Raw genomic sequence first — 55,956 nt, forward strand, 5'->3', positions numbered from 1 at the left:
GACGGCCATCGCGTGCTGCACGGGAGCCGGAGGCATCAGCCCGAGGTGCTTCCGGGCCGTCAGGAGGTCGCCCACGATGCGGGCACAACCCGCGAGGAACGCCGCCCGGTAGCCGGCGAGGTTCGACTGCTTGCTCAGCGAGTAGACGCTCAGCAGGTTGGCCCTGCTGCCACCGGTGACCCGCGGGTCGAGGACCGACGGGATCGTCTCCGATGCCCAGGCTCCGTCCCAGCCGAGCTCCGCATAGCACTCGTCGCTCGCGAGCACGGCGTCGAGCTCCCGCGCGCGGCGCACCGCTGCGGCGAGCTCCTCGACGGTCCAGGTGCGCCCGTCGGGGTTGCCCGGCGTGTTGATCCAGATGAGTCTGGCGCCCTCCGGCCATTCGGCGGGATCGTCGGCGGCGACCGGTGTCGCTCCCGCGACGCGCGCACCCACCTCGTACGTCGGGTAGGCCACACGCGGATGCACGACGACGTCTCCCTCACCGAGCCCCAGGAGCGTCGGGAGGAGCGCCACGAGCTCCTTGGAGCCGATCGTGGGGAGCACGTTGTCGACGGTGAGGTCCGGCACTCCCCTGCGACGGGCGTACCAGTCGACGATCGCCTCGCGGAGCGACGACGAGCCGACGGTCTGCGGGTAGGCGTGTGCGTCGGTCGCGTCGGCGAGAGCCTGGCGGATCAGATCGGGCGTGGGATCGACGGGCGATCCGACGGACAGATCGACGAGACCGTCAGGATGCTGCGCCGCGCGCTCGCGGTACGGGACCACCGCATCCCAGGGGAAGTCGGCGAGGTCGTGGACGCTCACGGGCTACTCGCCCTGCGGCGGCAGCGCGGCGATGATCGGGTGGTCGTGCGCGATGACGCCCACCTTGGCCGCCCCTCCGGGCGACCCGATCTCGTCGAAGAACTCGACGTTGGCCTTGTAGTAGTCCTGCCACTCCTCGGGCAGGTCGTCTTCGTAGTAGATCGCCTCGACGGGGCAGACCGGCTCGCAGGCACCGCAGTCGACGCACTCGTCGGGGTGGATGTACAGAGACCGTTCGCCCTCGTAGATGCAGTCAACGGGGCATTCGTCGATGCAGGCGCGATCCTTGACATCGACGCACGGGAGGGCGATCACATACGTCACGCCACCAGTCTACGTGCCGAGACCCGTGCGATCTCCCCGCTCGGGCTCGATGCCGCCGGCGGGACGCCGATCGACACCGGGGACCTCGGTGATGGGTGCGAAAGGGGCGTCCGTCTCAGCCGCGGCCGCGGGCGCCTCCGTGCGCGACGGCACGCGTGCGATCCGCGGCCATGCGACGACGAGGAGCACGAGCCCCGCGACCACGTAGGTCCAGACCCTGCCGCTCAGGCACTCCTGCACCACGATCGAGCCCCCCGGGCCGACGCCCGAGATCAGCACGAGCATCCCGAGCATGCCGAGGCCGGAGGCCAGGGCGGCTCCGCGGTCGTGGGTCAGGGCACGGATGGCGACGAGGATCGCGCCGCACGCGACGGTCCCGACGATGAGTCCCACCGGCACCGGACCCCACGTCACACTGTGGGCGATGGTGCCTGCCACTCCGAAGACGCCGCCGACGAGAGCCGCGGCCACCCAGGACAGCACCCGGGAGATCCATCCGATACGCACGGATCGATCCTACGCGCGCTCGACGCCCGCCACGGTCGATGCCGACGCCGCCACGACGCGCCGGACTCACGCCGCGAGCCCCGCCAGCCTCAGCAGCGCCGCGACCGCCGCGGCCGCCACCACGACCACGAGGAACGACTGCCGCAGCAAGAGCAGGCCGGCCGCCACGAGGAGCGCGGGCACCCGGGCGTCCACGACGACGGCCTGACCGGCGCCGAGGGTCTGCACCGCCACGAGCGCCGCCAGCAGCGCCACGGTGAGCAGATCGGAGATCCGTGCCGGACGCGGCGCCTCGAGCACCTCGGGAGGCACGAGGTATCCGACGGCCTTGAGCGCGAGACAGATCACGGCGGCGAGCAGGATGGCACTCCAGACGCTCATCGGAGCCCCTCAGGCGCAGAGACGGTCGATGCATCGTCCCGCCCCAGCCAGTTGAACCATCCGACGAGGATCGCGACCAGTGCCGCGACCAGCACCGGGAGACCGGGCATGAGGGCGGGAGTCAGAGCTGCGGCGACGACGGCCGCTGCCACGCCGACCGCGATCGCCTGGCGCTGCCGGAGCCGCGGCCAGAGGAGCGCGAGGAAGGCGGCGGCGGCCGCGGCATCCAGCCCCCAGGTCTTCGGGTCGCCGAGCACGTCGCCGACGAGCGCGCCGACGAGGGTGGTGAGGTTCCATCCGAGGAAGATGCCGATGCCGGTGACCCAGAAGCCGACCTGCCGCAGTCGCGGATCGCTCTGCGACACCGCGACGGCCGTCGATTCGTCGATCGTGAAGTGGGCGGCCGCCGCGCGACGCGCGGGGGTCGTGCCGACGAGGGGGGACATGCGCATCCCGTAGGCGACGTTCCGCACACCCAGCAGCGCGGCCGAGGCGATCGCCGAAGGCAGTGCCGCCGCCCCGCCGGCCGCGAAGACCCCGACGAAAGCGAACTGGGATCCGCCCGTGAACATGAGCAGGCTCAGGACGCAGGTCTGCCAGACGTCGAGCCCCGAGGCGACCGCGAGCGCTCCGAAGGATACGCCGTACGCGCTGGTCGCGATCACGACGCCCGCGGCCTCTCGCCAGACCTCGCGCTCGGCCGTCATTCGTCGCCCGTTCGATCGAGTGAACACATGATCATCATTCTGAACAGGTCGAATAGCATAGTCAAGCGAACGATCGTTTGACATGATGAACGGATGGACGACCTCCGCACTCGCATCGCCCGCACCCTCCGCCGAGAGCGGGAGGCAGCCGGCATCTCGGTCTCGGAGCTCGCCCGTCGCGCCGGGATCTCCAAGGCGACGGTCTCGCAGCTGGAGTCGGGGTCCGGCAACCCCAGCGTCGAGACGCTGTGGGCGCTCGGCGTCGCACTCGGCGTGCCGTTCGCCGTGCTCGTCGACCAGCAGGCGAACGCCCCCACGCTCATCCGAGCGGACGAGCTCGCCGGAGTCCCGTCGTCGGCGGCCGCGTACAGCGCCACCCTCCTCTCGGCGAGCCCACCGGGCGCCCGCCGCGACGTCTACCTGATCCACGCCGAGCCGGGCGACCCGCGACGCTCGGATCCGCATCACAGCGGCACCACGGAGCACGTCATCCTCATCGCAGGCCAGGCGCACATCGGTCCGGTCGGCGAAGCCGTGCTGCTGAACCCCGGCGACTACCTCTCCTACGCCGGAGACATGCCGCACGTGTTCGAGGCGGTCGTCCCCGGCACGAGCGCCGTGCTCATCTCCGAGCTGCGCTGATCAGTCCCCCGCCGCGGGCGAGGGATCGGGGATCTCCTCGGGCTTGTAGCGCGGGAGGCGCGAGGCCGGCACGATGGCGATCGCGCTGATGCCCGCGAGGATCAGCAGACCGAGCCGCAGAGTGCCGAGCCGCGCCTGCTCGTTCACCGACACCGCGGCGTCGACCTGAGCCGGGGTCGCGTCCGTCCTGTCGAGCACAGCGCGCAGGTCGTCGTTGCTGATGAAGTTCACGTCGTCGAGGTCGACCTGAGCCACGAGCTCCGGCGGGAGCTCCGGATGCTCGACCACCGCGCGCCCCACGCTCAGACCGAGCAGCGACACCAGCAGGGCGCCGGCCAGCGCCGTCCCCACGGCGGACGCGAGGTTCTGCGTCGTTCCACGCAACGACCCCACATCGCCGGCGAGCTCCGAGGGCGCCGCCGTGACGAGCACGTTGAACACGAGCGTGACGAGCGCGCCCTGCCCGATCCCGAAGACGACGAGACCGACGATGGTCGCGAGGGTCTCCCAGTTGTTGTCCACGACGAACGACAGCCACACCAGCGCGAACGTGGTGAGGACGAACCCGAACATCCCGATGACGCGAGGCGGATAGCGGCGGTAGAAGCGCACGACGAGCGTGGCCGTGATGAAGACCGTGAGGTTGAACGGCATCATCGCCAGCGAGGTGTCGAACGGCGTCCGCCCCTGCACGATCTGGATGTACAGCGGGATCGTGAAGTTCACGCAGGCCTCGAGCGCCACGACGATGAACATCGCGTACACGGCGGCCCGCTCGCGCGACGATTCGAGCACGCGCAGGTCGATCAGCGGAACCCCTCCGCGCGCGATGCGCCGACGGGTCCACACGAAGAAGCACTGACCGAGCACGATCCCCACCACGATGAAGACGGGCGCGGGCGAGAGCCCGAGGATGCTGAACGGCGCCGCTTCCGTCGCCGCGAGGGCGCCCCAGCCGTTCAGGTTGTTGAAGCCGAGGGTGAGCAGCACGATCGCGGCGCCGATGAGGAGCGACGCCACGAGGTCGATGCGGATGGAGGCGTCGCCTCGGTCGCCGCGCAGCGTGAAGCTCAGCGCGAAGACGATCACTGCGATCGCGAGGACGATCACGAACAGGGGGCGCCAGCCGACGAGGGTGCCGAGCGTGCCGCCGATGAGGAAGGCCGTGACGCCGGAGATCGCCCGAGCCGAGCCGATCGCCCCGATCGCCGTGGCCTGCTGCCCGCCCCGGTAGTTCTCGGCGATCAGCGCGACGATCGAGGGGACGATGATGGCGGCGGCGGCACCGGCGACCGCCTGCCCGGCGATCGCCCACCCGACGCTCGGTGAGACGATCATGAGCACGGCCGAGCCGGCGAACAGGACGATGACGATCCGGAAGATCAGCACCCAGCCGATTCTCTGACCGAGCTTCGCACCCGTCATCACGAGCGCGGCGACCGCCAGCCCGTACATCACGATCGTGCTGCTCGCGACAGTGGGCGGCACACCGAACTCGACGACGATGCCCCCGAGCGAGATCGGCAGCGCGGCGACATTGAACGACATGAGCACCTGCGCGAGGAAGAGGCTGACCAGCGGCAGCCAGGAGGTGCGGGTCTCGGGACGGTCGGTGGAGGTCATGGCGTCTCCTCGGTGATGGGTGACGGGTCGGCATGCCGTTGAGCCGCGCGCGGATGGCCGCCTCCCGCGTGCCCGCCCGCGGGGTGGTGGCCTGCGGGCGCCGACGCGAAGAGGTCGAGCCCGAGTGATCGGGAGGAGTGCGCGATCGCCCGCTGCGATCGGATCGAGTTGCCTGCCCGGTCGAGCAGCGGCGAGAACCCGGCGACGGCGCACTTGCCCGGCGAGACGGCGACGATTCCGCCCGAGACCCCCGACTTCGCGGGCAGGCCGATCTCGAAGAGCCACTCCCCCGAGCGCTCGTACAGGCCGGTGGCGGCGACCACGGCGAGCGTGTCGCGGCAGACGTCGGCGGAGACGACCCGATGCCCGGTCACCGGGTTCACACCGCCGTCGGCCAGCGTGGCCCCCATGACGGCGAGGTCATGGGCCGTCACGAGGAGCGCGCACTGCCTCGTGTAGACGTCGACGGCCTCGTCGGGGTCGCCGTGCAGCCGCCCGTAGCTGCGCAGCAGGCGCCCGAGCGCTCTGTTTCGGTCGTTGGTCTCGGCCTCGGAGGCGTAGACCTTTCCGTCGAGCCGGAGCTGCCGTCCGGCGAATGCCGACAGTCCCTCCCGGAGGAGCTCCCAGCGCTCGACCGATGTGTCACCCGGCAGGAGCGCTGTGGTCGCGATGGCTCCCGCATTCACCATGGGGTTCATCGGGTGGCCGTCGTTGAGCTCCAAGGCCATCACCGAGTTGAAGGCGAGCCCGGTGTTGTTCACTCCGACGATCTCGCGTACTCGCTCGTGGCCGTGCTCCTGGATCGCGAGCGCGTAGACGAACATCTTCGAGATGGACTGGATCGAGAACGGATGCCGCGCATCGCCCGCATCGTGCAGACCGCCGTCGACCTCGACCAGCGCCAGCCCGAACAGCGACGGATCGGCGTGCGCCAGCTCGGGGATGTAGTCGGCGACCGCGCCGTCGTCGACGCCGATGCTCTCGGCGTGCGCCTCGAGCAGCAGGTGCTCGACGCTCGCCCACCCGGGGAGCGACCCCGTCGAGACGCGGGCCGGGATGCCGTGCCGTGCTGCGGACTCCACGCGCCCTCCTCGGGTCGGCGACGCCCCAGCCGTCTCGCTCACCGTAGCGCGACGACGGCCCCCTGCCTAGGGGCAGGGGGCCGTCGGACGAGCGCGGGGTGAGGCTCAGTACCAGTTGCTGGCCTGGGAGTGACCCCACGCGCTGCAGGGTGTGCCGTACACCGACTTGATGTAGCCGAGACCCCAGGCGATCTGAGTGGCGGCGTTGTCCTGCCAGTCGGCGCCCGCGGATGCCATCTTGCTGCCCGGGAGCGCCTGCGGGATGCCCGTCGCGCCGCCGGACTTGTTGTAGGCCTTGTAGTTCCACCCGGACTCCTTGGTCCACAGCGAGTTCAGGCAGGAGAACTGGTCGTCGCCCCAGCCGTACTGGCTCGCCATCATCTCCCGGGCTGTGGCCTTCGCCCCGTCCGGGGTGTTGGCCTGGGCCAGCGCCGCTGCGGCCGCAGCGGCCTGCTCCTCTTCGACCTTGCGCTGCTGGGCAGCCGCGTAGTCGTTCTGCAGGGTCGCGGTCTCGGTCGTCACGGCCTCGGTCTCTGCGGCGACGTAGGCCTCCAGGCTCGTGAGCTCGCGGGACGACAGCCCGTCGCGGTCACCGAGCCGGTCGATCCACGAATCGAGGTCGGTGGTGTCGACGGCGGCGGGCGCGCCGGCGAGGTCGAGGCCGGAGGCAGCGACCTCCGCGGTCACGGCGTCGGCGGCGTCAGCGGCATCCTGCGCGATCGAGATATGGATCGCGGCGTCGTCCACCTTCTTGGTGAGCGGCGCGGCACCGCCGGTGACGAACGTGGCGACGTCGGCGACGGGATCGGGCGTCTCGGTGCCGGCAGCGGCCGGGGCGGAGACGATGCCGACGGTCAGGGCGGCGCCGATGACGCCTCCCGCGATGGTTCCGAAGATCCACTTCGGGCGGCGGGCGGTGACGGCGTTGCGGGCCTCCGCCACGGACGAGGCGCGCCGAAGCGCACGGGTGTTCTGCAGCATGGGTATCGACTTTCGGGTCGTCGTGCGCCCCTCACGGGACCCTCATCGGGAGTCGGCCCCAGGCGCAAGGTAACGATTCTGCAACATCGCACCTGAGCGCTTCATGAGAAAGGGCCCTGCGCCGTCGTCGGACGGTGCAGGGCCCTTTCGAGGGACCGAGGGTCAGGCGTTGGCGTCTTGACGCTTGAGGCGCGCGGTCTCGCGGGCACGGGTGTTCGCGTCCAGGTTGACCTTGCGGATGCGCACGGCCTCGGGCGTGACCTCGACGCATTCGTCGTCGCGGGCGAACTCCAGGCTCTCCTCGAGGGTGAGCACGCGAGGCGGCGTCATCGACTCGAAGTTGTCGGCCGTGGCCGACCGCATGTTCGTGAGCTTCTTCTCCTTGGTGATGTTCACGTCCATGTCGTCGGCGCGCGAGTTCTCGCCGATGACCATGCCCTCGTAGACCTCCGCCGTCGGCTGCACGAAGAACGACATGCGCTCCTGCAGGGCGATGATCGCGAACGGCGTGACGACACCGGAGCGGTCGGCGACGATCGATCCGTTCTGACGGGTCGTGATCTGACCCGCCCACGGCTCGTAGCCGTGCGAGATGGCGTTGGCGATGCCGGTGCCGCGGGTGGTGGTGAGGAACTCGCTGCGGAAGCCGATGAGGCCGCGCGACGGCACGATGAACTCCATGCGCACCCAGCCGGTGCCGTGGTTCGTCATGTTCTCCATGCGTCCCTTGCGGTTCGCGAGGAGCTGCGTGATCGCGCCGAGGTGCTCCTCCGGCGTGTCGATCGTCAGGTGCTCGAACGGCTCGTAGGTCTTGCCGTCGATCTTCTTGGTGACCACCTGGGGCTTACCCACCGTGAGCTCGAAGCCCTCACGGCGCATGTTCTCGACGAGGATGGCGAGCGCGAGCTCTCCACGACCCTGGACCTCCCACGCGTCGGGGCGGCCGATGTCGACGACCTTGAGCGAGACGTTGCCGATCAGCTCGCGGTCGAGACGGTCCTTGACCATGCGGGCGGTGAGCTTGTGACCCTTGACCTTGCCCATGAGCGGCGACGTGTTCGTGCCGATCGTCATCGAGATGGCGGGGTCGTCGACCGTGATGGCCGGCAGCGGACGCACGTCCTCGGGGTCGGCGATGGTCTCACCGATGGTGATGTTCTCGAAGCCGGCGATCGCGACGATGTCACCGGGCCCGGCGGACTCGGCGGGGTACCGCTCGAGCGCACGGGTCTTGAGGAGCTCCGTGACGCGGGCGTTGCTGGTCGTGCCGTCCGAGCGCACCCAGGCGACCGTCTGGCCCTTCTTGAGCGTGCCGTTGAAGATGCGCAGCAGCGCGAGGCGACCGAGGAACGGGCTCGAGTCGAGGTTCGTCACCCAGGCCTGCAGAGGCGCCTCGTCGTCGTAGGACGGAGCCGGGACGTGCTCGAGGATCGCGCCGAAGAGCGGTTCGAGGTCGTCGTTGTCGGGCAGCGAGCCGTCGGCGGGGCGGTTCAGCGATGCGGCGCCCGCGCGTCCGGAGGCGTAGACGACCGGCACGTCGAGCAGCGCGTCGACGTCGAGGTCGGGCACGTCGTCGACGAGGTCGGAGGCGAGGCCGAGCAGCAGATCGTGCGCCTCCTCCTCGACCTCGGCGATGCGGGCGTCTGGCCGGTCGGTCTTGTTGACCAGGAGGATGACGGGCAGCTTCGCCTCGAGCGCCTTGCGCAGCACGAAGCGGGTCTGCGGCAGCGGGCCCTCGCTCGCGTCCACGAGCAGCACGACGCCGTCGACCATGGAGAGACCGCGCTCGACCTCGCCGCCGAAGTCGGCGTGACCGGGGGTGTCGATCACGTTGATCGTGATCTCCTGGCCGTCGGCGTGGGCACCCTTGTAGGTGATCGCGGTGTTCTTCGCGAGGATCGTGATGCCCTTCTCGCGCTCCAGGTCGTTGGAGTCCATGGCGCGCTCGTCGACGTGGGCGTGTTCACCGAACGAGCCCGTCTGGCGGAGCATCGCGTCGACGAGAGTGGTCTTCCCGTGGTCGACGTGCGCGACGATTGCGACGTTGCGGAGGTCAGAGCGGAGGGCGTGCGCCATGCAGGAGTCCTAAAGAGTGTGGGTTTTCGCCGGGAAGCCGACATTCCAGGTTACCGTATGCGCACGGGCACGTTCCTGAGCGGCCCACAGGGCACCGCGCAGACCGTCGGCTAGATTGGCGGCATGGGGGAACAGATGCCCGACGCCGACCTCGCCGCAGTGCAGAATCCCTACACTCCGCCCGCCCAGCTCGCCGACATCGCGGCACGACGCAGCGACCTGCACCCTCTGCTGCTGAGTCACCCCGGCTGCTATCCCGCATTGCGGGGGTGGATCTCGCAGGTGAATCCCGTCGCCCGGCCGATGCCCGCAGACAGCTATCCCGCACCGGCGGGAAGCTACCCGATCTCCACCGGCGCGCCCCTTCCCCCTCCGCGTCGCAGCCGGGTCGGGTGCTTCCTCATCGGGTGCGGCGGCATGGCGCTCGTGGCGCTCGTCGTCGTCGGCGTCTTCGTGGCCGGCGCCGTGCTCTCGACGCCCGGTGGCGACTCCGATCCCGGCCCGGACGCGGGTGCGCCCGTGACCGGTGATCCGGCATCGGCATTCGAGGCGGAGCGCACCAGGTTCTACGATCTCGCCGCTCAGCTCGACGGCAACCCGGTCGCACCGCTGGTCACCAGGACCGCCGAGTTCGAGAGGCTGGAGAAGAGCATGGCGGCGCCCGGCATCACGGACGAGCGCGCGGCGCAGCTCGCGCAGAGCGCACAGACGGCGCGGGAGGAGCTGGAGCAGCGGATCGCGGACGCGCAAGCCCGGCGCACGAACGCCTCGGGCTCCGTCACCGAGGGAATCGTGGACGAGGCGGGGGCGGGTTTCATTGACATCGCCTGGGATGCTGCGACGGCCTGCGCCACCTCCCAGAACGCGGATGAGGGCCGCTTCACCGCGGGCTGCGTCTCGGAGGACCCGCTCGCCGTGCACCTCGCCCCGGAGGACCAGCTCCCGGGAGACATGGGCATGCGCGTCGTCGTGCTGCACGAGCTCACGCACCTGTACCAGCGTGCGGACTCCGACGCCCATCCCGACGGCGTCAGCAGGGCCACTCAGCTCGTGGATCAGGGCTACTTCCAGGGAAGCTCGGAGTCGATGGCGGACTGCTACGCCCTCACGTACCTCGACCAGTGGACCCTGACCTTCGAGAACCGCACGATGGGCTACGGATACGTCTGCGGCGAGGAGGAGCGGGGCCTCATCCGCCAATGGGCCGCCGAGGTGAACGCTCCCCTGCCGTGACGCTGCGGGCACGGGGACGTACGATCGGGGACGTGGCAGCCGTCGACCTCTCCCCCGCCCCCTCGCGTTCCCGTCGGTGGTGGGAGATCGCGATCGTCCTGGCGCTCGGACTCGGCCAGTCCGCCGTCTACGCGGTCGTGCAGCTCGCCTACCGCCTGACGGACACGACACCGCTCGCCGACCAGACGGCGACGCTGAACCCGTCCCGCAGTGACCGCGAGGTCTTCGACCTCATCTACCAGATCCTCTCGATCGGGTTCTCGATCGTGCCGGTGCTGCTCGTCTGCTTCCTGCTGTGGCAGTCGCGCCGCCCGCACCTCGGTGCGCTCGGACTCGACGGGCGCAAGGTCGGATCGGATGCCGCACGCGGCATCCTCCTGGTCCTGGCGATCGGCATCCCCGGCCTGGCGCTCTACCTCGCGGGGCGCGCCCTCGGTCTGTTCGTCGCGGTGAACCCGGCAGGACTCGACGCGCACTGGTGGACGGTCCCCGTGCTGCTGCTGGCCGCGGCCCGGGCCTCCATCCAGGAGGAGTTCGTCGTTCTCGGGTACCTGTTCGCCCGGCTGAAGCAGCTGGGCTGGGGTCCGTGGCCGATCATCCTCGCGACGTCGGTGCTGCGAGCGAGCTATCACCTCTACCAGGGCCCGGGAGCGTTCATCGGGAACCTCGCGATGGGACTGCTCTTCGGCTGGCTGTTCCAGCGCTCCGGACGCCTGATGCCGTTCCTCGTCGCGCACTTCCTCATCGACGCGACCGTGTTCGTCGGCTACCCCTGGGCCGCGGCGACCTGGCCGGAGCTGTTCGGACTCCCCGGCTGAGTCGGCGGGACCTGACGACACGCGCCCGATCGACGGGGCCCCCGACGCGTGCGGGCTACGGTGAGCCTGTCCAATGACGACGAATCGGAGGGATTCACATGAAGATCAGGACCACAGGCAGGATCGGAGCAGCTCTCCTGCTCGCCGCGGGGATCACCGTGGCGAGCGTGGCGCCCGCAGCAGCGGCTGTCTACAGCGGGTACCCCTCGGCTGCCGCGTGCAACGCGGATCGCACCGAACACGTCCGCAACGGTGGCAAGGCGTCTCCCTGCATCCATGGGACCTGGGGCTGGCAGTTCCAGACGTACAGCTGATCGACGGACGGGGAGGCGGGGCCTCGCGACCTGCCTCCCCGCCCTTCACCGACGCAGCAGACGGTCAGCCGGTCGCCGTGATCACCACGGAAACGCACGCCCAGACCGCGATGACACCCAGCGCGAGGAGCGCGCGGCCATCCCACTCGCGGCGGATCGGCGCATCCCTCGCTCCGGAGGTCGCCTGCCAGCGATCGCGGATCTCTGTGAGATCGCGCAGCCCTGTCGGGGCGTTCGCCTCAGCGTCGTGGTCGGACGGACGTCGCGACGGCCGCGCCCTGGCCGGCCCGCCGTAGCAGGTGACGTCGGTGCCGTCGTCGAGCGAGAACACGAGCTGCCAGCGCAGGTCGATGTCGCGGACGCGATTCCAGCCGAATGAGGTGCGACGGAGCATGTTCTTCACCACCGCCCCGTCGTCGTCGACGCGCACGGTCGAGACGAACGCGATCTCGTACACGACCCACAGGCCGAGCAGAACCCACGGGGCGAGGAGAAGCATCTGCCCCCATCCCGCGCGTACGACGGCGTCGCCGAGCAGGAAGAGCGCGAGCAGCGAGCACAGCACGAACGTCACCGGCCCGGAAGCCGCGCGGAACGTCCGCGCGGCCCCGGGCCGAGAGTCAGCCGACACGCTCAGTGTCCGCCGAGGGTGATCGACGCACCGGGGATCGCCTGCAGCAGGCGCTCCGTGTACTCCTGCTGCGGATTCGCGAAGATCTCGTCGACCGTGCCCTGCTCGACGATGCGACCCTTCTCCATCACGCAGACGAGGTCGCTCGAGACGCGCACGACGGCGAGGTCGTGTGTGATGAACAGGTAGGTCAGGTTCAGCTCCGACTGGAGGTCGGCCAGGAGCTTGAGGATCTGATCCTGCACGAGCACGTCGAGCGCCGACACGGCCTCGTCGAGAACGACGATGTCGGGCTTGAGCGCGAGCGCGCGGGCGATCGCCACACGCTGACGCTGACCGCCCGAGAGCTCATTCGGATACCGGGTCGCGAGAGCACGCGGCAGCGCGACCTGGTCCAGCAGCTCCTCCACGCGCTCACGGTGCGATGCCCGATCGCCCACGCCGTGGATCTGCAGCGGCTCGGCGATCGTGTTCCCGATGTTCCGCAGCGGATCGAGCGAGCCGTACGGGTCCTGGAACACGGGCTGCATGCGGCGACGCAGGCCGAAGGCCTGGGCGTTCGAGAGGTTCGACACGTCCTGGCCGTCGATCTCGATCGTGCCCGCGGTCGGGTCCTCCAGCTTGAGCACCATCTTCGCGACGGTGGACTTGCCGGAACCCGACTCCCCCACCAGCGCGAGTGTCTTGCCGCGCGGGATCTCGAAGGACACGTCGTCCACGGCTCGGAAGTCCTCGCTGCGGAACCCGCCCTGGCGGATCTTGTAGTCCTTCGTGAGACCGGCCACTCGAACCGTCGGCGGGATGTCCGCGAGGTCCTCCAGCGTCTCGATGCCCCGATCCTCCACGACGGCCTGGATGCGCTGCGACGCCACGCTCGGCGCCGCGGCCACGAGACGCTTGGTGTACGGATGCTGCGGGTTCTCGAGGATCTCCCGGCTGGGTCCGGCCTCGACGATGTTGCCGCCGTTCATCACGATGATCTTGTCCGCGCGCTCGGCCGCGAGGCCGAGGTCGTGGGTGATCAGCAGCACCGAGGTGCCCTTGTCGCGCGTGAGCGACGCCATGTGGTCGAGGATCACCCGCTGCACGGTCACGTCGAGGGCCGAGGTCGGCTCGTCGGCGATCAGGAGCTTCGGGTCCGCAGCGAGACCGATACCGATCAGCGCACGCTGACGCATGCCACCCGAGAACTGATGCGGAAACTGGTGCAGACGGCGCTCGGCGTCCGCCAGCCCGGCCTGCTTCAGCACCTCGATCGCGCGAGCCCGGACGGCCTGGCGCCCCTGCGCTACGCCGTTGGCACGGATCGCCTCCTTGACCTGGAAGCCGATGCTCCACACCGGGTTCAGGTTCGACATCGGGTCCTGCGGCACGAAGCCGATGTCCCGTCCGCGCACCGCCTCTATCTCGCGGCGGTTGAGCTTCGTCAGTTCGCGTCCCTCGAGGGTGATGGAACCGCCTGTCACCTCGCCCGTTCCGGGAAGCAGGTTCACGATGGCCGTGGCCGTCGTGGACTTGCCCGAACCGGACTCACCCACGATCGCGACGGTCTCGCCCGGCATGACGTCGAAGCTCACGCCGTGCAAGACCTCGCGCAGCCCCTCCTGGGTGCGGAAGGCGACCTTCAGGTCGCGGATGCTGAGCAAGGGGATCTGGTCGATTGCGCGCTCGCTCATCGGCGTGCCCTCGCCTTCGGGTCGAGGGCGTCTCGGATGAGCTCACCCAGGGTCACGAACGCGAGAACGGCGAGGGTCAGCGCGATCGACGGATAGATGAGTGCCATGGGCGCGACGCGCAGCGACGATTGGGCTGCGCTGATGTCATTGCCCCACGACATGGTCCCGCTTCCCAGACCCACGCCGAGGAACGAGAGCGTGGCCTCCGCCACGATCGAGGCGGCGAGCGACAACGTCGAGACGACGAGCAACGGGGCCAAGGCGTTCGGGATCACGTGTCCGACGAGGGTTCCGAACTTCGAACGCCCCAGGGCTCGAGACGCCACGACGAAGTCGGCCTGCCTCACTCTCAGTACCTCGGCTCGGACGACACGTGCCGTCGAAGCCCATGCGAAGCCTCCGATCGCGAACGCAAGGACAGGCACGGAGCGGTACTGCGAGAAGACCGTCATGACGACGACCGCGGCGAGGATGTACGGGATGGCGAAGAAGATGTCACCGATGCGGGACAGCAACGAGTCCAACCATCCGCCGTAGAACCCCGCCAGCGCTCCCATGATGAGCCCGACGATCGATCCGATCGCTGTAGCCAGCAGACCGACGGCCAGCGACGTCTGGGCGCCCCAGACGATGCGCGAGTAGATGTCGCACCCCTGGAAGGTGAAGCCGAGCGGATGCCCGTCGGCCGGACCGGCGTTGCTGTTCGAGAGCTGACAGTCGCTGTCCGGCGGTGTGGATGTGAACAGCGACGGCCAGAGCGCCATCACGATGAAGAAGAGCGCCAGCGCGACCGAGAACCAGAAGAGCGGGCGGACCCGGAGGTCGGACCACGCGTCGCGCCACAGGTTGCGGGGCTTCTCGGCGACTCGGACGGCGTCGACGGCGATGCTCTCCGTCTCGACGGGGGCGACGAAGTGATTCTGCGAAGTGGAATCAGGCATAGCGGATCCTTGGGTCGAGCAGACCGTAGAGAAGGTCGATGACGAGATTGACCAGAACGTACAGGATGACGAAGACCGTCACGAACGACACCACCGTGGGGCCTTCGTTTCGGATCGCCGCCTGGTAGAGCGTGTTTCCGACGCCGGGAACGTTGAAGATCCCCTCTGTCACGGTCGCGCCCACGAGGAGCACTCCGAAGTTCGTCGCCGAGTTCGTGATCACGGGGATCAGCGAGTTGCGGAGGACGTGCACCGGAATGACCCGGCCGCGCGACAGGCCCTTGCTGTACGCGGTTCGCACCCAGTCCTGATTCAGTGTGTCGATGACGGAGCTCCGCATCAGTCGCATACTGACCGCGTAGAGACTGAAGCCCAGCACGATGGCGGGAAGCCAGAGTCCGCCCCAATCGTTGTCGGAGCCGACGGTCGGCTTGAACCATCCGAGCTTGATCGCGAGGAAGTACTGGCCGAGGAATGCGACCACGAAGATCGGAACGGCGATCGCGACGAGCGCGATCCCGAGCATGGCGTGGTCGAAGATCTTCCCCTTGCGCAGGGCGGAGACCGTTCCGATGATGATCGCGAGCGTGAACTCGATGGCGATCGCCATCACGGCGAGGCGCCCGGTGACCGGAAGTGTCTCAGCGAGCACCTCCGAAACGGGGCGGCCGGAGAACGTGTTGCCGAGGTCGCCCTGGAACACCCCGGTGATGTAGTACCAGTACTGCACGAGGAAGGGATCGTTCAGGTGATACTGCTCGCGAAGCTGCTCGACGACCGCCGGGTTGGGGGTGCGATCGCCGAAGAGGGCGAGGATGGGGTCGCCGGGCATGGCGAAGACGAGGAAATAGATGAGCAGTGTGGCTCCGAAGAAGACCGGAATCACCTGCAGGAGGCGTCGAAGGATGTAGCCGAGCATACGTAGTCCCGTGGAGGCAGAAGGCGGGCAACCAGGTGAACACAGCCCGCGAGGCGGCGACGAATCATCGTCGCCGCCTCACGGGTGAGTGCCTCTGGCTTACTCGCCGTCCTTCGTGACCTGGTAGAGGATCGGCCAGGTGTCCCACCCGAACTCCACGTTCTCGACGTTCTCGCCCCAGGCACCCATCGCGTTGGTGTACCACAGCGGGATCGCGGGCAGGTCCTTGAAGAGGATCTCCTGCGCCTCCTGGAACTTCGCGATGCCGTCCTTCACATCCGGAGCGGACGAGCCCTCGTCCAGAAGCGCGTCGAACTCGGGGTTCGAGTAGTCCCCGTCGTTGGAACCGGCACCCGTTCCGAAGAGCGGGCCGAGGCCGTTGAACATCGACGGGTAGTCGAACTGCCATCCGGTACGGAACGCGGTCTGCGTCTGGTCCTCGGTGATCAGGGTGCGGTGCTCGGCGAAGGTCGGGATCGGGTTGCCAGACGCGTCGATACCGAGGTTGTTCTTCAGCTGGTTGGCGACCGCGTCGACCCAGCCCTGGTTGGGGCCGTCGGCGTTGTACTGGATCTGGAAGGATCCGGTCCACGGGGAGATCGCATCGGCCTCTGCCCACAGTTCCTTCGCCTTGTCGGCGTCGAACTCGAGCACCTCCGAGCCCGGGATGTCCTCGGAGTAGCCGTCGATGACCGGGGACGTGAAGTCCTTCATCGGGGTACGCGTGCCGCTGAAGACCACCTTGGTGATCTCGTCACGATCGATCGCGTGGGAGATCGCGGCGCGCCGCAGCTGTCCCTCTTCACCGCTGAAGTGTGCGAGGCGCTCCGGGATGGTGATGGTGGCGTTCGCCGCCGCAGGCTGGTTCACGGTGCGGTCCGGGAAGTCGCTCTCGAAGGTCTGCAGAGCAGTGTCCGGGATCTCCTGGATGATGTCGAGCTCGCCACCCTGGAGGTCGGCGTACGCTGCGTCGGTGCTGGCGTAGAGCCTCATGTCCACGCCACCGTTCATGGCCTCGCGGGGTCCGGTGTAGTCCTCGTTCTTGACGAGTTCGATGCTCTCGTTGTGCTTCCACGCACCTTCTTCGGCGAACACGTAGGGTCCGTTGCCGATGGGGTTCTCGCCGAAGGCCTCGAGGTCGTCCCATGCCGCGGCAGGGAGGGGGAAGAACGCGGTGTAGCCCAGGCGCAGCGGGAAGTCGGATTCCGGCTGCTTCAGCGTGACGGTGAACGTGAGGTCATCGACGACCTTGAGCCCGGACAGCTCCGGGACGTTCTCTTCATACGAGAATCCCTCGATGGACTCGAAGAAGTAGCTGGAGAGCTGCTTGTTGTCGAGCGCCGCGCCGTAGTTCCAGGCCTTGACGAACGACTCAGCGTCCACCGGGTCGCCGTTCGCGAAGGTCTGGTCGGCCTTGATCTTGATCGTGTAGGTCTTCGAGTCCTCGGTCTCGATGGACTCTGCCAGATCGTTGTGCACCGCGCCCTCGGCGTCGTAGTAGACGAGACCGGCGAAGATGCTCTGCAGTACCAGTCCTCCACCGACCTCGTTCGTGTTGGTCGGGATCAGCGGGTTCTGCGGCTCGGTGTTGTTCACGGAGATGATGGCCGACGCGTCGCCGGACGCCGTGTCGTCCGCGGACTCGTTGCCCCCACCGTTTGCGCAGCCCGCGAGCGCCAGGGCGCCGATCACGAACAGCGCGGTGCCCGCAAGGGCGATCTTGTTGCGCTTCACTGTGTGTCCTCCTGTGGACGGGTATTCATCAAACTGCGCGCTCATCGTCGAACGCGTAGGGATAGTCGACTGTAACCCGGGGTTCGCGCAACCCCGCGCTCGGCTAATCAACCGTTACTGAGTGGTGATCATCTGTAACACCGCGGAAACGCGCGACGCCCATGCGCCGCGCCGGGAGCCGAATGTTTGCACGTTCAGGTCTCGGCCCATACGGTGTCTTCCAATGCAGGACAACCGGAGGAAGGAACGAACATGAAGAGGAAGCTGATGGGGGCAACGGCGGGAATGGCGCTGGTCGCGGGGCTGGTCGTCGCCACGCCTCTTGCGGCGCAAGCGGCGTCCGGGTGGGCGGGCGCCTACATCGAGTCGTCGCACTGTCAGGCCGATCGACGCCTTTACGTCCAGGAGGGCTACAAGGTAGGGCCCTGTCAGAACCGCCCGGGCTACCCCGGGCAGTGGTTCAGCTGGACGAAGTAGGTTCTCGAACCGAGAAGGGGGTCGGATGCCGCGGCATCCGACCCCCTTCCTGTCGCCGTGATCAGGCGAAGGCCTCGATCGGCGGGCAGGCGCACACGAGGTTGCGGTCGCCGTACGCCTGGTCGATGCGCCGCACCGGCGGCCAGTACTTCCCCGCGACGAGGGCGTGCACCGGGTAGGCGGCGTCCTCCCGCGTGTAGGCGTGCTCCCACTCCCCTGCGATGAGCGACACCGCGGTGTGCGGAGCGTTCACCAGGGGGTTGTCGTCGGCGGGCCAGCGGCCGGCGGCGACGGCATCCGCCTCCGCCTTGATCATGACCATGGCCTCGACGAAGCGCTCGATCTCGTCGATGTCCTCCGACTCCGTCGGTTCCACCATGAGGGTGCCGGCGACCGGGAACGACATGGTCGGGGCGTGGAAGCCGTAGTCGATGAGCCGCTTCGCGACGTCGTCGACCGTGACACCCGTGGCCTCCTTGAGGGGACGCAGGTCGAGGATGCACTCGTGCGCCACTCGTCCGTTCTCACCGCTGTAGAGCACCGGGTAGTGCTCTCCGAGGCGTGCGGCGATGTAGTTCGCCGAGAGGACGGCGGATGCCGTGGCGCGACGCAGACCGTCGGCGCCCATCATGCGGACGTACGCCCACGAGATCGGCAGGATGCCGGCGGAGCCGTACGGCGCTGCCGAGATCGGTCCGCCGTCGAACATGAAGCCGCCCGCGTGCTCGGCGCGCTGCGCGAGCGGGTGAGAAGGCAGGAACGGCGCGAGGTGGGCCTTCGCGGCGACCGGACCGACGCCCGGTCCGCCACCGCCGTGCGGGATCGCGAACGTCTTGTGCAGGTTGAGGTGCGAGACGTCGCCGCCGAGGTCGCCGAACCGCGCGTAGCCGAGCAGGGCGTTCAGGTTCGCCCCGTCGACGTACACCTGACCGCCGGCGTCATGCACGGCCGCCGTGATCTCCACGACGTCCTGCTCGTACACGCCGTGCGTCGACGGGTAGGTGATCATCAGCGCGGCGAGCTCGTCGGCGTGCAGCGCGATCTTGGCGCGCAGATCCGCGAGGTCGACGTTACCCAGCTCATCGGTCGCGACCACAACCACCTTCATGCCGGCGAGCACCGCCGAGGCGGCGTTCGTGCCGTGGGCCGACGACGGGATCAGGCAGATCGTGCGATGCGCGTCGCCGTTGGCGTGGTGGTACCCCCGGATCGCCAGGAGCCCGGCCAGCTCTCCCTGCGAGCCCGCGTTCGGCTGCAGCGAGACGGCGTCGTACCCGGTGACCTCGGCGAGCCACGACTCCAGCTGCTCGATGAGGTCGAGGTAGCCCTGCACGTCGGATGCCGGGGCGAACGGGTGGATGCCCGCGAACTCCGGCCACGTGATCGCCGCCATCTCGGTGGCCGCGTTGAGCTTCATGGTGCAGGAGCCCAGCGGGATCATGCCGCGGTCGAGCGCGTAATCGCGATCGGCGAGCGACTTCAGGTAGCGCATCATGGCGGTCTCGCTGCGGTGCGCGTGGAAGACCGGGTGCGTCAGGTACTCGTCCTGGCGGAGCAGCGCCTCGGGCAGCGCCGAGAGCGGGCCGGTCAGGCCGAACACGCGCTGCTGCGGACCGCCGAACACCCGCGCCACCTCGTGGATGTCAGCGGTCGTGGTGGTCTCGTCCACCGAGATGCCCACGGTGTCGGCATCCACCCCGTGCAGGAGGATGCCCTTCTCGTGCGCGGCCGCGACATGCTCGGCTGCGGCGCCGGGAACGCGCACCTGAAGCGTGTCGAAGAAGGCGTCGTGCGCGACGTCGGCACCGGCCTCGACGAGCCAGTCGCGCAGCAGAGCGGCCTTGGCGGCCGTCTCACGGGCGATCGCGCTGAGCCCGTCCGGGCCGTGGTAGACCGCGTACATGGAAGCCATGACGGCGAGCAGCACCTGAGCGGTGCAGATGTTCGACGTGGCCTTCTCCCGGCGGATGTGCTGCTCGCGGGTCTGCAGCGACAGGCGGTAGGCGGGACGGCCGTCGGCGTCGACCGAGACGCCGACGAGGCGTCCGGGCAGCTGACGCTCGAGGCCGGCGCGCACGGCCATGTAGCCGGCGTGCGGTCCGCCGAAGCCCATCGGCACACCGAACCGCTGCGTCGTGCCGACCGCGACATCGGCGCCCATGTTCCCCGGTGACGCGAGGAGCGTCAGTGCGAGCAGGTCGGCTGCGACGACCGCGAGACCGCCGGCGAGGTGCGCGGCATCGATCACGGCGCTCGGGTCCCACACGCGCCCCGACGCGCCGGGGTACTGCACGAAGACGCCGAACAGCTCGGCGGGCAGCTCCTCCCCCGCGGCGAGGTCGACCGTCACGACCTCGATGCCGACGGCCTCCGCCCGAGCGGCGAGAAGGGCCCTGGTCTGCGGGAAGGCGTCCGCGTCGACGGCGAACACGTTCGACGTCGTCTTCGAGGCGCGCCGCGCGAGCAGCATCCCCTCGACGACAGCCGTCGACTCGTCGAGCATGGAGGCGTTCGCGGTGGTGAGACCCGTCAGTTCCGAGACCATCGTCTGGAAGTTGATGAGCGCCTCGAGGCGACCCTGCGAGATCTCGGGCTGGTACGGCGTGTAGGCGGTGTACCAGGACGGGTTTTCGAGCACGTTGCGCTGGATGACGCTCGGCGTGATGGTGCCGTAGTACCCGAGGCCGATCATCGGTCGGTTCACCGCGTTGCGGCGGGCCAGCGAACGGAGCTCGGCGAGCGCCTCCGTCTCGCTCGCGGCAGGCGGGATGACGCTGTCCTCGTGCTCGGCCGTGAAGATCGAGGCGGGCACGGCCTCGCGCATCAGCGCCTCGATCGAGCTCTGTTCGGCGGACTCGGCCGAGAGTCCGAGCGCGTCGAGCATCCGGCTCTGGGCGGACGAGGTGAGTCCGATGTGACGATCGGCGAAAGAGACCACGAGGCGATCAGCCCTCCGTGTGCGCGACGTACGCGTCGCGGTCGAGGAGTCCGTCGAGCGCGTCGTCCGCGACCTCGACCTTGATGAGCCACGCGTCCTCGAACGGCGAGGAGTTCAGCAGCGCAGGGTCGTCGACGACGGCCTGGTTCACCTCGGTCACCGTGCCGGCGACCGGGGCGTAGAGCTCGGACACCGACTTGGTCGACTCGGCCTCGCCGAACACGTCGCCGCGGGAGACCGCCGTGCCCACGGCCGGCAGCTCGACGAAGACGATGTCACCGAGGGCGTCTGCGGCGAAGTCGGTGATGCCGACGGTCGCCACCGCGCCGTCGACGGCGACCCACTCGTGCTCTTCGCTGTACTTGAGGGTGGTCAGATCGGTCATTTTGTCCTCCGGTAGAAAGGCAGGGCGGTCACGGTCGCGGGGATGCGGGTTCCCCGCACGTCAAGGAATACTGCGGATCCCTCCGCAGCGGAAGAAGGATCGACGTAGGCCATCGCGATGGGATGCCCCAGGGTCGGACTCAGGGCACCGCTCGTGACCTCGCCGATCGGCGTGCCGTCCTCGGTCACGACCGCGTAGCCGGCGCGACCGGCGCGCTTGCCCTCGGCGGCGAGACCGACGAGGACGCGGGCATCGGATGCCGCATCGACGGCGTCCTTCCCCACGAAGCTCTCCTTCGCCGAGACGACGACGCGGCCGAGGCCCGCCTGCGCGGGCTTCGTGTCGAGCGTGAGCTCGTGGCCGTAGAGCGGCATGCCCGCCTCCAGGCGGAGCGTGTCGCGGGCGGCGAGACCGGCCGGGATCAACCCGTGCGACTCGCCGGCGGCGAGCACGGCATCCCACAGCGAACCGGCGAGCGCCGCGGGGACGAGCAGCTCGAAGCCGTCCTCGCCCGTGTACCCGGTCCGAGCGAGCAGCAGCGGCTGACCTCCGAACGTCGCGGTCGCCCACGCGTAGTAGCGCTGCTCCGACCACGGGATGCTGACGTCGGCGACGCCCTCGGTGTCGGCGAGGATGGCCTCGGCGTTCGGACCCTGCACGGCGATGAGGGCGTAGTCGTCGGAGACGTCGTCGACCTCGACCGTGAAGCCGTCGGTCCGGGCGGAGAGCGCCTCGCGCACGGCATCCCGGTTCCCGGCGTTCGAGATGACGAGGTAGTCCTCGTCGCCGAGTCGGTACACGATGACGTCGTCGATGATCCCGGCGGACTCGGCGAGCAGCAGCGAGTACTTGGCCTTGCCCACGGCGAGCGCCGACAGGCGCCCGGCGAGGGCATGGTCGAGATAGTCGGCGGCCTGCGCGCCGCGCACCGTGAACTCGGCCATGTGCGAGATGTCGAAGATCCCGGCGGACTGGCGCACCGCGTGGTGCTCGGCGAGGTCCGACGTGTACCTGACCGGCATCTGCCAGCCGCCGAAGTCGGTGAAGGACGCGCCGAGAGACTCATGGCGGTCTCGCAGCGGGGTGTAGCGGGGGTCGGACATGGAGTTCTCCCGGGCTGGGTCGGGCGGAACGGCGGCGACGTCGTTCCTCGGAACTCCCCCTCTGTCATCGGCCTGAGAGTTTCACCCCTGAGGGGCTTTCACCGTCGGCGGACGTGGGGCTCTTCGCTCCACGTCTCTTTCCAGAGTGGCCGGGACCCCGCGGTACGCGTACCTGAGAGATTGGCGGGGAGGCTTGCTCCTTCGGTGCCCGGCTGCGTTCGCCGGGGCTCTCCCGCGTGGCCCGTTCGGCCGATGTTCGATTGTGGTCCCAGTGTAGCGGGTGACCGGCTGCCGCCACCGCTCAGAGCCCCGCGAGCTCCGCCCTCACCTCGTCGCGCAGACGGCCCAGGTTCTCGGGCTCGGGCGCAGCGCCGAGCAGGGTCCTCGTGTACTCGTGCTGCGGGTTCAGAATGACGTCGTCCGCCGGTCCTCGCTCGACGACGTCGCCCTTGTAGAGCACCATGATCTCGTCGCTGAAGTGGCGCGCGGTGGCGAGGTCGTGCGTGATGTACAGCACGCCGAGGTCGTCTTCGCGCTGCAGGTCGGCGAGCAGGTTGAGCACCCCGAGCCTGATCGACACGTCGAGCATCGAGACGGGCTCGTCGGCGACGATGAACCGTGCGCCCGGCGCGAGGGCGCGCGCGATCGCGACGCGCTGACGCTGTCCGCCGGAGAGCTCGTGGGGGCGCCGCTCGGCGAAGCTCTCGGCCGGCGTGAGGCGCACGCGCTCCAGCAGTTCGAGAGCACGCTCGCGCACCTGGGTGCGCGACAGCCGCGGGTGGTGCAGCCGGATCGGCCGCTCGAGGTGGTGGAAGATCGTGTGGTAGGGGTTCAGCGACGCGAACGGGTCCTGGAACACCATCTGCACCTGCGAGCGGTACGCCTCGACCGCGCGGCCGCTCGTGCCCGTCTCCTGCCCGTCGAGCAGGATCTGCCCGCTCGTCGGGGTCTCCAGCTTCATCAGCATCCGCGCGATCGTCGACTTGCCCGATCCCGACTCGCCGACGAGCGCGACCGTCTTGCCCGCCTCGATCGTGAACGACACATCCTTCACGGCGTGCAGGACCGAGGTCTTGAACCCGGACCGCAGGTGGAAGTCCTTGACGAGGTTCCGCGCTTCGAGGGTGGGGGCGCTCATCGAATCTCCTCCTGACTGACGCCGCTGCCGGTGCGGACGAAGTCGCCGCGCTCCCCCGTCAGGCTCGGGAAGCTCGACAGCAGGCGCTTGGTGTACTCGTGCTGCGGGGTGCGGTAGATCTCCTCCGCCGTGCCCTGCTCGACGATCTCGCCCTGCAGCATCACCGCGATGCGGTCGCTGATCTCGATGAGCATCGGCAGGTCGTGGGTGATGAAGATGACCGCGAACCCGAGGCGCTCGCGCAAGCGCATGATCTCGCGGATGATGCCCCGCTGCACGACGACGTCGAGCGCGGTGGTCGGCTCGTCCATGACCATGACCTGCGGATCGAGGGCGAGCGCCATCGCGATCATCATGCGCTGGCGCATGCCGCCGGAGAGCTCGTGCGGGAAGCTGCGCAGGCGAGAGGGGTCCACTCCGACCAGCGTCAACAGCTCCTCGGCCCTCGCCTGCTTGTCCTGCTTCGACATGCCCGGTCGGTGGGTGTCGAAGATGTCGAAGATCTGCGCGCGCACGTCGATCACCGGGTTGAGCGAGTTCATCGCGCCCTGGAACACCATCGAGATCTTGTCCCAGCGGAATGCGCGCAGCCCGTCGCCGTCGAGCGCGACGACGTCGATGTCGCTGCCGTCGCGATCGTGGAAGACGATCTCGCCCGCGGTCATCAGCGCCGGCGCCTTGAGCAGCCGGTTCATGCCGTACGCGAGGGTGGTCTTGCCGCAACCCGACTCGCCGGCGAGTCCGAGGATCTCGCCGCGGTGGAGCGTGAGCGACACGTCGCGCACGGCCTTCACGGGCGGATCGACCTCGTACTCGATGGACACGTTGCGTGCAGTCAGCACGGCTTCCGGGGCGCTCACGCGGCGACTCCCTTCGTCTTGGCGGCCTTGCGCACGCGGCGAGCCGCGTCGGGTGCGTTGCGCAGCTTGGGGTTGATGACCTCGTCGATCGCGAAGTTGATGAGCGCGAGCCCCGCCCCGAGGAGCGCGATCATCACACCCGGCGGCACGAACCACCACCAGGCGCCTCGACCGAGCGCCTGGCCCGACTGCGCGTCGTTGAGGATGCTGCCCCACGTGATCGACGAGTTGGGGCCGAGACCGAGGTACGACAGGCCGGCCTCGCCGAGGATCGCGAAGATGATCGCGAACAGGAACTGCGCGGTCAGCAGCGGCAGCAGGTTCGGCATGATCTCGACGAGGATGACCCGGAACGAGCGCTCACCCGCGACCTTCGACGCGTACACGTAGTCGCGGGTGCGGAGCGAGCGGGTCTGCAGCCGCAGCACGTAGGCGGCACCGGCCCACGAGGTGATGCCGAGCACGAACGCCACGAGCTGCCAGCTGCGCTGCGGGACGAACGACGCGATCACCATCACGAGCGGGAGGCCGGGGATGACGATCATGACGTTCGTCAGCAGCGCGAGCGCGTCCTCACGCCAGCCGCCGAGATAGCCGGCGAGGACGCCGAAGACCAGCGACAGGACGATCGCGATACCGCCGGCGACGAGCCCGACCAGTAGCGATCCCTGCGCGCCGATCGCGAGCTGGGCGAGCATGTCGTTGCCGAGCTTGGTGGTGCCGAGCCAGTGCTCGGCGGACGGAGGCTGCAGAGCGGCGTTGTCCGTGCTGCGCGGGTTCTGCGTGAACATCGGCGCGATGATCGCGAACAGCACGATCGACAGCACGAGCACCATGCCGACGATGAACTTCGCCGAGCGGGTCGGCAGAAGACCGCGCCCCTTCTTCGGCTTCTGTGTCGCGAGCGTGACGGTGGTGGCCGGCTCCGAGGTCGGCTGCTCCTTGACGATCTGCATCGGGGTGAGCTTGGTGTCAGACATTCTGGCGCGCCCTCGGGTCGATGAATCCGTAGATCAGGTCCATGAAGAAGTTGGCGGCGAGCACCGTGATCGTGATGACGAGGAACAGGCCCTGCATGAGGGCGTAGTCGTTGTTCGTCACGGCCTGGAACATGAGCTTGCCGATGCCGGGGTAGGTGAACACCTGCTCCATGACGATCGAGCCGGCGACCACGAAGCCGAGGGTGATCGAGAAGCCGGCGATCGAGGGGATGGCGGCGTTGCGCGCGGCGTAGGTCGTCATGATGCGACGGGGACGCAGGCCCTTCGCCTCGGCGGTGAGCACGTAGTCCTCCGACATCGTCTGCACCATCATGTTGCGCATGCCGAACAGCCATCCGCCGACCGAGCTGACCACGATGGTGAGCGCGGGCAGGATCGCGTGCGACAGCGCGTTGGAGAAGAACGCCCAGGTGGGCTCCGGGCCGTCGGGGAAGTCGAACACGTCGTAGCCGCCGAAGATCGGGAACCATCCGAGCCCCACGGCGAAGACGGCGACGAGGATGAGCGCCATCCAGAAGTACGGAATGGACTGCAGCACGGTCGTCGCGGGGATGATGTGGTCGACCCAGGTGCCGCGCTTCCACCCGGCCCAGGCGCCGAGCACGACGCCGAGGATGAAGGAGATGACGGTCGCGGTGCCGACGAGGATCAACGTCCACGGCAGCGCCTGACCGATCAACTCGGTCACCGGGGTTGGGAACTTGGTGACGGAGACGCCCAGGTCGCCCTGGAACATCCGCCCCCAGTAGGAGAGGTACTGCTCCCAGAGGGAGGAGTCGTCGCCACCGAGCAGCAGTTTGATGTTGCGGATGGTGGTCTCGGAGACCTCGCCGCCCGCGCGCTGCATCTTGGCGATCATGATGTCGGCGGGATTGCCCGGCATCATGCGGGGAAGCAGGAAGTTGATGGAGATGGCGGCCCACAGCGTGAACGCGTAGAACCCTATTCGTCGTGCGTAGAACTTCATGACGGTCTTCTTCGACTCCCTGCTTCCCCGGTGACGCGGACTACTTGGCCGGCTGCAGATGCGTCAGGACGTAGCCTGCCGCGATCGAGCCCCAGGACGGCGGGAAGGCGTAGAGGTCGTCCTCGGTCGGCCAGCCCGTGTAGTCCTTCGTGTTGTAGAAGGTCTGGGTCGCGTTGATCACCAGCGGGATGTACGGCAGGTCGCGCACGATCTCGGTCTGGATCGTCCCGTACAGCTCCTTCTTCGTCGCCTCGTCGTTCGTGCTGATCGCGGACTGCACGGCCTGGTCGACGACCGGGTTGTTGTAGCGGCTGAAGTTCCAACGGCCGGTCGGCACCTCTTCGCCCACGGGGCCGGTGGAGCCGACGGTCGTGCCGCCGAACCAGTCGCGGTAGATCTGGAACGGGTCGGCCACGGAGGTGCCGACCATGCCTCCGACGATGAGCTGGAAGTCACCGCTCTGACGCGAGTCGGAGAACTCCTGCCACTGCACGGTCGAGGCGTTGATCTTGATGCCCGCGGCCTCGGCCTGCTCGGCGATCAGCTTCGCGGCGTCGTTGTAGTCGGTCCAGCCGTCGACCGAGGTGAGCGTGAGCTCGACCTTCTGTCCGTCCTTCTCGTAGATGCCGTCGGAGCCCTTCGTGTAGCCGGCGGCTTCGAGGATCGACCCGGCCTCGGCGGCGTCCGCCTCCTGCGGGCTGACCTCGTTCGCGGAGTCGGCGACCCACTTCTCGTCGCGGGGAAGCAGCGCGTACGTGGGCGAGATGTCGCCGGTCAGGCCGACGAACGCCTTGTCCTTGATCGTGCCGCGATCGATCGCCGCGTTCAGCGCCTGGCGCACGGCGACGTCGGTCTGCGGGCCGGAGCAGCCCAGCTCGGCATTCGAGCAGGTGTAGAGGACGGTCGGGTCCTGCGGGGTGTTGATCCAGGAGATCGCGCCGTTCGCGGTGACGTCGTCGGGGTTCGGGATGAACATGCCGGTCCAGTCGAGCTTGCCGGCGGCGAGCAGGTCCTGCGCGGTCTGGTTGTTGTCGACCGCGATGTACTGCACCTTCTTGACCCCGAGGTCGTCGGCGCCGCGGAAGTTCTCGTTCGCGACGAGGGTGTACGACTCGCTCGTGGTCTTGTCGACCACGTAGGGACCGGATCCGACGGGCTCCTCGTTGGCGAAGTTCGCGTAGTCGTCGACGTCCTTCCAGATGTGCTCGGGGAGGATGTACGTCGAGCCGAGACGCTGGAACTCGGTCGTGAACTGCGCGGTCGAGTAGGTGAGCACGACCGTGGTGTCGTCGGTCGCCTCGGCCGAGACGAGGCCGTTGCCCTCGGGGTTGTTCGCCTCGTAGTTGAAGGAGAACGCGACGTCGGCTGCGGTGAGCGGCTCGCCGTCGCTCCACTTGAGGTCGGGCTTGATGGTGATCGTGATCACCGTGCCATCCTCGTTGTACTCGTACGTGTCGCCGATCATGCCCTCCGGCTCGGAGTCGGAGGTCTTGTTGAAGAAGAACAGCGGCTCGTAGATGGGGCCGAGCGCACCGTGGAGCACGGTGGGCGCGAAGGGGTTGTAGTTCGCCGTGATCGGGGTCTGGCTTCCGGCCCAGACACGGAGCGCGCGGTCGCCGTCTGCGCCGCTCCCGTCGTTGCCACCCGCGCCACAGGCCGTCAGGCCCAGGGCGAGGACGGAAGCCCCCGCCACGGCGGTGAGCGCGATCTTGCGCTTTCCGGTACGGATCATTCTGTCGTTTCCTCTCGGTGCTGCACTGCAGGAGGGACTCTCCGGATGGAGACGGAACCCTGGGTCGGGTTCGCGGGCAAACTCCCGGAAGAGGGGGTTTGTTAGGACAGTAACCTAACAAACCCGCCCACCCTCGACAAGACCTCTCGACGCTCCTGCATAACGTTTCGGACTCGACGAGCGGATGCCGTCACACTGCTGCACTAAGGGTCGCCATGACACTAAGATCGATCGCAGGAGGTTAAGGTGCTCAAGACTCAAAGTGGAGGGATCGACGTCGCCGTGTCGACCGTGATCCTCACGCTGCGGCGCGCGGAGAGCGGCGACCCCGTGCTCGCCCTCCCCCTCGTGCGTCGCACCCGCGCACCCTTCGACGGCGAGTGGGCACTGCCGGGCGGCTGGCTCACCGCGGCCGAGTCCCCCGTCGACGCCGCAGCGCGCACCCTCGCCGAGACCACCGGTCTCACGCCCAGCTACCTCGAGCAGCTCTACGCGTTCGGAGCCGTCGACCGCTCCCCCACGCGGGTCGTGTCGATCGTGTACTGGGCGCTGCTCCGCCAGGACGACGTCGACGCGCAGAGCGCCGCGCACCGCGCATCCGGTCACGCGCCCGAGAACGTGCGCTGGTTCGATCTCTCCGAGCGCCCTCCTCTCGCCTTCGACCACGACAAGATCATCGACTACGCCCTGTGGCGCCTCCGCAACAAGGTGGGCTACAGCCGCGTCGCACAGGGGTTCCTCCCCGCCGAGTTCACGCTCTCCGATCTCCGCGAGGCGTACCAGTCGATCCTCGGCCGCCAGCTCGACCCCGCGAATTTCCGCCGTCAGGTCGAGGCGACGGGGAACCTGATCCCCACCGACCGCTTCCGCACCGGGAGTCACCGCCCCGCCCGCCTCTACCGATACGACACCGATGTGGAGCTGGCCGACCACGGCCCGCTCGGACCCGAGGAAACGAGTACCCGATGAGCATCACCTTCGTCCCCACCCCGTCCGTGCCGACCTCGGACGCCTCCGTGGATCACGCGATCCAGGCGATCGTCGCCGGCGCCTCGACCGACGCGACCTGTACGACGGACCTCGCCGCAGGGCCCTGGGACTTCGACATCCGGCCTGGCTACGGACCGGGATCGTCGATGGGCGACGTCATCCCCACCGGCGCACCTCGGCAGGGCGAGCTCCCCACCGAGTATCGCGAGGCGACCGAGGAGGAGCTCGACCGGCGGATCCGTGCCGCGAAGGAGGTGCTCGGCGATCGCGTCGTGATCCTCGGCCACTTCTACCAGCGGGAGGAGGTCGTGCGGCACGCCGACTATGTCGGCGACTCCTTCCAGCTCGCGACGGCGGCGAAGGACCGACCGGATGCCGAGGCCATCGTGTTCTGCGGAGTGCACTTCATGGCCGAGACGGCGGACCTGCTCTCCGGGCCCGACCAGGCCGTCGTGCTGCCGAACCTCGCCGCCGGCTGCTCCATGGCGGACATGGCCGACATCGATCAGGTCGAGGACTGCTGGGAGCAGCTGGCCGATGTGCTCGGCGACCTCGACGAGCAGGACGAGGACGGGCGCGTCCCGGTGATCCCCGTGACCTACATGAACTCCTCCGCGGCGATCAAGGGCTTCGTCGGACGCCACGGCGGGATCGTCTGCACCTCCTCGAACGCGCAGACGGTGCTCGAGTGGGCGTTCGAGCGCGGTCGCCGCGTGCTCTTCTTCCCCGACCAGCACCTCGGCCGCAACACGGCGAAGGCCATGGGCGTTCCGCTCTCGCAGATGCCGATGTGGAACCCGCGCAAGCCGCTCGGCGGATCCACCGAGGCGGAGCTCGCCGACTCCCGCGTCATCCTCTGGCACGGGTTCTGCTCCGTGCACCGCCGATTCACGGTCGGCCAGATCGAGCAGGCGCGTGCCGAGCACCCGGGGGTCCGCGTCATCGTGCACCCCGAGTGCCCGATGAAGGTCGTCGACGCCGCCGACGAGGCGGGATCGACCGACTACATCCGTCGGGCCATCGCCGCCGCGACCGAGCCGACGACCTTCGCGATCGGCACCGAGATCAACCTGGTCCGACGTCTCGCCGCACAGCTCCCGCAGCACGAGATCTTCTGCCTCGACCCGGTCGTGTGCCCGTGCTCGACGATGTACCGCATCCACCCCGGCTATCTCGCGTGGGTGCTGGAAGAGCTCGTGGCCGGTCGCACCCCCAACCGCATCCGGGTGACGTCCGACGTGGCCGACCCGGCCCGTACCGCGCTGGAGCGGATGCTGGCCGCGAAGCCCCCGGTGGCGGCGAGCGCGCGATGAACGTCGTCGTGGTCGGATCCGGCATCGCCGGGCTCACCGCCGCGCTGCACGCCGCGGAAGCCGGTCACCGCGTGACGCTCGTGACGAAGGGCGCCATCGGAGACGGATGCACGGGCTACGCACAGGGCGGCGTCGCCGGCGTCTACGGAACGGACGACTCCGCGGAGCAGCACGCCGCAGACACGATCACCGCCGGCGCGGGTCTCTCCGATGTCAGCGCCGTCGACGTGCTCGTGCAGGGCGCAGCCGCGCGGATCGCCGAGCTGATCGCCCGCAGCGTCGCCTTCGACCGGGATGCCGACGGTCGGCTGCTGCTGGGCCGGGAAGCCGCGCACAGCCACGCGCGCATCGTGCACGCGGGCGGCGATGCGACGGGTGCGGCGATCTCGCGGGCGCTGGTGACGGCGGTGCGCGACGACGCGCGGATCGCGGTCGTCGAGCGGGCCATGCTCGTCGACCTCGTCGTGACGGACGGCGCGGTGCGCGGCATCCGTCTGCTCGCGGGGACAGCGTTCGACGAGCTCTCCGCGGATGCCGTTATCCTCGCGACCGGCGGCGCGGGGTGCCTGTACGCGCACACGACGAACCCGGAGGGGACGACGGGCGACGGCATCGCGGCAGCGATCCGCGCCGGTGCGGCCGTGGCCGACCTCGAGTTCGTGCAGTTCCACCCGACCGTGCTCGCGGTCGGCTCCCCGTTCCTCATCTCGGAGGCCGTGCGCGGCGAAGGCGCGACGCTCGTGGACGACGCAGGACGGCGCTTCGTCTTCGACACGCACCCCGACGGCGAACTGGCTCCCCGTGACGTCGTGTCGCGGGCGATCGCGCGACGGGCCGCCGCCCAGGGCTCGCCCGTCCATCTCGATGCGACGATGCTCGGGGCGACCAGGCTGGCCCGACGGTTCCCGACGATCGATCGGGTCACCCGCGAGCGCGGTCTCGACTGGTCGGCGCATCCCCTCCCGGTCACACCCGCGGCGCACTATCTCATGGGCGGGGTGCAGACCGACCTCGACGGCCGCACCACCCTCCGGAACCTCTTCGCGGTCGGCGAGGTCACCCGCACCGGTGTGCACGGCGCGAACAGACTCGCCTCGAACTCGCTGCTGGAGGGGGCGGTGTTCGGCGCCCGCGCGGCAGCCGCGCTCACGGCTCCGTGGACCGAGCTGCAGGTGTCCGCCCGCCCGGAGCAGGCTTCCGCGCCCGTGACCGCCGCCGTCCCGTTCGGCCGCGACGCGCTGCAGCGGCTGATGTGGGATCACGTCGGACTGCTCCGCGACACCCCCGGCCTCGAGGCGGCCCTCGCGACCGTGCGCGCCTGGGCTGCGGCGGCGACGCCGCCTGAGACGGCCAGGGCGCATGAGGACGCGAATCTGCTCCTGCTGGCCGAGGCCACGGCATCCGCCGCCCTCTCCCGCGTCGATCCGGTCGGCGCTCACTATCGCGAACCCGCTCCCGCACCCCTTCTGGAGACCGTCTGATGCTCACTCCCGCCGCCATCTCCCGCGTCGTCGGCGCCGCCCTCGAAGAGGACGCGCCCTGGGGAGACATCACGAGCGGCGTGCTGCTGCCGCCCGACGCGACGGCCACCGCCGATCTCGTCGCCCGGGAGGCGGGCGTCTTCAGCGGCGGCGAGGTCTTCACCGCGGCCTTCACGCTCACCGACCCCGCGATCCGGGTCGACGTGCACGTCGGCGACGGAGATGAGTTCGCCGCCGACGACGTGCTCGCGACGGTGTCGGGGAACGCCCGAGGCATCCTCACGGCCGAGCGCATCGCACTGAACTTCACGCAGCGCATGAGCGGCATCGCCACGGTCACGGCCGCCTACGTGAGCGCCACGGAGGGCACGTCGGCCCGCATCGCCGACACGCGCAAGACGACTCCCGGTCTCCGGGCCTTCGAACGCCACGCCGTCGTCTCCGGCGGCGGGCACAACCACCGTCACTCGCTCTCGGATGCGGTCATGGCGAAGGACAACCACCTCGCCGTGCTGCAGCGCTCCGGGCGCGACCTCGCCTCGGTGCTGCGCGAGGCACTGGCGCAGCTGCCCCACACGACGCACGTCGTCGTCGAGGTCGACCGCCTCGACCAGATCGACGCGGTCATCGCGGGCGGTGCCGACACCGTGCTGCTCGACAACTTCACACCGGACGAGCTGCGAGCCGGCGTCGCCCTCATCGACGGACGCGCGCAGGTCGAGGCATCGGGTGGTGTGGACCTCGACACGGTCGCCGCGATCGCGGCGACCGGGGTCGACGTGATCTCGGTCGGCGCGCTCACGCACTCCGCCCGCGCGCTGGATCTGGGCCTGGACGTCCGGATCGACTGAGCGGATGCTGTACCTCGACCACGCCGCGACCTCGCCCCTGCGCCTCGAGGTGCGCGACGCCATGCTCCCCTACCTGACCGGGGCGTTCGGGAACCCCTCCAGCCACCACACCGTCGGAGAGGCTGCAGCGCAGGCGCTGGACGAGGCGCGGTCGCGCGTCGCCACGGTGCTCGGGTTCCGGAGCGGCGACGTGATCTTCACGGGCGGCGGCACGGAGGCGAACAACCTCGCCGTCAAGGGCATCGTGCTGGCGGCGCTCGACCGCGGGCGGCGCCATGTGATCGTGTCGTCGATCGAGCACGAGTCCGTGCTCGCTCCCGCCGACTACCTGCACCGGTTCCACGGTGTCGCGGTGACGCACCTGCCGGTCGACCGCACGGGTCGCGTCAGCACCGACGACCTGCGCAGGGCGCTGCGCGAGGACACCGCGCTCGTCTCCGTCGACCAGGCGAACAACGAGATCGGCACGGTGCAGGACATCCCGGCGCTCCGGGCCGTGACCTCGGCGGCCGGAGTGCCGTTGCACGTCGACGCCGTGCAGTCGGCGGGTTGGCTTCCTCTGCGCGATCTCGGCGCGGACGCCGTCACCGTCGCCGGGCACAAGATCGGCGCGCCGCAGGGCATCGGGGTGCTGGCCGTTCGCGGGCGGGTCCCGATCGAGCCCCTGCTGCACGGCGGCGGACAGGAACGCGGACGCCGCTCCGGCACCGAGAACGTCGCCGGGGCCGTCGCCCTCGCCACGGCGCTCGAGCTCGCGGCCTCCGAGCAACGGGCCGTGCACGAGGCCGTCGGCGAAGCCACGACGCGGTTCATCGAGCGCGTCCTGACAGCCGTGCCGCAGGCCGCGCTCACCGGCCACCCGCACTCACGGCTGCCCGGGTCCGCCAGCTTCACGTTCGCCGGCGTGAACGGAGAGACCGTGCTGCTCGAACTGGAGCGCCGCGGCATCGTGTCGTCGAGCGGATCGGCATGCGCCGCCGACAGCGGCGAGCCCTCGCACGTGCTGCTCGCCTGCGGGTTCGACCCCGATCTCGCACAGACCGCCGTGCGCTTCACGTTCGGACGCGCCGCGTTGCCGCCGGGCGTTCCGGACCGACTGGCCGACGCGGTCGCGGATGCGGTGCGCGCGGCGGCAGGCACCTGACGTCCGGCCTCGACGGCGGGCACTCCGCGCGCTCGCTCTCGTCTGCTGTCGCGCGGTCGCGCCGTCGCCGCCGTCGCGCCGTCGCGCCGTCGCGCCGTCGCCGCAGAAGACCGAGACCCACCGCCGCGCTCTAGACTCGGCTGGGTGACCGCCTCCGCCCCGATCGTGACGATGATCGTCCCCGGTCGCGACATCGCCGCCTTCGCGCCGGCAGCCCTCGACTCCCTGCGAGCGCAGACCGAGCAGCGGTGGCGGGCCGTGCTCGTCGACGACGGGTCCCACGACGCGACAGCACACATCTTCGCGCAGGCCGCGGCGGACGATCGCCGGTTCCACGTGATCGCCCACGACGACTCCCGGGGCCTCGGGGCCGCCCGCAACACCGCGCTCGACGTCGTCGACACCCCGCTCGTCGGCTTCCTCGACGGCGACGACGAGCTCGCACCCTCGGCCCTCGAACGCCTGACCTCGACCCTCGCGGCGAGCGGCAGCGACCTCGTCGCCGGCGCCTACGTACGGTCGCGCTTCGACGGCGAGCGCTACGTCTCCGGTCGCGTGCAGCCGTGGGTGGCCGCGGCGACCGACCCCGAGCGCCTCGGCACGACGATCATCGAGCATCCTGCGGCGAGCGCGAACATCGTGGCCTGGTCGAAGGTGAGCCGCACCGAGCTGTGGCGCGACCTGCGGTTCCCCGAGGACGTCGCCTACGAGGATCAGGTCGTCGCACAACTGCTCTACACCCGAGCGCGAGCCTTCGACGTGATCCCCGACGCGGTCGTGCGCTGGCGCGTGCGCGCCGACGGCACCTCGATCACGCAGGGCAAGGACCGGATACCCGTGCTGCGCGACTACCTCGCTGCACTGCGCGGCGGCATCCGGGTGCTGCACGAGGCAGGAGCCCGCGCGGCCGTGACCGCTCGCCTCGACCTGATCCTCGCGATGGACCTGCCGCCGCTGCAGGAGATCGCCGCGCAGCATCCCGACCCCGAGTACCGGGCCCTGCTCGACGCCTTCGTCGCCGACCTGGAGTCGCTTCCCGAGTTCGCCGATGCGCGCCCCGATCCCACCCTCGTCGCCGGCCTTCGCTGGTGATGGCCGGCTCGACACCCGACCACGGAAGAGATCATGAACGACTACCTCGCCGACCTGTTCTCGCTGCACGGCCGCACGGCCGTCGTCACCGGCGGCAGTTCCGGCATCGGACGCGGCATCGCGACCGCGCTCGCCCGCGCCGGAGCGGCGACGGTGATCGTCGCCCGCGGCGAGGAGCGGATCGCGCGCACCGTGGCTGACCTGCAGGACGCCGGATGCCGTGCGGCCGGCGTCGTGGGCGATCTCGGCTCCCGCGACGGCATCCGGACTCTTGCGGAGGCCGCCGTGAAACCCTTCGGTGAGCCCGACATCCTCGTGAACTCCGCCGGCATCAACATCCGTCCGCCGTTCGCCGAGATCACCGAGGACGACTGGGACGCCACGATGACCGTGAACGCCCTCGCACCCTTCCTGCTCGGACAGCGCTACGCGACCGGCATGGCCGAGCGCGGGTACGGCAGGCTCATCCACATCAGCTCGCAGCAGGCCCATCGGGCGTTCGTGTCGAGCGGGGTGTACGGCGCGTCGAAGGGCGCGGTGGAGTCCCTGATGCGCTCGGAGGCGGAGGCGTGGGGCGGCTCCGGTGTGACGAGCAACACGCTCGTGCCGGGATTCGTGCTCACACCGCTCAACGCGCGTCTGCAGGAGGATCCCGCGCAGATCGCCGCGCTCGCCGAGCGGACCATGATCGGCCGCAACGGCCTTCCCGAGGACTTCGCCGCCGCGGCGGTGTTCCTCGCCGGGGCAGGGTCGGCCTACATCACGGGTCATTCGCTCTTCGTCGACGGGGGCCTGTCGGTCCACTGAGACGTGGTCCAGGCCGCCACCCGAGGGTGCTGCCCGGGCGCATCCATGGGTCCGTCAGTGCGGCTCGGGGTACACCCGGTCGTCGGCCGGCGGCGCATCGAGCAGCGGCACGGACGCCGTAAGGGTGGTCACCGCATCCTCGCCCGCGGAATCGTCGGGCGCTCGATCGGCGCGCCGTTCCGCAAGCGCGGCGCCGACGCCGCCTGTGACGGCCTGCTCGACCTCCGCCTCGGTGTCGAGCACGCGTGACGCGGCCACCTGCTGGGCGGCGAGCTCGGCGTAGAGGCCGCCGCGGGCCAGGAGCTCCGCGTGGGTGCCCGACTCGACGATCTGCCCCGCTTCGAGGACGTGGATGACGTCGGCCGACATCACCGTCGACAGCCGGTGCGCGATCGTGAGCGTCGTGCGCCCCTTCGCGGCCTCGTCGAGCGCCTCCTGGACGACGCGCTCCGACACGGTGTCGAGGGCGGAGGTCGCCTCGTCGAGCAGCAACACTGGCGGATCCTTCAGCAGAACCCGCGCGATCGCGATGCGCTGCTTCTCGCCACCGGAGAGGCGGTAGCCGCGCTCTCCCACGACGGTGTCGTAGCCCTGCTCGAAGCCCGCGATGATGTGGTGGATGTTGGCCGCCGTGCACGCGGCGATCATCTCGTCCTCGGTCGCCCCGGGCTTCGCGTAGAGCAGGTTCTCGCGGATCGTCGCGTGAAAGAGGTAGGTCTCCTGCGAGACGATGCCGACCTGGTCGATGATCGACTCCTGGGTGAGGGAGCGCACGTCGGCACCGGCGAAGAGCACCGCGCCGCCGTGCGCCTCGTAGAGCCTCGGCGCCAGGTAGAGGACGGTCGTCTTGCCCGCGCCCGACGGCCCGACGAAGGCGACGTGCTGCCCCGGCTCTGCCACGAAGGAGACCCCCTGCAGGGTGGGGCGCGCGTCCGCCGCCGCGTCGGGGTAGCGGAACACGACCTCGTCGAACTCGATCCGGCCGCGCGGACCGGGAGCCCTGGCCACGTCGATCGCGTCGGGGGCGTCCTGGATCTCGGGCACGAGATCCAGGTACTCGAAGATGCGGGCGAACAGCGCCGACGAGGTCTGCAGGTCGAGGGACACGCGCATCAGCCCCATGAGCGGCTGCAGGAGACGCGCCTGCACGGTGGTGAAGGCGACGATCGTGCCGGCGGTGATCGCGCCGGTGCCGCCGGCGATCAGGTATCCGGAGACGAGGTAGATGATCGCGGGGACACTGGCCATGATGACCTGCACGACAGCGAAGAAGCCCTGGCCGCTCATCGCCCGCCGCACCTGCAGGACGACCTGGTTGCGGTTCTCCGCCTGATAGCGGGCCGACTCGGTGCGCTGTCTGTTGAAGGCCTTCGACAGCAGCATCCCCGAGACGCTCAGCGTCTCCTGTGTGATCGAGGTCAGCTCCGAGAGCGACTCCTGCGTCTCGCCCGCGATGCGCGCCCGCACCTGACCGACCCGCCGCTGCACGATGATGAGGAACGGCATGAGTACGACGGCGATCAGCGTGAGCCGCCAGTCGATGAGGATCATGGCGACGAGCGACGCGATGACGGTGACCACGTTGCCGAGGATGCTGGTGACGGTGTTCGTGAGCACGCCGGAGACGCCGCCCACGTCGTTCTGCAACCGTGACTGGATCACGCCGGTCTTCGTGCGCGTGAAGAATCCGAGCTCCATCGCCTGCAGGTGCTCGAAGAGTCGCACGCGCAGATCACCCGTCACGCTGTTGCCCACGGTCGACGTGAGCCAGGTCTGGGCGACGCCGAGCACCGCCGAGAGGAGGAAGAGGCCGATCATGCCGCCCACGAGCCACCCGAGCAGCGACAGCTGCGGGCCGCCGCCGTCGACCGGGAAGAGCGCGTCGTCGAAGATGCGCTGCACCAGCAGGGGCGGGATGACGGCGATGCCCGCGCCCACCACCACGAGGGCGCCGGTCACAGCGATGCGCCAGCGGTACGGGCGGAACAGCGCGATCACGCGGCCGCCGAGCCCGTTGATGCGCGGCGCTTCGGCGTTCATGCGGCGCTGCGCCGCCTCGTCGACGCCGCGGAAGCCTCCGCCGCGCCCTCCCATACCGCCGCCCATGCTCATGTCGCCAGCGTAGTCAGCGCCGACGACACCGGGCCCGGATCGGCCGGCTCCGCTCTCCGCCGAGAGCGGATTCACCCAGATGCGGAATGGAATGTCCGAACCTGACGTTACGCTGAATGGTCACCGCGCACTCGCGCACCCTCCCTCTTCCGCGCCTAGGAGGCCGCCGCATGTCTGCCGTCGACACCGGTTCCATCACCACGCCCCCTCCCGCAGCGAGGGGCGAGATCGCGCGCAGCGACATGCGCGTCATCTGGCTGCTCCTCGTGGCCGCGTTCGTCGCCATCCTCAATGAGACGACGATGGGTATCGCGATCCCGCATCTCAACGCCGACCTCGGCATCCCGCCCGAGCTCGGCCAGTGGCTCACCAGCGCGTTCATGCTGACCATGGCCGTCGTGATCCCGACCACCGGTTTCATCCTGCAGCGCTTCACGACTCGGCAGGTGTTCATCGCCGCGATGACCGCGTTCTCGCTGGGAACCCTGGTCGCCCTGGTCGCACCCGGCTTCGCCGTGCTGCTGGCCGGCCGCGTGATCCAGGCTGCCGGTACCGGAATCATGATGCCGTTGCTGATGACCACGATCATGAACGTCGTCCCGCCGCAGTCGCGTGGCCGCATGATGGGGCGCGTCGGCCTCGTCATCTCCCTCGCTCCGGCGATCGGCCCGACCCTCGCGGGCGCCGTGCTCGAGACGCTGAACTGGCGAGCCCTGTTCGCCATCATCCTGCCGATTGCGCTCATCTCGCTCGTCATCGGCGTGAAGTGGATGACGAACCTCGGCGAGACGCGTGTCGTGCCGCTCGACGTGCTCTCGATCCCGCTCGCCGCGCTCGGCTTCGGCGGCATCGTCTTCGGCCTCAGCCAGTTCGGCGGCGAGGGCGGCTCGGGCGAGGCAGCCGGTATCACCGCGCTCGTCGTCGGCGCTGTCGCGCTCGGTCTCTTCGTGTGGCGTCAGCTCGTCCTGCAGCGCATCGACGACGCCCTGCTCGACCTTCGCGTCTTCCGCTCCGTGAACTTCACGTTCTCGGTCATCATCATGACGATCCTCGCGCTGTCGATGTTCGGCACCCTCACCCTGCTCCCGCAGTACCTGCAGAACGTCGCAGGTCTGAACGCGCTCGAGTCCGGCCTCATCCTGCTGCCGGGGTCGGTGCTGATGGGTCTGCTCGGTCCGGTCATGGGCCGCATCTACGATGCGAAGGGCACGCGGCCGCTGCTCATCCCGGGCACGATCCTGGTCTCAGCGTCGCTGTTCTTCTACTCGACGGTCGGCGAGCACACGGTCTTCTGGGTGCTCATCCTCGTTCAGGCCGCGATGTCGGTCGGCCTCGCGATGTCGTTCACGCCGCTGTTCTCCGCCTCGCTCGGCTCGCTCGACCGGTCGCTCTACTCCCACGGCTCCGCGGTGCTCAACACACTGCAGCAGGTGGGTGGCGCGGCCGGCGTCGCCCTGCTCACGGTGACGTACTCGTCGATCCTGCACGCGGGTGAGAACGAGGGTCTGACGACCGCCGTCGCCGGAGCGCCGGGCGCGCGCATGGCGTTCCTCATCGCAGCGATCATCTCCCTGGCCGCGGTCGTGCTCAGCGCGTTCGTGCGCAAGCCCGCCGAGGAGCCGTCCGGCTTCCACGGCGGTCACTGATCATCGATACCCACGATCGCCGAGACCCCCGCCTGCTGACGTCGCAGGCGGGGGTCTCGGCGATGGAGCGGGTTGCCGTCGGCAGAACGCGTGCGGGCCGGACTCGCTACTGCTTCTTGGGCGCCGGGAAGTGGCAGACGCCGCCGCTGCAGTAGCCGACGCTGTCGTCGGCGTCGTCCAGGAGGTTCAGGGCGCCGGGCAGCGGCGACAGCGCAGGGCGCTGCTCGTGCTCTGCGGGTTCCTGTGTGGTGGCCATCCCTCGATGGTACGCCTGCTGCGCACTGTCGGCGTCGTTCGCGCCCACGCGCCCCGTCGCCGACCGCATACCGGCCCGGCGGCTGTCAACCGCCAGCGAATCGACAGCCCTCTCCCCTAGCGTTGGAGCATGGTGACCCGACTCCTCGCCCGCCTCTATTGGGCGCTCAGCCGCTGGACCCTGACCGTCGAGGCGGTGCCCACCCGCCCGACCGTGCTGATCGGCGCACCGCACACCTCCAACTGGGACTTCGTGCTCATGCTCGCGATCGCGTGGCGCCTCCGCATCGATGTGCGCTGGCTGGGCAAGAGCAGCCTGTTCCGAGGGTGGCGGGGGCCGATCATGCGCCGCCTCGGCGGCATCCCCGTGGATCGCTCCGACCCCGCGCGCGTGGTCGGCGACGTGGTCGCGCGGGTGCATCAGGGCGAGGTGTTCGGTCTCGTCGTCACCCCCGACGGCACCCGTAGCGCGACGGGGTACTGGAAATCGGGCTTCTACCGGGTCGCCCGCGAGACCGGGATGCCGGTGACGCTCGGGTTCGTCGACCGCACCACGATGACCACCGGTCTCGGGCCGACCATCGAGCTGACCGGCGACGTCGGCGCCGACATGGACCGCATCCGCGCCTTCTACTCCGACAAGGCCGGCCTGCGCCCCGAACGCCGCCGTGAGCCGAGGCTTCGCGAAGAGCCCGGTCAGGCGCCCTTCTCTGTCTCCGACCGCGCGTAGTCGAGGTCGTCGTCGGTCAGCGTCTCCGCCATGCCGACGACCGCGCCGGTGAGTTCGCGGATCTCCTCACGGGCGATCTCACCCACGTGCGGCGCATGCTCGAAGACAGCGAGCCTCGCCTCGTCGGAGAGGTCGTTCCACCACTCCCTGATCGGCGGCAGAGTCATCGGCGGTCTCCTTCCACGGGTGCGCCTTCGACAGCCGGGTCAAGAGTCTGGACACCGCGAATCTCATACCGGAAGACTGTCGCCATGAACCCGGAAGACCGCCCGCTGCACCCGATCGAACGCGATGACCGCAGGGACGGTCGGGACGAGACGGCCAACGAGCGCGCCGACCGCAACTGGGATGAGCTCCTCCAGGAGTTGCGGGTCATGCAGACGGGTACGCAGATCCTCACCGGCTTCCTCCTCGCCGTCGCGTTCCAACCTCGTTTCGAGGACCTGGATGCCTTCCAGCGCGACGTGTACGTCGTGCTCGTCGGCCTGGCCGCCCTGGCGACCATCCTCGCACTCGCACCCGTCGGGATGCACAGGGCCCTCTTCGGGCGCCAGCGCAAGCCGCAGCTCGTGCGGATGGCCGCGCGCATCGTGCGGATCGATCTGATCGTCATCGCCGCGCTCACGGTCGGCGTCACGACGCTCATCATCGATTTCACCGTCAACCGCACGGCCGGTCTCATCGCGCTCATCGCGTCGGTCGTGGTCATCGCCGCCCTGTGGGTCGCGATGCCGACGCTCGTGCGACGGGCTCGGAACGACATCCGCGAGGGATGAGTCCGAGCCCGTCGCACGGTGATGTGGGTCGCGTCAGCTGCCCGCGGGCGTGCGGTTCTCCGCGCTGACCATCCACGCGAACTGCTCGAGGCTCTCGAGCACGGCGTGCAGAATGTCGGCCGAGGTGGGGTCCTCCTCGTCGACGGCGTCGTGCACATCGCGCATGGTGCCGATGGCGGCCTCCAGGCGTGCGGTGATGAGGTCGATCGTGTCCTCGGTCGACACCTCGCCCATGGGGAAGGCCGGAAGGGAGGTCGTCTCCGCGATCGTGTCGGTGCGCCCGTCGGGAACGGCGTGCAGCGCGCGCATGCGCTCGGCGACCGTGTCGCTGAACGTGCGGGCGGCGTCGATGATCTCGTCGAGCTGGCGGTGGGTGTCGCGGAAGTTGCGTCCGACGACGTTCCAGTGCGCCTGCTTGCCCTGCAGCGACAGCTCGATCAAGTCGACCAGCACGGTCTGCAGGTTCGCCGCGAGCGTGGGCGACGCGGTGAATCCCTTCTCCGCGTTCTGACGACGGGTGGTCTTCGCACCGCGCTTGTTCGTCGTGGTGCCTGTGGTGCTCTTCTTCTCAGCCATGTGTGTCCTCCTGGCGGCGACGATAGCCCGATACACCGCCGGGATCGAGGGGGTTGACACCCGCTCCCCGCACCGCCGATGGTGGCGTGCGGAGGGCACGAATGACAGACACGAAGGACCAGATCGAGATCGCACCGCTCCGCGCCGAGGATGCCGGGGAGGTGATGACTCTGCAGCGCGCCGCGTTCGTCTCGGAAGCACAGATCTACGGCAGCGCCGACATGCCGCCGCTGACGCAGACGCTGGCCGAGGTCGAGGCGGAGCTGCGCTCCGGGTCGGGCCTCGGCGCGCGGATCGGCGGTCGGCTGGTCGGGGCGATCCGCTTCGCGGAGGACGAGCGGATGCTGTTGATCGGCCGAATCGCGATCGCGCCCGACATGCAGGGAGAGGGCATCGGTCGAACGCTGCTGTCGGCCGCCGAGGAAGCGTCGTCGGCAGAGACCGCCGAGCTGTTCACGGGCAGCCTGAGCGAGGCGAACATCCGCCTGTACGAGGCGTGCGGGTATGTCGAGAGCGCCCGCATCCCGCAGGGCGACGGCACCGACCAGGTGTTCCTGCGCAAACCTCTGCATCCGGTGGGAGAACCCTCCAAACCGGGCGCGTCGGGTTGATCCTGCCGGCGGGGTTCGGCATCGTGGCCCGGACACGTCGCGACCGCCTCGTGTCCGCTACCGGAAGGAGAGTCTCGTGCTCACCCTCACCGACAACGCAACCGCCATCGTCAACACCCTCGTCAGCCGTCAGACCGACGCCGCAGACGCCGGGCTCCGCATCCACTCGACGCCCGATCCCGGCCCCGACGGCGGCGCCCGCCTCGCGGTTCTCGTCGCACCCGATCCGGAGCCGGCCGACCAGGTCGTCGAGGTCTCGGGCACCCGTCTCTTCCTCGACGAGACCGCTGCGGCCGCGCTCGACGACAAGGTGCTCGACGCGGGCGTCGACGACGAGGGCGCGGTGTCCTTCGCCGTGCTCAGCCAGGTCGCCTGACCTCACCGGCTCATCACGGATGCCGCGGCTCGACGAGCCGCGGCATCCGTGCGTCCGGGGCGCGGCGCACCCGACGGGCACGTCGCGTAGGTTGGGAGGAGACCGAGCACCGCCGAGGAGGCGAACCCGAATGAAGATCGCGCTGCTGCGCCGTTACGTGGTGCTCGCCGAGACGCTGCACTTCCCCCGGGCGGCCGAACAGCTTGGCATCCCCCTGGCTTCGCTGTACACGTCGCTCGACAAGCTCGAAGCAGAGGTCGGGCACACACTCGTGAACCGTGAGGGCACTCCGCGGCTCACGAACGTCGGCACCCTGTTCCTCGCCGAGGCGCAGGCCGCGGTCGCCGCTGCTCCCCCGCCCGCACCGAAGACCGTGGCGCCGGCCGGCGGCAAGGCGAAGGCGTCGAAGGGCAAGGGACGCGCCCCGATCGTCAAGGGACAGCCCAAGCCCTACAAGAAGCGTCAGGGCCGCTGAGCGTCAGGGCCGCTGAGCGTCAGCGCTCGACGACTCGTCCGTCCTCGACCAGCCACCGGCGTGTGGTCTGCACCGCGTCGAGCATGCGCCGATCGTGCGTGACGAGCAGCAGCGTGCCGGTGTAGCTTTCCAGCGCCTGCTCGAGCTGCTCGATCGCGGGCAGGTCGAGGTGGCTGGTGGGCTCGTCGAGCACGAGCAGGTTCACGCCGCGCGCCTGCAGGAGGGCGAGAGCTGCACGGGTGCGTTCGCCCGGAGACAGCTCGTCGACGGAGCGGGTGACGTGGTCGGCTTTGAGCCCGAACTTCGCGAGCAGGGTCCGTGCCTCGGCGGACGACATCTCGGGCACCACCGACTCGAAGGCGTCGGCCAGGGCGGCAGGTCCGCGCAGCAGTGACCGCGCCTGATCAATCTCGCCGATCTGCACGCTGGCGCCCATGCTGGCGGATCCCTCGTTCGGGCTCTGACGGCCGAGCAGCCCGCGCAGCAGTGTCGACTTCCCGGCGCCGTTCGGCCCGGTGATGCCGATGCGATCGCCGGCGTCGACCTGCAGCGAGACGGGCCCCAGCGTGAAATCGCCCTGGTGGAACACCGCGCCGCTCAGGGTCGAGACGACCGTGCTCGACCGCGGAGCCGACCCGATGGTGAACTCCAGCTGCCACTCCTTGCGCGGCTCCTCCACCTCTTCCAGGCGAGCGATGCGGCTCTCCATCTGACGCACCTTCTGCGCCTGCTTCTCGCTGGACTCCATCGACGCCTTGCGCTGCAGCTTGTCGTTGTCGGGCGACTTCTTCATCGCGTTGCGCACACCCTGGCTCGACCACTCCCGCTGGGTGCGGGCGCGGGCGACGAGGTCGGCCTTCTTCTCGGCGAACTCGTCGTACTTCTCCCTCAGGTGCCGCTTCAGCACGGTGCGCTCCTCCAGGTAGGCGTCGTATCCGCCGCCGTACAGCCGGTGCGTGTGCTGGGCGAGGTCGAGCTCCAGCACGCGGGTGACGCTCCGAGCGAGGAACTCGCGGTCGTGGCTGACGAGCACCACTCCCCCGCGGAGGCCCCGGACGAACGATTCCAGTCGATCGAGGCCGTCGAGGTCGAGGTCGTTGGTGGGCTCGTCGAGGAACACGACGTCGAAGCGTGAGAGCAGGAGCGCGGCGAGTCCCACTCGCGCCGCCTGCCCGCCGGACAGGGCCGACATGAGGGTGTGCTCGTCGACCCGCCCTCCACTCGGGAGCCCGAGGTCGGCGAGCACGGGCGGGATCCGTTCGTCGAGGTCGGCGGCTCCGCTGGCGAGCCAGCGCTCCAGCGCCGTCGAGTACGTGTCGGCCGGGTCGGTGGCGGCCGGTGCGAGGCTCGGATCTCCGAGCGCCGCGGCCGCGGCATCCATCTCCCTGGTGGCATCGGCGCAGCCCGTGCGGCGAGCGATGTACTCGGCGACCGTCTCACCGGGCACACGCTCGTGCTCCTGGGGCAGCCAGCCGACAAACGCATCGGCCGGCGCGAGCGAGACCGTACCGTCCATGGGTGCATCGACGCCCGCGAGCAGCCTCAGCAGCGTCGACTTGCCCGCACCATTCGCACCCACGACTCCCACGACATCGCCGGAAGCGACGGTCAGGTCGACCCCCTCGAAGAGGATGCGGTGGCCGTGGCCTCCGGCAAGGTTCTGAGCGACGAGAGTGGCGGTCATCAGACCATCCTCTCAGCCGCCGTCCTCTCCCTCCGCGCGCGACTTCAGGTCGAACCCGTCAGTCCCAGTCGAGGTACTCCTCGATGATCACGCCGGTCTCGATCGGGTGATGCATGGGGAAAAGGTGGTCGCCGGTGATGGTCTTGATGCTGGAGCGGTCGGGCACGCTCGCCTGCAGCGCTTCGGCGTTCGCGGGCGGGGTGTCGGTGTCTTCCGTGCCCTGCACGATCAGCACGGGGATCGCCGACGCGACGGGGATGTCGACGTCCTCCACGCCGAGCAGCAGCAGGCCGTTCGCGCGGTCGGTGTGAGCGGCGACGAGGGCGCGGGCGATCGTGCCGCCGAACCCGTGACCGCCGACCCAGGTGTCGTCGATGCCGACGTGGTCGATCACGGCGACGGCATCCTCGACGCGCTCCTCGAGAGTCGCGTCACCTGCACGGTGTCCGATGCGCAGCACGTGAAAGCCTGCCTCTTCGGCGAGGTAGTGCGCGGCGACACCCAGCACGTCGGCGGCGAGCCCCTGCTCCTGGATGAGGACCAGCTTGACCGGACCGTCGCCCTCGTCGGCGAACGGGATCGCGCGGCCGTCGGGCTCGAAGATCTGGGTGTCGGTCATGGGCGTGGTTCTCCTCGTGCCGTCTCAGTGGGTGACGAGGGGCTCGCGGCGACGCGCTCGTCCGTCGCCGTCATCCCTCGTCCTCCAGCGTATCCCGCTCACTCGCGCAGAGCGGATCTCCCTCGACGTGCGATCTCCTGCCAGAGGTGAGCGACCGTGGCGGCGCCCTGCAGCAGCATCCTCACGTCCACGCTCTCGTCGCTGGCGTGCCAGTGATCTTCGGGCAGGCCCGTGCCGAGGAACGAGACGGGCGCGCCGAGCTCGCGAGAGAGCAGCTCCGCGGGTCCGCCCCCGGCGTTGCCCATGCGGCCACGGACCTCCGTCCCGTACCCCCGCGCGAGGGCGAGTTCGAGAGCGTCGAGCATCGCACCGCGTGGGGCGGTGTACGGCTCTTGCGCGATGCGCTCGTCGACCGTCAGCTCGTACGCGGCTCCGACGGGCATCGCCGCGGCGACGTACTCTCGGAGGCGATCCGCGACGTCGTGGTTGCTTTGATCGGGAACAGTGCGGATGCTGAGTGAAGCCGTCGCCTCCCGCGGGATGACCGAGCGCTCGATGCCCGTCGGATCCCCTGCGAGCAGGGAGATCACCTCGATGGCCGGTCGCACCCAGAGTCGTTCGGGAACGGTGTAGCCCGCCTCGCCCATGACCACTCCCGTCTCGGTGCGCTCGAGCCAGATGTCTTCATCGAACGGGAGCTCGCCCAGCTCCCGACGTCGCTCCGGAGATACGGCGGCGACGCCGTCATAGAAGCCGGGGATGGCGATTCGGTCTGTCTCGTCGTGCATGCCCGCGAGGATGCGCGCCAGGACCAGCGACGGATTCAGGGTGACCCCTGATGCGACCCCGCTGTGCACGTCGCGTTCGGGTCCCATCACGGTCAGCGTGGCTGTGAGGGTGCCGCGCATCGAGGTCACGGGAGCCGGCGCATCATCGCGCCACTGGATCGTGTCGGAGAAGACGATCGCGTCGCAGCCCAACCGGTCGCGGTGCTCACGCAGCAGTGCTTCGAGGTTCGGCGAGCCGATCTCCTCCTCGCCGTCGACGAGGAGTTTCACGTTCAGAGGCAGCTCGCCGCAGGCGTCGAACGCCCGCAGGCCCCAGATGTGCGCGAGCACCTGCCCCTTCGCGTCGGACGCCCCGCGTCCATAGAGACGTCCGTCGCGGAGCACGGCGGTGAACGGCTCGGTCTCGCTCCACTCCTCCGGCTTCGCGTGCCGCACGTCGTGATGGCTGTAGACGAGGATCGTCGGCGCCTCGGGGTCGACCAGTCTCTCGCCGAACACCGCGACGGAATCCCCCGTCGGCAGCAACGTCGTCTCGAGCCCGGCGTCACGCATCTCGCCCGCGATCCAGTGCGCCGAGCGCGTCATGTCCATCCGACGGTCGGGGTCGGCAGACACCGACGGGATAGCGACCCAGGCGGAGAGCCGATCGACGATGTCGCCTGCGGCATCCTCCAGGTACGGAGCGAACCCGTCGCTGGCCCAATCGTCTGCCGCGCGCGGTTCCGTGTCGTCCATGCGGCCACCCTGGCCCTCTGCCGTTCCCCGCGTTTCGGGCTTGACGCGGGCCGGCGGACCCCGCTACAGGACCACGGAGAAGCAGTCGACGGGCGGGCGCGCGATTGTCGCAGGGATGGGCCGATCTGGAAACCCCCCTCGTGATCCGCAGTCCCGAGCGTTGCATGGCCAGTCCACCGACAGACGATCAGAAAGGCGCACCATGTTCTTCCACCGACAGGAGCTCCAGTTCTCCGCGACACCCGAGGCACCGGATGCCGTCTACGCGCGAAAGCTGCAGGAGGTGCTCGGCGGACAGTACGGCGAGATCACCGTCGCGCTGCAGTACCAGTTCCAGGCCTGGAACATGCACATCCCCGGCAAGTACCGCGATCTGGTGTTCGGCATCGGCGCCGAGGAGATGGGGCACGTCGAGATGCTTGCCGTCATGATCGCGCAGCTGCTCGAGAAGGCGCCGCTGGGTATCACAGAGGATGCCGTGCAGGACGACCCGACCGTGGCCGCGATCGTCGGCGGGACCGACGTGCAGCAGGGCATCGTCGCGGGCGCCGGGGCTCGGCCTGTGGACAGCAACGGCAACCCGTGGCAGGGCTCGTACATCACGTCGAGCGGCAATCTGCTCGCCGACTTCATGGCCAACGCCAACGCCGAGATGCAGGGCCGAGTGCAGGTCGCGCGGCTGTACCACATGACCGATGACCACGGCATCCGGGACATGCTCGGCTTCCTGCTCGCCCGCGACACGATGCACCAGAACCAGTGGCTCGCCGCGGTCGAGGAGCTCAAGGCTGAGGGAGCGGAGGAGCTGCCCGTGCCCAGTAACTTCCCGCTGAACAAGGAGCACCGCGAGGTCTCGTACCAGTACCTCAACTTCAGCGACGGAGCGACGGCCGCCGAGGGGTCCTGGGCGAGCGGACCGACGCCGGACGGCAAGGGCGAGTTCAGCTACCACGACGGCCCGACGACGACGGCGGTCATGCCGCCGCCCACCCGTCCCGACGCGCGGTTCTACGGCACGACAGACATGCCGAACGTCGTCGAGAAGGTCGCCGGCGCCGCCCAGGACGCGATGAACAAGGAGTGACGCGAGGACATCCGGGATGCTCGTGCTCCCTCTTGGTCGGACACGGATCCGGCCGAGAGGGCATGGGCGTGTCAGTTGTTGAAGCGGAACTCCACGACGTCGCCGTCCTGCATGACGTAGTCCTTGCCCTCGAGGCGGGCCTTGCCCTTGGCACGCGCCTCGACGACGGACCCCGTCTCGACGAGGTCGTCGAACGAGACGATCTCCGCCTTGATGAACCCCTTCTCGAAGTCGGTGTGGATGACTCCGGCGGCCTGCGGTGCCTTCGACCCCTTGGGGATCGTCCAGGCACGCGCCTCCTTGGGACCGGCCGTCAGGTACGTCTGCAGGCCGAGCGTGTCGAACCCGATGCGGGCGAGCTGGTCGAGGCCGGACTCGTCCTGGCCGGTCGAGGCGAGCAGCTCCGCGGCGTCCTCGGGATCGAGGTCCTTGAGCTCCGACTCGATCTTCGCATCGAGGAAGATCGCCTTCGCGGGAGCGACGAGCGCGGCCAGCTCCTCCTTGCGGGCGGTGTCGGTGAGCACGCCCTCGTCGACGTTGAACACGAAGATGACCGGCTTCGAGGTGAGGAGTCCGAGCTCGCGGATCGGACTCAGGTCCAGTCCACTGGTGGAGAGCAGGACGCCGCGCTCCAGAGCATCCTTCGCGGCCTTCGCCGTCTCGAGCACGACGGGCTCGATCTTCTTGCCCCGAACTTCCTTCTCGTACCGTGTGATCGCCCGGTCGACGGTCTCGAGGTCGGCGAGCATGAGCTCGGCGTTGATGGTCTCCATGTCGGATGCGGGGTTCACGGCCCCGTCGACGTGCACGACGTCGTCGTCGGCGAAGCCGCGGACGACCTGCGCGATCGCGTCGGCCTCGCGGATGTTCGCGAGGAACTTGTTGCCCAGGCCCTCGCCCTCGCTCGCACCGCGCACGATGCCGGCGATGTCGACGAACGACACCGCCGCGGGAAGGATGCGCTCGCTGTGGAAGATCTCGGCGAGCTTGTCGAGGCGCGTGTCGGGCAGGTTCACCACGCCGACGTTCGGCTCGATCGTCGCGAACGGATAGTTCGCCGCGAGCACGTCGTTCTTGGTCAGGGCGTTGAAGAGGGTGGACTTGCCGACGTTGGGCAGGCCGACGATACCGATAGTGAGAGCCACGGGGTACGAGTCTACCCGCCGCCCGGACTCCGCCCGTCAGCTCTTGCGGCTGCGGAAGGCCCTCGTCACATACGGCAGGTCGATCGTCGCGTCGCCGTCGAGACCGAGCTCCTCGAACAGCGCCTCCATGTCGTGCCGGATGCGCAGCTTCTCGTCGTCCGACGCGGTGATGATGTAGCTGCGGGATGCGGCCATCCGGTGCAGCAGCTCCCGCGTGATCGGACGCACCCACTCCCACGACTGCTCCTCGAGCGCGCCCATCGGCGGCGCGACCTCGGGTCCCCCTTCTGCGAGCATGACCTCGGCGTGGCTGCCGTGCATGATCGCGGTGAGGCGGCACACCCAGTCGACGCGTTCGTCGCGGATGTTCCAGATCAGTCCGAGCACGCCCCCGTCGCGCAGCACACGCCCGATCTCCGCCGAGCCGCGCACCGGATCGACCCAGTGCCACGCCTGGCCGAGCACGACGGCGTCGAGACTGGCGTCCGGGAGGGGCAGCCTCTCGGCGGTTCCGAGGAACGTCGGCACCCCGGGGATCGCTCCGCGCAATGTGGCGAGCATCTCGGCATCCGGATCCACGGCGACGATCTCGGCATCGGGCGCCTTGGCGAGGACGCGCGTGAGCTTGCCGGTCCCGGCGCCGACATCGGCGATGCGGCGCGAGTCGGCGGGCAGCGGCTCCAGCATCCAGGCCACGGCCTCGAACGGGTAGTCGGGGCGACCGAGCTCGTAGTTGTGCGCCTCGGCACCGAAGGATGTCGACAGTCCATCGCTCATGTCGCCAGCCTACGGCGCGTCCTCCTCGCGGCCCGAGCACCGCGGGAGAGAGTGGAGTCGTGCCCCTGGACTTCACCGCGATCGACTTCGAGACGGCGAACTCCAGCCCCGCCTCCGCGTGCTCCGTCGGACTCGTGCGCGTCCGCGACGGCCGGGTCGTCGCCACGGCCGGATGGCTGATCCGCCCGCCCGTGGGACATGACGAGTTCCAGGAATGGAACGTGCGGATCCACGGGATCCGTGCGCAGGACGTGGTCTCGGCCGCGTCCTGGATCGATCAGTTCGCCGCACTGTGCGACTTCGCCGGTTCCGACGTGCTCGTGGCGCACAACGCCGGCTTCGACCTCAACGTCCTCCGGCGAGCATCGGAGGCCACGGGCCTCGACTGCCCTCCCTATCGATCCCTCTGCAGCCTGCAGGTGGCCAGGAAGGTCTACGACCTCGAGTCGTATCGACTTCCGAAAGCCGCCGAGGCGGCCGGTTTCACCGGTTTCTCCCACCACGACGCCCTCGCGGATGCACTGGCCTGCGCGCACATCGTGATGGATGCCGCGCAGCGCCTGGCCGCGCCCGACGTGTTCGCCCTCGCCGAGGCTCTCAGCCTGCGGGTGACGACTCCTCGCGCACCGCAGCCGCGCCCCGCCGAGACGCTCGTCGCCGCGCAGGACCTCGCGGTCGCCTGACGCCTGCCCCTCGGGCCGCCCGATCGCCGGGTCGTTCCGGGGAATGTCGGAGGCCGCGGGCACCATGGAGCCATGGATCCTCTCACGATCGTTCTCCTGCTCGTGGCGCTGCTGCTCGGCGCCGCAGGAGGATGGGTGCTTCGCGCCGGACGCGGCGGTGTCGACCTCGCGCGCGCCGAGGCCGAGCTCGCCGCCCTGCGTGACGACCGCGACCGGCAGTACGACCTGTATCGCGATGCCGTCGAGCACTCGCGTTCGGCGCAACGGGCCGAGGCCGAGCGCGTGCAGCAGCAGAACGCCGTTCTCACGGCCCTTGCACCGGTGCGCGAGAGTCTGCGACAGATGCAGACGAAGGTGTCGGCCATGGAGCAGGAGCGCCATGAGCAGTTCGGTTCGCTGGCCGAGCAGCTGCGTCGCGCTCAGGAGTCCGATGAGGCCCTGCGCGCGACGACCGAGTCGCTCGCCGGCGCGCTCCGCTCGACCGCCACGCGCGGCGTCTGGGGCGAGACCCAGCTGCGGCGCGTCGTCGAGGCAGCCGGACTCACGCGGCACGTCGACTTCGACCTGCAGACGACGATCGCCTCCGATCACGGCCAGGGGCGGCCGGACATGGTGATCCGTCTGGCCGGTGGCGCATCGATCCCGGTGGATGCCAAGGTCCCCCTCGATGCTTTCCTCGAAGCGTCCGCGCTCCCGATCGGCGATGCCCACGAGACGCAGCGGCGCGCGCACATGCAGAAGCACGTCAAGGCAGTGCGCGCTCACATCGACGCACTCGCCAAGAAGGCGTACTGGTCGGGCCTCGAGTCGGGCCCCGAGTTCGTGATCTGCTTCCTGCCCAGTGAGTCCCTCTTGTCGGCCGCCATCGACGAGGACCCGACGCTGCTCGACTACGCCTTCGGCCGCCGCGTCGCGCTCGCCTCGCCGGTGAACCTGTGGGCAGTGCTCAAGACGGTCGCCTACACCTGGACTCAGCAGGAGGTCTCGACCGAGGCACGCGCCCTACTCGCTCTGGGCACGCAGCTGTACGACCGCCTCGGGGTGCTCGCCGGGCATGCCGATGATCTGCGTCGCGCGCTGGAACGCACTGTCGAGAGCTACAACCGCTTCGCCGGCTCACTCGAGAGCCGGGTACTCGTGACCGCGCGTCAGTTCCCCGGCATCGACACGACCGGGCTGGCAGAGTCGCCGAAGGGCGTGACGACGCAGACGCGGCGATTCACAGCGCCGGAGCTGGTCGGCAACGGCGACCCCGTCGACGATTCGCTGTTCGCGGACGTGGGTGAGGTGCGTTCGCGCCTGGAAGGGAGTGGCGACCGGGGCAGGGACTGATTCCCGGGTTCGGGGCGCCCGGGTCAGGCGACGCCGGGGACGCCGCTCATGAGAAGGATGACGAGACCGCTCGTGACCACGAACGCACCGATCATCCACCAGGAGCTGAGCTCGTGGCCCTCGTCACGGCGCTTGCGGAACAGCACGTCCGCTCGACGCGCAGGATCGGTGACGACCGGCGACGGCGCTCCGGGAGGCGTTGCCGCAGGGGCGGCGGCTCCCGGTGCCGAGATCTCGTCGACGTTCACACGCAGGATGCGACCTGTGTTGGTGGTGACGATCTTCGTCCGCGCGGCCTGAGAACCACTCGTCTGCTGCGTTGCCATCTGTTCGCCCTCCTGTGCCTGCGGTGCCTGGCGGCTCCGTCGACGGCGACAAACCCAGGGTCAATTGTGACACGACCCTGCAGGAAAGCTCGGCGCCGGGTCGCCGTGAGGGCATACCGGCTCGGTAACGATGCCGCGACGACGCGGCGGCGATCAGGTCAGAGCCACTTCGAGACGAGGTGCTCCGAAGCGATCCGGCGAAGCGTCCCCGAGGCGCCACGCAGCACGACACTCTCGGTGTAGATGTACCCGTGCTCGCGTCGAACACCCGCGACGAGCTGGCCGTCGGTGACGCCCGTCGCCACGAAGATCGTGTTGTCCCCGCGCACGAGATCGTCGGCCTCGTACACCTTGTCCATGTCGAGACCGGCGTCGATTCCGCGCTGGCGCTCGTCGTCATCGCGGGGCCACAGACGGCCCTGGATGTGCCCGCCGAGAGCCTTGATCGCACAGGCCGTGACGATGCCCTCCGGGCTGCCTCCGACGCCGACGCACATGTCGGTCCGCGCGGCGTGTCGCGCGGCGTTGATACCGCCGGCCACATCGCCGTCGCTCATCAGGCGGGTGCCGGCTCCGGCATCCCTGATCTCCTGGATGAGCTTCTCGTGGCGGGGCCGGTTCAGCACCGAGACCACGATCTCGTCCACCGGCTTGCCCAGCGCTCCGGCGAGCTTGCGGATGTTCTCGCCGATCGGAAGGCGGATGTCGACGACGCCCACACCCGCCGGGCCCGTGACCAGCTTGTCCATGTAGAAGACGCTCGAGGCGTCGAGCATCGAGCCCCGGTCCGAGACCGCGATCACCGAGAGCGCGTTCTGACGTCCGGCGGCGGTCAGCGAGGTCCCGTCGATCGGGTCGACGGCGATGTCGCACTCGGGACCCGTGCCGGTGCCGACGACCTCGCCGTTGAACAGCATCGGGGCGTTGTCCTTCTCCCCCTCGCCGATCACGACCCGGCCCTGGAACGCGACCGTTCCGAGGAACGCGCGCATCGCGTCGACCGCCGCGCCGTCCGCCGCCTCCTTGGCGCCGCGCCCGATGAAGGGAACGGCTCGGATGGCCGCCGCCTCTGTCGCACGCACCAGCTCCATTGCGAGGTTCCGGTCGGGACGCAGGGGGCTCAGATCGGCCGTCAGACTCACCATGCGGTCAGCCTAGCCACGGAACACGGTTCACACCGCCGTTTTCACCCCTCGGCGACCGAAGGAATCGGAGTTCTTAACACCATGGCAGGGAGCGCCCGTGGGTGGGGTTCCCTCGACGGTATCCGGACACCGACCCCGATAGAGTGACAGCTGTCCCGGCTTCACCTATCGCAGGAGTTCTCATGCCCGTCGCCACCCCGGATCAGTACGCCGAAATGCTCGACCGCGCGAAGGCCGGCGGCTTCGCGTATCCCGCCTTCAACGTCTCCAGCTCGCAGACGATCAACTCCGTCCTGCAGGGCCTGACCGAGGCCGGCTCCGACGGCATCATCCAGGTCACCACGGGTGGCGCCGACTACTTCGCCGGCCACACGGTCAAGGCTCGCGCGACCGGCGCCCTCGCCTTCGCGCGCTACGCGACCGAGGTCGCCAAGAACTATCCCGTCACCGTGGCGCTGCACACCGACCACTGCCCGAAGGACGCCCTCGCCGGCTTCGTCGAGCCGCTCATCGCGGCATCAGAGGAAGAGGTCAAGGCCGGCCGCAACCCGATCTTCCAGTCGCACATGTGGGACGGCTCCGCCGTGCCGCTCGCCGAGAACATCGAGATCGCGAAGGACCTGCTCCCCCGCATGAAGGCGATCAACGCGATCCTCGAGGTCGAGATCGGCGTCGTCGGCGGCGAGGAGGACGGCGTTGCGCACGAGGGCTCCAACGAGGCGCTCTACACGACCTTCGCCGACGTCGACCAGGCCGTGCAGGCTCTCGGACTCGGCGAGCAGGGCCGCTACATCGCGGCGCTCACGTTCGGAAACGTCCACGGGGTCTACAAGCCGGGTGGCGTGAAGCTGCGTCCGGAGCTCCTGGGCGAGATCCAGGAGCAGGTCGCCGCGAAGTACGGCACGGGCCCCAAGCCGCTCGACCTCGTCTTCCACGGCGGCTCCGGCTCGACCGACGACGAGATCGCCCTCGCGGTCGCCAACGGCGTCATCAAGATGAACATCGACACCGACACGCAGTACGCGTACACGCGTGCGATCGCCGACTACATGTTCAAGAACTACGACGGCGTCCTGAAGGTCGACGGCGAGGTCGGCAACAAGAAGCAGTACGACCCCCGGGCGTGGGGCAAGATCGCCGAGACCGCGATGGCGGCCCGCGTGGTCGAGTCGACCCGTCAGCTCGGCTCGTACGGGCAGTCGCAGAGCTGACCCACCGCTGACAGACGGATGCCCCCGGCCGACTCGGCCGGGGGCATCCGTGCGTCCAGGGCTGGATCAGCGAGCGGTGGTGCTCATGATGTAGTCCACGAATGCGGGATCGCCCATCATCGGGATCGCCGCGCAGATCGACGTGAGCAGCAGCGTGATCGCCGCTCCGACGATGGGGACCCACCAGCTGAGGCGCCTGCTGCGCAACCGGCGGAGCGAGACGGCCACGGTCACAGACCATCCGACGACGAGCACGATCGCCGCGATGGTGCCCCACACACGCCCCTGCGCGATGTTGGTGAACTCGCCGTCGACGCCGACGATCTTCATCACCTCGTTCATCGCGGTCGGGAAGTCGAGGTAGGAGATCGCGGTCAGCACGACGTTGATGAGGCCGTACGCGAGCAGCGCGATCGTGACGAACCGGTCGACGGGGTTCGTCCGCCGAACGGGCAGTTCCGTCTCGGCCGCAGCCGGAGGGGCGGCGACGGCGGCATCCGGCATCTGGTCGAGCGGAGGCAGGCCCGCCGCTCTGCGCTGCTCCTCGGGAGTGGCGAGCTCCCCGTACTGCGGCCGCTGGTCGGTCATCCCGTCATGCTATCCGGGCCGCCTCGGAACGACTCTCAGCGGAAGTCCCCGGACACGATGACGGCCCCGGAGGCTTGGGGAATCCTCGGGGCCGCGGACGGCGGATGCTGGGGACACCTGCCGTCCTGGTGGTAGATGGAACGCTGGGGACGTTCGCACACCAGTAGCCTCGTTTGCACAGACGGCTACACCTTGATGATAGGAGCGGCCCGGGGTGATCCACCATGGCTATTTCTTCAGATAGTGAAACAACGTCAGATCGAGAAGTCGAGAACGCTCTCGCTGTCGGACAGGACCTCGGCCCCCAGCTGCAGGGACAGCCGCCGCGCCGTCTGCTGCATCCTCATCACGAGCCTCCGGTCGACGACGTGCTCGGACGGCAGGGAGATCGCGAGCGAAGCCACCACGTGCGGTGCGATCACCGGCACGGCCACGCAGGTGTTGCCGATCGCGTACTCCTCCTGGTCGACGGCGAAGCCTGGGGAGTGCTCGAGCTGGGTGAGCAGGGTGCGACGATCGCTGATCGTGCGCGGGGTCAGCTCCTCGAGACGGTGCCGAGAGAGATAGTCGAGCCGCTCATCGTCGGAGAGATCGGCGAGGATCTGCT

At 69.3% G+C, this 55,956-nt stretch carries 56 protein-coding genes and 1 riboswitch (2 of these 57 running past the window's edge); of the genes, 21 read left to right on the forward strand and 35 right to left on the reverse strand.

The window, feature by feature from the left end:
- The 5 genes from dapC to RAC69_RS07670 form a co-directional block, all read right to left on the reverse strand.
- Positions 1-807, reverse strand: partial view of a succinyldiaminopimelate transaminase gene (gene dapC, locus RAC69_RS07650; protein ID WP_375086261.1) — the 5' portion only. Its footprint begins 306 nt before the window's first position; 807 of the gene's 1,113 nt are visible here — the first part of the coding sequence; its start codon is at positions 805-807; its stop codon lies off the left edge, out of view.
- A gap of 3 nt (positions 808-810) precedes the next feature.
- Positions 811-1,131 (reverse strand): ferredoxin, encoded by a 321-nt coding sequence (gene fdxA / locus RAC69_RS07655; RefSeq protein ID WP_341935008.1) that lies wholly within the window; start codon positions 1,129-1,131, stop codon positions 811-813.
- A gap of 9 nt (positions 1,132-1,140) precedes the next feature.
- Entirely contained in the window at positions 1,141-1,638 is a 498-nt protein-coding gene (locus RAC69_RS07660; RefSeq protein ID WP_375086263.1) for a histidinol dehydrogenase, read from the reverse strand.
- Between the two features lie 66 nt (positions 1,639-1,704).
- On the reverse strand, positions 1,705-2,019 hold the full coding sequence (locus RAC69_RS07665; protein ID WP_375086265.1) for an AzlD domain-containing protein: 315 nt from the start codon (positions 2,017-2,019) through the stop codon (positions 1,705-1,707).
- Positions 2,016-2,726 carry an AzlC family ABC transporter permease gene (locus RAC69_RS07670; protein WP_375086267.1) on the reverse strand — a complete coding sequence of 237 codons (711 nt, stop codon included), beginning with the start codon at positions 2,724-2,726 and terminating at the stop codon, positions 2,016-2,018. Before RAC69_RS07670 ends, RAC69_RS07665 begins: the two co-directional genes overlap by 4 nt.
- A 93-nt stretch (positions 2,727-2,819) precedes the next feature.
- Here RAC69_RS07670 and RAC69_RS07675 point away from each other — a divergent pair, with 93 nt between their 5' ends.
- The gene (locus tag RAC69_RS07675) at positions 2,820-3,368 is read left to right on the forward strand and encodes a helix-turn-helix domain-containing protein (RefSeq protein ID WP_375086269.1); all 549 of its coding nucleotides are present in this window, start codon (positions 2,820-2,822) and stop codon (positions 3,366-3,368) included.
- On the opposite strand, the gene RAC69_RS07680 is transcribed toward RAC69_RS07675, so the two are convergent.
- The 4 genes from RAC69_RS07680 to typA form a co-directional block, all read right to left on the reverse strand.
- Positions 3,369-4,991, reverse strand: coding sequence for an MFS transporter (locus RAC69_RS07680; RefSeq protein ID WP_375086270.1), 1,623 nt, complete (start codon positions 4,989-4,991; stop codon positions 3,369-3,371). It lies immediately after the preceding gene.
- Positions 4,988-6,073, reverse strand: a complete 1,086-nt coding sequence (gene glsA, locus RAC69_RS07685) for a glutaminase A (RefSeq protein WP_375086272.1) — start codon at positions 6,071-6,073, stop codon at positions 4,988-4,990. Before glsA ends, RAC69_RS07680 begins: the two co-directional genes overlap by 4 nt.
- Before the next feature lie 105 nt (positions 6,074-6,178).
- Entirely contained in the window at positions 6,179-7,054 is an 876-nt protein-coding gene (locus tag RAC69_RS07690; RefSeq protein WP_375086274.1) for a phospholipase, read from the reverse strand.
- Between the two features lie 162 nt (positions 7,055-7,216).
- On the reverse strand, positions 7,217-9,130 hold the full coding sequence (gene typA, locus RAC69_RS07695) for a translational GTPase TypA (protein ID WP_375086276.1): 1,914 nt from the start codon (positions 9,128-9,130) through the stop codon (positions 7,217-7,219).
- Between the two features lie 123 nt (positions 9,131-9,253).
- On the opposite strand from typA, the gene RAC69_RS07700 reads away from it, so the two are divergent.
- From RAC69_RS07700 to RAC69_RS07710, 3 genes are all read left to right on the forward strand, one after another.
- Complete coding sequence (locus RAC69_RS07700; protein WP_375086277.1) at positions 9,254-10,363, forward strand: hypothetical protein; 1,110 nt, start codon at positions 9,254-9,256, stop codon at positions 10,361-10,363.
- Positions 10,364-10,395: 32 nt separating this feature from the next.
- A complete protein-coding gene (locus RAC69_RS07705) occupies positions 10,396-11,181 on the forward strand; it encodes a CPBP family intramembrane glutamic endopeptidase (RefSeq protein WP_375086279.1) in 786 nt (261 codons plus the stop codon).
- A 98-nt stretch (positions 11,182-11,279) separates the two neighbouring features.
- Positions 11,280-11,495 (forward strand): hypothetical protein, encoded by a 216-nt coding sequence (locus RAC69_RS07710; protein WP_375086280.1) that lies wholly within the window; start codon positions 11,280-11,282, stop codon positions 11,493-11,495.
- 64 nt (positions 11,496-11,559) lie between these two features.
- On the opposite strand, the gene RAC69_RS07715 is transcribed toward RAC69_RS07710, so the two are convergent.
- The 13 genes from RAC69_RS07715 to RAC69_RS07775 all read right to left on the reverse strand — a co-directional run bounded on the left by RAC69_RS07715 (position 11,560) and on the right by RAC69_RS07775 (position 27,997).
- Positions 11,560-12,126: a PH domain-containing protein gene (locus tag RAC69_RS07715; RefSeq protein ID WP_375086281.1), complete on the reverse strand. Its 567-nt coding sequence runs from the start codon at positions 12,124-12,126 to the stop codon at positions 11,560-11,562.
- 2 nt (positions 12,127-12,128) lie between these two features.
- The gene (locus RAC69_RS07720; protein WP_375086282.1) at positions 12,129-13,802 is read right to left on the reverse strand and encodes a dipeptide ABC transporter ATP-binding protein; all 1,674 of its coding nucleotides are present in this window, start codon (positions 13,800-13,802) and stop codon (positions 12,129-12,131) included.
- Entirely contained in the window at positions 13,799-14,743 is a 945-nt protein-coding gene (locus RAC69_RS07725; RefSeq protein WP_375086284.1) for an ABC transporter permease, read from the reverse strand. The genes RAC69_RS07720 and RAC69_RS07725 overlap by 4 nt, the downstream gene beginning before the upstream one ends.
- Positions 14,736-15,662 (reverse strand): ABC transporter permease, encoded by a 927-nt coding sequence (locus tag RAC69_RS07730; protein WP_375086285.1) that lies wholly within the window; start codon positions 15,660-15,662, stop codon positions 14,736-14,738. Before RAC69_RS07730 ends, RAC69_RS07725 begins: the two co-directional genes overlap by 8 nt.
- Positions 15,663-15,761: 99 nt before the next feature.
- A complete protein-coding gene (locus RAC69_RS07735) occupies positions 15,762-17,396 on the reverse strand; it encodes an ABC transporter substrate-binding protein (protein ID WP_375086287.1) in 1,635 nt (544 codons plus the stop codon).
- 538 nt (positions 17,397-17,934) lie between these two features.
- Entirely contained in the window at positions 17,935-20,757 is a 2,823-nt protein-coding gene (gene gcvP / locus RAC69_RS07740) for an aminomethyl-transferring glycine dehydrogenase (RefSeq protein WP_375086395.1), read from the reverse strand.
- Positions 20,758-20,818: 61 nt separating this feature from the next.
- Positions 20,819-21,196: a glycine cleavage system protein GcvH gene (gene gcvH / locus RAC69_RS07745; RefSeq protein WP_341935025.1), complete on the reverse strand. Its 378-nt coding sequence runs from the start codon at positions 21,194-21,196 to the stop codon at positions 20,819-20,821.
- Entirely contained in the window at positions 21,193-22,299 is a 1,107-nt protein-coding gene (gene gcvT / locus RAC69_RS07750) for a glycine cleavage system aminomethyltransferase GcvT (protein WP_375086288.1), read from the reverse strand. The genes gcvH and gcvT overlap by 4 nt, the downstream gene beginning before the upstream one ends.
- Before the next feature lie 150 nt (positions 22,300-22,449).
- A riboswitch (glycine riboswitch) is annotated at positions 22,450-22,544 on the reverse strand.
- A 56-nt stretch (positions 22,545-22,600) separates the two neighbouring features.
- Positions 22,601-23,437, reverse strand: a complete 837-nt coding sequence (locus RAC69_RS07755) for an ABC transporter ATP-binding protein (protein ID WP_375086290.1) — start codon at positions 23,435-23,437, stop codon at positions 22,601-22,603.
- On the reverse strand, positions 23,434-24,297 hold the full coding sequence (locus tag RAC69_RS07760) for an ABC transporter ATP-binding protein (RefSeq protein WP_375086292.1): 864 nt from the start codon (positions 24,295-24,297) through the stop codon (positions 23,434-23,436). Before RAC69_RS07760 ends, RAC69_RS07755 begins: the two co-directional genes overlap by 4 nt.
- A complete protein-coding gene (locus tag RAC69_RS07765) occupies positions 24,294-25,277 on the reverse strand; it encodes an ABC transporter permease (RefSeq protein WP_375086294.1) in 984 nt (327 codons plus the stop codon). The genes RAC69_RS07760 and RAC69_RS07765 overlap by 4 nt, the downstream gene beginning before the upstream one ends.
- Positions 25,270-26,265: an ABC transporter permease gene (locus tag RAC69_RS07770; RefSeq protein WP_251585878.1), complete on the reverse strand. Its 996-nt coding sequence runs from the start codon at positions 26,263-26,265 to the stop codon at positions 25,270-25,272. Before RAC69_RS07770 ends, RAC69_RS07765 begins: the two co-directional genes overlap by 8 nt.
- A gap of 40 nt (positions 26,266-26,305) precedes the next feature.
- Positions 26,306-27,997, reverse strand: a complete 1,692-nt coding sequence (locus RAC69_RS07775) for an ABC transporter substrate-binding protein (protein ID WP_341935031.1) — start codon at positions 27,995-27,997, stop codon at positions 26,306-26,308.
- Between the two features lie 282 nt (positions 27,998-28,279).
- On the opposite strand from RAC69_RS07775, the gene RAC69_RS07780 reads away from it, so the two are divergent.
- From RAC69_RS07780 to RAC69_RS07810, 7 genes are all read left to right on the forward strand, one after another.
- A complete protein-coding gene (locus tag RAC69_RS07780) occupies positions 28,280-28,966 on the forward strand; it encodes an NUDIX domain-containing protein (RefSeq protein ID WP_375086396.1) in 687 nt (228 codons plus the stop codon).
- Positions 28,963-30,300, forward strand: coding sequence for a quinolinate synthase NadA (nadA, locus tag RAC69_RS07785; protein ID WP_375086296.1), 1,338 nt, complete (start codon positions 28,963-28,965; stop codon positions 30,298-30,300). The genes RAC69_RS07780 and nadA overlap by 4 nt, the downstream gene beginning before the upstream one ends.
- Entirely contained in the window at positions 30,297-31,781 is a 1,485-nt protein-coding gene (nadB, locus tag RAC69_RS07790) for an L-aspartate oxidase (protein ID WP_375086297.1), read from the forward strand. The genes nadA and nadB overlap by 4 nt, the downstream gene beginning before the upstream one ends.
- Positions 31,781-32,632: a carboxylating nicotinate-nucleotide diphosphorylase gene (gene nadC / locus RAC69_RS07795; protein WP_375086299.1), complete on the forward strand. Its 852-nt coding sequence runs from the start codon at positions 31,781-31,783 to the stop codon at positions 32,630-32,632. Before nadB ends, nadC begins: the two co-directional genes overlap by 1 nt.
- 4 nt (positions 32,633-32,636) lie before the next feature.
- Entirely contained in the window at positions 32,637-33,776 is a 1,140-nt protein-coding gene (locus RAC69_RS07800) for a cysteine desulfurase family protein (protein WP_375086301.1), read from the forward strand.
- 144 nt (positions 33,777-33,920) lie between these two features.
- Complete coding sequence (locus RAC69_RS07805) at positions 33,921-34,868, forward strand: glycosyltransferase family 2 protein (RefSeq protein WP_375086303.1); 948 nt, start codon at positions 33,921-33,923, stop codon at positions 34,866-34,868.
- 33 nt (positions 34,869-34,901) lie between these two features.
- Positions 34,902-35,675 carry an SDR family NAD(P)-dependent oxidoreductase gene (locus tag RAC69_RS07810; protein WP_375086304.1) on the forward strand — a complete coding sequence of 258 codons (774 nt, stop codon included), beginning with the start codon at positions 34,902-34,904 and terminating at the stop codon, positions 35,673-35,675.
- Between the two features lie 54 nt (positions 35,676-35,729).
- On the opposite strand, the gene RAC69_RS07815 is transcribed toward RAC69_RS07810, so the two are convergent.
- Complete coding sequence (locus RAC69_RS07815) at positions 35,730-37,781, reverse strand: ABC transporter ATP-binding protein (protein ID WP_375086397.1); 2,052 nt, start codon at positions 37,779-37,781, stop codon at positions 35,730-35,732.
- Positions 37,782-37,957: 176 nt separating this feature from the next.
- Between RAC69_RS07815 and RAC69_RS07820 the strand changes: the two genes are divergently transcribed.
- The gene (locus tag RAC69_RS07820) at positions 37,958-39,433 is read left to right on the forward strand and encodes an MDR family MFS transporter (RefSeq protein ID WP_375086305.1); all 1,476 of its coding nucleotides are present in this window, start codon (positions 37,958-37,960) and stop codon (positions 39,431-39,433) included.
- A gap of 106 nt (positions 39,434-39,539) precedes the next feature.
- Here RAC69_RS07820 and RAC69_RS07825 read toward each other — a convergent pair whose 3' ends face one another.
- Positions 39,540-39,689 (reverse strand): hypothetical protein, encoded by a 150-nt coding sequence (locus RAC69_RS07825; RefSeq protein ID WP_341935039.1) that lies wholly within the window; start codon positions 39,687-39,689, stop codon positions 39,540-39,542.
- Between the two features lie 129 nt (positions 39,690-39,818).
- Between RAC69_RS07825 and RAC69_RS07830 the strand changes: the two genes are divergently transcribed.
- Positions 39,819-40,418 (forward strand): 1-acyl-sn-glycerol-3-phosphate acyltransferase, encoded by a 600-nt coding sequence (locus tag RAC69_RS07830; protein WP_375086306.1) that lies wholly within the window; start codon positions 39,819-39,821, stop codon positions 40,416-40,418.
- Here the strand turns inward: RAC69_RS07830 and RAC69_RS07835 are convergent.
- The gene (locus RAC69_RS07835) at positions 40,385-40,585 is read right to left on the reverse strand and encodes a hypothetical protein (RefSeq protein WP_375086308.1); all 201 of its coding nucleotides are present in this window, start codon (positions 40,583-40,585) and stop codon (positions 40,385-40,387) included. The two genes, RAC69_RS07830 and RAC69_RS07835, sit on opposite strands and share 34 nt — an antisense overlap.
- An 84-nt stretch (positions 40,586-40,669) precedes the next feature.
- On the opposite strand from RAC69_RS07835, the gene RAC69_RS07840 reads away from it, so the two are divergent.
- Positions 40,670-41,194 (forward strand): DUF6328 family protein, encoded by a 525-nt coding sequence (locus tag RAC69_RS07840; RefSeq protein ID WP_375086309.1) that lies wholly within the window; start codon positions 40,670-40,672, stop codon positions 41,192-41,194.
- Between the two features lie 33 nt (positions 41,195-41,227).
- Here the strand turns inward: RAC69_RS07840 and RAC69_RS07845 are convergent, their stop codons facing one another.
- Complete coding sequence (locus RAC69_RS07845; protein WP_341935043.1) at positions 41,228-41,770, reverse strand: DNA starvation/stationary phase protection protein; 543 nt, start codon at positions 41,768-41,770, stop codon at positions 41,228-41,230.
- A 101-nt stretch (positions 41,771-41,871) separates the two neighbouring features.
- On the opposite strand from RAC69_RS07845, the gene RAC69_RS07850 reads away from it, so the two are divergent.
- The 3 genes from RAC69_RS07850 (at position 41,872) to RAC69_RS07860 (ending at position 43,232) form a co-directional block, all read left to right on the forward strand.
- Entirely contained in the window at positions 41,872-42,381 is a 510-nt protein-coding gene (locus RAC69_RS07850; RefSeq protein ID WP_375086311.1) for a GNAT family N-acetyltransferase, read from the forward strand.
- Positions 42,382-42,457: 76 nt separating this feature from the next.
- A complete protein-coding gene (locus RAC69_RS07855) occupies positions 42,458-42,757 on the forward strand; it encodes a Fe-S cluster assembly protein HesB (protein WP_096715219.1) in 300 nt (99 codons plus the stop codon).
- Between the two features lie 130 nt (positions 42,758-42,887).
- Positions 42,888-43,232: a LysR family transcriptional regulator gene (locus tag RAC69_RS07860; RefSeq protein ID WP_375086313.1), complete on the forward strand. Its 345-nt coding sequence runs from the start codon at positions 42,888-42,890 to the stop codon at positions 43,230-43,232.
- Between the two features lie 19 nt (positions 43,233-43,251).
- Here RAC69_RS07860 and RAC69_RS07865 read toward each other — a convergent pair whose 3' ends face one another.
- The 3 genes from RAC69_RS07865 to RAC69_RS07875 all read right to left on the reverse strand — a co-directional run bounded on the left by RAC69_RS07865 (position 43,252) and on the right by RAC69_RS07875 (position 47,058).
- Positions 43,252-44,916: an ABC-F family ATP-binding cassette domain-containing protein gene (locus RAC69_RS07865; protein ID WP_375086315.1), complete on the reverse strand. Its 1,665-nt coding sequence runs from the start codon at positions 44,914-44,916 to the stop codon at positions 43,252-43,254.
- Positions 44,917-44,974: 58 nt separating this feature from the next.
- Entirely contained in the window at positions 44,975-45,535 is a 561-nt protein-coding gene (locus tag RAC69_RS07870) for an alpha/beta fold hydrolase (protein ID WP_375086317.1), read from the reverse strand.
- Between the two features lie 98 nt (positions 45,536-45,633).
- The gene (locus tag RAC69_RS07875; protein WP_375086318.1) at positions 45,634-47,058 is read right to left on the reverse strand and encodes a M20/M25/M40 family metallo-hydrolase; all 1,425 of its coding nucleotides are present in this window, start codon (positions 47,056-47,058) and stop codon (positions 45,634-45,636) included.
- A gap of 202 nt (positions 47,059-47,260) precedes the next feature.
- Here RAC69_RS07875 and RAC69_RS07880 point away from each other — a divergent pair, with 202 nt between their 5' ends.
- The gene (locus tag RAC69_RS07880) at positions 47,261-48,142 is read left to right on the forward strand and encodes a manganese catalase family protein (RefSeq protein ID WP_375086319.1); all 882 of its coding nucleotides are present in this window, start codon (positions 47,261-47,263) and stop codon (positions 48,140-48,142) included.
- Positions 48,143-48,213: 71 nt separating this feature from the next.
- On the opposite strand, the gene ychF is transcribed toward RAC69_RS07880, so the two are convergent.
- Together ychF and RAC69_RS07890 are read right to left on the reverse strand one after the other, a co-directional pair.
- Positions 48,214-49,287, reverse strand: coding sequence for a redox-regulated ATPase YchF (ychF, locus tag RAC69_RS07885; protein ID WP_375086321.1), 1,074 nt, complete (start codon positions 49,285-49,287; stop codon positions 48,214-48,216).
- Positions 49,288-49,323: 36 nt separating this feature from the next.
- Positions 49,324-50,064 (reverse strand): class I SAM-dependent methyltransferase, encoded by a 741-nt coding sequence (locus RAC69_RS07890; protein ID WP_375086322.1) that lies wholly within the window; start codon positions 50,062-50,064, stop codon positions 49,324-49,326.
- Between the two features lie 59 nt (positions 50,065-50,123).
- Between RAC69_RS07890 and RAC69_RS07895 the strand changes: the two genes are divergently transcribed.
- Together RAC69_RS07895 and RAC69_RS07900 are read left to right on the forward strand one after the other, a co-directional pair.
- The gene (locus tag RAC69_RS07895; RefSeq protein ID WP_375086323.1) at positions 50,124-50,747 is read left to right on the forward strand and encodes an exonuclease domain-containing protein; all 624 of its coding nucleotides are present in this window, start codon (positions 50,124-50,126) and stop codon (positions 50,745-50,747) included.
- A gap of 72 nt (positions 50,748-50,819) precedes the next feature.
- Entirely contained in the window at positions 50,820-52,079 is a 1,260-nt protein-coding gene (locus RAC69_RS07900; protein ID WP_375086324.1) for a DNA recombination protein RmuC, read from the forward strand.
- Positions 52,080-52,102: 23 nt separating this feature from the next.
- Here RAC69_RS07900 and RAC69_RS07905 read toward each other — a convergent pair whose 3' ends face one another.
- Positions 52,103-52,405: a hypothetical protein gene (locus tag RAC69_RS07905; protein ID WP_375086325.1), complete on the reverse strand. Its 303-nt coding sequence runs from the start codon at positions 52,403-52,405 to the stop codon at positions 52,103-52,105.
- A gap of 158 nt (positions 52,406-52,563) precedes the next feature.
- Complete coding sequence (gene glpX / locus RAC69_RS07910; protein WP_251585932.1) at positions 52,564-53,550, reverse strand: class II fructose-bisphosphatase; 987 nt, start codon at positions 53,548-53,550, stop codon at positions 52,564-52,566.
- A gap of 182 nt (positions 53,551-53,732) precedes the next feature.
- Between glpX and fbaA the strand changes: the two genes are divergently transcribed.
- Entirely contained in the window at positions 53,733-54,761 is a 1,029-nt protein-coding gene (gene fbaA / locus RAC69_RS07915) for a class II fructose-bisphosphate aldolase (protein WP_341935057.1), read from the forward strand.
- Between the two features lie 66 nt (positions 54,762-54,827).
- Here fbaA and RAC69_RS07920 read toward each other — a convergent pair whose 3' ends face one another.
- On the reverse strand, positions 54,828-55,349 hold the full coding sequence (locus RAC69_RS07920; RefSeq protein WP_375086326.1) for a DUF6264 family protein: 522 nt from the start codon (positions 55,347-55,349) through the stop codon (positions 54,828-54,830).
- A 254-nt stretch (positions 55,350-55,603) separates the two neighbouring features.
- A protein-coding gene (locus tag RAC69_RS07925; protein ID WP_375086327.1) for an IclR family transcriptional regulator crosses the window boundary here: on the reverse strand, positions 55,604-55,956 show its 3' end. 436 nt of this gene lie beyond the right edge of the window; only the last 353 of its 789 coding nucleotides appear in the window; its start codon lies off the right edge, out of view; its stop codon occupies positions 55,604-55,606.

This window comes from Microbacterium sp. LS_15, assembly GCF_041954735.1.
GTDB lineage: Bacteria > Actinomycetota > Actinomycetes > Actinomycetales > Microbacteriaceae > Microbacterium.

Excerpts from the sequence above, each read along its gene's own strand:
- RAC69_RS07665 (WP_375086265.1), bottom strand. The coding sequence starts at position 2,019 with ATGAGCGTCTGGAGTGCCATCCTGCTCGCCGCCGTGATCTGTCTCGCG.
- RAC69_RS07670 (WP_375086267.1), bottom strand. The coding sequence starts at position 2,726 with ATGACGGCCGAGCGCGAGGTCTGGCGAGAGGCCGCGGGCGTCGTGATC.
- RAC69_RS07675 (WP_375086269.1), top strand. The coding sequence starts at position 2,820 with ATGGACGACCTCCGCACTCGCATCGCCCGCACCCTCCGCCGAGAGCGG.
- RAC69_RS07680 (WP_375086270.1), bottom strand. The coding sequence starts at position 4,991 with ATGACCTCCACCGACCGTCCCGAGACCCGCACCTCCTGGCTGCCGCTG.
- RAC69_RS07690 (WP_375086274.1), bottom strand. The coding sequence starts at position 7,054 with ATGCTGCAGAACACCCGTGCGCTTCGGCGCGCCTCGTCCGTGGCGGAG.
- typA (WP_375086276.1), bottom strand. The coding sequence starts at position 9,130 with ATGGCGCACGCCCTCCGCTCTGACCTCCGCAACGTCGCAATCGTCGCG.
- RAC69_RS07700 (WP_375086277.1), top strand. The coding sequence starts at position 9,254 with ATGGGGGAACAGATGCCCGACGCCGACCTCGCCGCAGTGCAGAATCCC.
- RAC69_RS07710 (WP_375086280.1), top strand. The coding sequence starts at position 11,280 with ATGAAGATCAGGACCACAGGCAGGATCGGAGCAGCTCTCCTGCTCGCC.
- RAC69_RS07720 (WP_375086282.1), bottom strand. The coding sequence starts at position 13,802 with ATGAGCGAGCGCGCAATCGACCAGATCCCCTTGCTCAGCATCCGCGAC.
- RAC69_RS07725 (WP_375086284.1), bottom strand. The coding sequence starts at position 14,743 with ATGCCTGATTCCACTTCGCAGAATCACTTCGTCGCCCCCGTCGAGACG.
- RAC69_RS07730 (WP_375086285.1), bottom strand. The coding sequence starts at position 15,662 with ATGCTCGGCTACATCCTTCGACGCCTCCTGCAGGTGATTCCGGTCTTC.
- gcvP (WP_375086395.1), bottom strand. The coding sequence starts at position 20,757 with ATGCTCGACGCGCTCGGACTCTCGGCCGAGTCCGCCGAACAGAGCTCG.
- gcvH (WP_341935025.1), bottom strand. The coding sequence starts at position 21,196 with ATGACCGATCTGACCACCCTCAAGTACAGCGAAGAGCACGAGTGGGTC.
- gcvT (WP_375086288.1), bottom strand. The coding sequence starts at position 22,299 with ATGTCCGACCCCCGCTACACCCCGCTGCGAGACCGCCATGAGTCTCTC.
- RAC69_RS07755 (WP_375086290.1), bottom strand. The coding sequence starts at position 23,437 with ATGAGCGCCCCCACCCTCGAAGCGCGGAACCTCGTCAAGGACTTCCAC.
- RAC69_RS07765 (WP_375086294.1), bottom strand. The coding sequence starts at position 25,277 with ATGTCTGACACCAAGCTCACCCCGATGCAGATCGTCAAGGAGCAGCCG.
- RAC69_RS07770 (WP_251585878.1), bottom strand. The coding sequence starts at position 26,265 with ATGAAGTTCTACGCACGACGAATAGGGTTCTACGCGTTCACGCTGTGG.
- RAC69_RS07775 (WP_341935031.1), bottom strand. The coding sequence starts at position 27,997 with ATGATCCGTACCGGAAAGCGCAAGATCGCGCTCACCGCCGTGGCGGGG.
- nadA (WP_375086296.1), top strand. The coding sequence starts at position 28,963 with ATGAGCATCACCTTCGTCCCCACCCCGTCCGTGCCGACCTCGGACGCC.
- nadB (WP_375086297.1), top strand. The coding sequence starts at position 30,297 with ATGAACGTCGTCGTGGTCGGATCCGGCATCGCCGGGCTCACCGCCGCG.
- nadC (WP_375086299.1), top strand. The coding sequence starts at position 31,781 with ATGCTCACTCCCGCCGCCATCTCCCGCGTCGTCGGCGCCGCCCTCGAA.
- RAC69_RS07800 (WP_375086301.1), top strand. The coding sequence starts at position 32,637 with ATGCTGTACCTCGACCACGCCGCGACCTCGCCCCTGCGCCTCGAGGTG.
- RAC69_RS07810 (WP_375086304.1), top strand. The coding sequence starts at position 34,902 with ATGAACGACTACCTCGCCGACCTGTTCTCGCTGCACGGCCGCACGGCC.
- RAC69_RS07815 (WP_375086397.1), bottom strand. The coding sequence starts at position 37,781 with ATGGGCGGCGGTATGGGAGGGCGCGGCGGAGGCTTCCGCGGCGTCGAC.
- RAC69_RS07820 (WP_375086305.1), top strand. The coding sequence starts at position 37,958 with ATGTCTGCCGTCGACACCGGTTCCATCACCACGCCCCCTCCCGCAGCG.
- RAC69_RS07825 (WP_341935039.1), bottom strand. The coding sequence starts at position 39,689 with ATGGCCACCACACAGGAACCCGCAGAGCACGAGCAGCGCCCTGCGCTG.
- RAC69_RS07830 (WP_375086306.1), top strand. The coding sequence starts at position 39,819 with ATGGTGACCCGACTCCTCGCCCGCCTCTATTGGGCGCTCAGCCGCTGG.
- RAC69_RS07835 (WP_375086308.1), bottom strand. The coding sequence starts at position 40,585 with ATGACTCTGCCGCCGATCAGGGAGTGGTGGAACGACCTCTCCGACGAG.
- RAC69_RS07840 (WP_375086309.1), top strand. The coding sequence starts at position 40,670 with ATGAACCCGGAAGACCGCCCGCTGCACCCGATCGAACGCGATGACCGC.
- RAC69_RS07845 (WP_341935043.1), bottom strand. The coding sequence starts at position 41,770 with ATGGCTGAGAAGAAGAGCACCACAGGCACCACGACGAACAAGCGCGGT.
- RAC69_RS07850 (WP_375086311.1), top strand. The coding sequence starts at position 41,872 with ATGACAGACACGAAGGACCAGATCGAGATCGCACCGCTCCGCGCCGAG.
- RAC69_RS07860 (WP_375086313.1), top strand. The coding sequence starts at position 42,888 with ATGAAGATCGCGCTGCTGCGCCGTTACGTGGTGCTCGCCGAGACGCTG.
- RAC69_RS07865 (WP_375086315.1), bottom strand. The coding sequence starts at position 44,916 with ATGACCGCCACTCTCGTCGCTCAGAACCTTGCCGGAGGCCACGGCCAC.
- RAC69_RS07870 (WP_375086317.1), bottom strand. The coding sequence starts at position 45,535 with ATGACCGACACCCAGATCTTCGAGCCCGACGGCCGCGCGATCCCGTTC.
- RAC69_RS07875 (WP_375086318.1), bottom strand. The coding sequence starts at position 47,058 with ATGGACGACACGGAACCGCGCGCGGCAGACGATTGGGCCAGCGACGGG.
- RAC69_RS07880 (WP_375086319.1), top strand. The coding sequence starts at position 47,261 with ATGTTCTTCCACCGACAGGAGCTCCAGTTCTCCGCGACACCCGAGGCA.
- RAC69_RS07890 (WP_375086322.1), bottom strand. The coding sequence starts at position 50,064 with ATGAGCGATGGACTGTCGACATCCTTCGGTGCCGAGGCGCACAACTAC.
- RAC69_RS07900 (WP_375086324.1), top strand. The coding sequence starts at position 50,820 with ATGGATCCTCTCACGATCGTTCTCCTGCTCGTGGCGCTGCTGCTCGGC.
- RAC69_RS07905 (WP_375086325.1), bottom strand. The coding sequence starts at position 52,405 with ATGGCAACGCAGCAGACGAGTGGTTCTCAGGCCGCGCGGACGAAGATC.
- glpX (WP_251585932.1), bottom strand. The coding sequence starts at position 53,550 with ATGGTGAGTCTGACGGCCGATCTGAGCCCCCTGCGTCCCGACCGGAAC.
- fbaA (WP_341935057.1), top strand. The coding sequence starts at position 53,733 with ATGCCCGTCGCCACCCCGGATCAGTACGCCGAAATGCTCGACCGCGCG.
- RAC69_RS07920 (WP_375086326.1), bottom strand. The coding sequence starts at position 55,349 with ATGACCGACCAGCGGCCGCAGTACGGGGAGCTCGCCACTCCCGAGGAG.